Origin of the sequence: Achromobacter pulmonis, assembly GCF_902859765.1 — a bacterium.
Classification (GTDB): domain Bacteria; phylum Pseudomonadota; class Gammaproteobacteria; order Burkholderiales; family Burkholderiaceae_B; genus Achromobacter; species Achromobacter pulmonis.
On the sequence record NZ_CADIJV010000001.1, the window covers coordinates 1 to 57,671 of the forward strand.

The 57,671-nt window shown below is 68.1% G+C and carries 46 protein-coding genes and 1 pseudogene (1 of these 47 running past the window's edge); 24 read left to right on the forward strand and 23 right to left on the reverse strand.

Annotated features, from left to right (window positions below; genetic code table 11):
- The first annotated feature begins 222 nt into the window (after positions 1 to 222).
- From tssB to HV701_RS00055, 11 genes are all read left to right on the forward strand, one after another.
- Positions 223 to 738, forward strand: a complete 516-nt coding sequence (gene tssB / locus HV701_RS00005; RefSeq protein WP_105237420.1) for a type VI secretion system contractile sheath small subunit — start codon at positions 223 to 225, stop codon at positions 736 to 738.
- Positions 731 to 2,224, forward strand: a complete 1,494-nt coding sequence (gene tssC, locus HV701_RS00010) for a type VI secretion system contractile sheath large subunit (RefSeq protein ID WP_175131106.1) — start codon at positions 731 to 733, stop codon at positions 2,222 to 2,224. Before tssB ends, tssC begins: the two co-directional genes overlap by 8 nt.
- A 45-nt stretch (positions 2,225 to 2,269) precedes the next feature.
- A complete protein-coding gene (locus HV701_RS00015) occupies positions 2,270 to 2,773 on the forward strand; it encodes an Hcp family type VI secretion system effector (RefSeq protein ID WP_006226591.1) in 504 nt (167 codons plus the stop codon).
- 66 nt (positions 2,774 to 2,839) lie between these two features.
- On the forward strand, positions 2,840 to 3,325 hold the full coding sequence (tssE, locus tag HV701_RS00020) for a type VI secretion system baseplate subunit TssE (RefSeq protein ID WP_175131107.1): 486 nt from the start codon (positions 2,840 to 2,842) through the stop codon (positions 3,323 to 3,325).
- A gap of 51 nt (positions 3,326 to 3,376) precedes the next feature.
- Positions 3,377 to 5,215 carry a type VI secretion system baseplate subunit TssF gene (tssF, locus tag HV701_RS00025; RefSeq protein ID WP_175131108.1) on the forward strand — a complete coding sequence of 613 codons (1,839 nt, stop codon included), beginning with the start codon at positions 3,377 to 3,379 and terminating at the stop codon, positions 5,213 to 5,215.
- Positions 5,179 to 6,270: a type VI secretion system baseplate subunit TssG gene (tssG, locus tag HV701_RS00030; protein ID WP_175131109.1), complete on the forward strand. Its 1,092-nt coding sequence runs from the start codon at positions 5,179 to 5,181 to the stop codon at positions 6,268 to 6,270. The genes tssF and tssG overlap by 37 nt, the downstream gene beginning before the upstream one ends.
- 22 nt (positions 6,271 to 6,292) lie before the next feature.
- Entirely contained in the window at positions 6,293 to 8,998 is a 2,706-nt protein-coding gene (gene tssH, locus HV701_RS00035) for a type VI secretion system ATPase TssH (protein WP_175131110.1), read from the forward strand.
- A 17-nt stretch (positions 8,999 to 9,015) separates the two neighbouring features.
- Positions 9,016 to 11,715, forward strand: a complete 2,700-nt coding sequence (locus HV701_RS00040; protein ID WP_175131111.1) for a type VI secretion system Vgr family protein — start codon at positions 9,016 to 9,018, stop codon at positions 11,713 to 11,715.
- Complete coding sequence (locus tag HV701_RS00045) at positions 11,712 to 12,659, forward strand: DUF4123 domain-containing protein (protein WP_236755076.1); 948 nt, start codon at positions 11,712 to 11,714, stop codon at positions 12,657 to 12,659. The genes HV701_RS00040 and HV701_RS00045 overlap by 4 nt, the downstream gene beginning before the upstream one ends.
- Positions 12,656 to 15,799 (forward strand): T6SS effector BTH_I2691 family protein, encoded by a 3,144-nt coding sequence (locus tag HV701_RS00050; RefSeq protein ID WP_175131112.1) that lies wholly within the window; start codon positions 12,656 to 12,658, stop codon positions 15,797 to 15,799. Before HV701_RS00045 ends, HV701_RS00050 begins: the two co-directional genes overlap by 4 nt.
- Before the next feature lie 12 nt (positions 15,800 to 15,811).
- Positions 15,812 to 16,420 (forward strand): hypothetical protein, encoded by a 609-nt coding sequence (locus HV701_RS00055; protein ID WP_175131113.1) that lies wholly within the window; start codon positions 15,812 to 15,814, stop codon positions 16,418 to 16,420.
- Between the two features lie 24 nt (positions 16,421 to 16,444).
- On the opposite strand, the gene HV701_RS00060 is transcribed toward HV701_RS00055, so the two are convergent.
- A complete protein-coding gene (locus tag HV701_RS00060) occupies positions 16,445 to 17,068 on the reverse strand; it encodes an FMN-dependent NADH-azoreductase (RefSeq protein ID WP_175131114.1) in 624 nt (207 codons plus the stop codon).
- A 282-nt stretch (positions 17,069 to 17,350) separates the two neighbouring features.
- Between HV701_RS00060 and HV701_RS00065 the strand changes: the two genes are divergently transcribed.
- From HV701_RS00065 to HV701_RS00075, 3 genes are all read left to right on the forward strand, one after another.
- Positions 17,351 to 18,013 (forward strand): HAD family hydrolase, encoded by a 663-nt coding sequence (locus HV701_RS00065; protein WP_175131115.1) that lies wholly within the window; start codon positions 17,351 to 17,353, stop codon positions 18,011 to 18,013.
- A gap of 114 nt (positions 18,014 to 18,127) precedes the next feature.
- Positions 18,128 to 18,775: a YiaD family glycine zipper/OmpA-like lipoprotein gene (locus tag HV701_RS00070; RefSeq protein ID WP_175131116.1), complete on the forward strand. Its 648-nt coding sequence runs from the start codon at positions 18,128 to 18,130 to the stop codon at positions 18,773 to 18,775.
- 99 nt (positions 18,776 to 18,874) lie between these two features.
- A complete protein-coding gene (locus HV701_RS00075) occupies positions 18,875 to 19,201 on the forward strand; it encodes a 4a-hydroxytetrahydrobiopterin dehydratase (RefSeq protein ID WP_175131117.1) in 327 nt (108 codons plus the stop codon).
- 54 nt (positions 19,202 to 19,255) lie between these two features.
- Here HV701_RS00075 and HV701_RS00080 read toward each other — a convergent pair whose 3' ends face one another.
- The 6 genes from HV701_RS00080 to HV701_RS00105 form a co-directional block, all read right to left on the reverse strand.
- Positions 19,256 to 19,711, reverse strand: coding sequence for a MarR family winged helix-turn-helix transcriptional regulator (locus HV701_RS00080; protein ID WP_175131118.1), 456 nt, complete (start codon positions 19,709 to 19,711; stop codon positions 19,256 to 19,258).
- Entirely contained in the window at positions 19,708 to 19,929 is a 222-nt protein-coding gene (locus HV701_RS00085) for a hypothetical protein (protein WP_175131119.1), read from the reverse strand. Before HV701_RS00085 ends, HV701_RS00080 begins: the two co-directional genes overlap by 4 nt.
- Positions 19,926 to 21,560, reverse strand: coding sequence for an FAD-dependent monooxygenase (locus HV701_RS00090; RefSeq protein ID WP_175131120.1), 1,635 nt, complete (start codon positions 21,558 to 21,560; stop codon positions 19,926 to 19,928). The genes HV701_RS00085 and HV701_RS00090 overlap by 4 nt, the downstream gene beginning before the upstream one ends.
- Before the next feature lie 120 nt (positions 21,561 to 21,680).
- Positions 21,681 to 22,379, reverse strand: coding sequence for a DUF6776 family protein (locus HV701_RS00095; RefSeq protein WP_175131121.1), 699 nt, complete (start codon positions 22,377 to 22,379; stop codon positions 21,681 to 21,683).
- Between the two features lie 158 nt (positions 22,380 to 22,537).
- A complete protein-coding gene (gene murU, locus HV701_RS00100) occupies positions 22,538 to 23,224 on the reverse strand; it encodes an N-acetylmuramate alpha-1-phosphate uridylyltransferase MurU (RefSeq protein WP_175131122.1) in 687 nt (228 codons plus the stop codon).
- Entirely contained in the window at positions 23,224 to 24,264 is a 1,041-nt protein-coding gene (locus tag HV701_RS00105; RefSeq protein ID WP_175131123.1) for an aminoglycoside phosphotransferase family protein, read from the reverse strand. Before HV701_RS00105 ends, murU begins: the two co-directional genes overlap by 1 nt.
- Positions 24,265 to 24,432: 168 nt before the next feature.
- Here HV701_RS00105 and HV701_RS00110 point away from each other — a divergent pair, with 168 nt between their 5' ends.
- Genes HV701_RS00110 through rsmA form a run of 3 tightly spaced genes read left to right on the forward strand, consistent with a single transcriptional unit; the run spans position 24,433 to position 29,189 of the window.
- Positions 24,433 to 26,826, forward strand: coding sequence for an LPS-assembly protein LptD (locus HV701_RS00110; RefSeq protein WP_175131124.1), 2,394 nt, complete (start codon positions 24,433 to 24,435; stop codon positions 26,824 to 26,826).
- Positions 26,823 to 28,379 carry a peptidylprolyl isomerase gene (locus tag HV701_RS00115; RefSeq protein WP_175131125.1) on the forward strand — a complete coding sequence of 519 codons (1,557 nt, stop codon included), beginning with the start codon at positions 26,823 to 26,825 and terminating at the stop codon, positions 28,377 to 28,379. Before HV701_RS00110 ends, HV701_RS00115 begins: the two co-directional genes overlap by 4 nt.
- 18 nt (positions 28,380 to 28,397) lie before the next feature.
- Positions 28,398 to 29,189, forward strand: a complete 792-nt coding sequence (rsmA, locus tag HV701_RS00120; protein ID WP_175131126.1) for a 16S rRNA (adenine(1518)-N(6)/adenine(1519)-N(6))-dimethyltransferase RsmA — start codon at positions 28,398 to 28,400, stop codon at positions 29,187 to 29,189.
- 72 nt (positions 29,190 to 29,261) lie between these two features.
- On the opposite strand, the gene HV701_RS00125 is transcribed toward rsmA, so the two are convergent.
- Positions 29,262 to 30,404: a glycerate kinase gene (locus HV701_RS00125; RefSeq protein WP_175131127.1), complete on the reverse strand. Its 1,143-nt coding sequence runs from the start codon at positions 30,402 to 30,404 to the stop codon at positions 29,262 to 29,264.
- A 105-nt stretch (positions 30,405 to 30,509) separates the two neighbouring features.
- On the opposite strand from HV701_RS00125, the gene pyk reads away from it, so the two are divergent.
- Entirely contained in the window at positions 30,510 to 31,952 is a 1,443-nt protein-coding gene (gene pyk / locus HV701_RS00130) for a pyruvate kinase (protein WP_175131128.1), read from the forward strand.
- Positions 31,953 to 31,959: 7 nt separating this feature from the next.
- Here the strand turns inward: pyk and HV701_RS00135 are convergent, their stop codons facing one another.
- Positions 31,960 to 33,189, reverse strand: a complete 1,230-nt coding sequence (locus HV701_RS00135; RefSeq protein WP_175131129.1) for a nucleoside recognition domain-containing protein — start codon at positions 33,187 to 33,189, stop codon at positions 31,960 to 31,962.
- Positions 33,190 to 33,339: 150 nt separating this feature from the next.
- On the opposite strand from HV701_RS00135, the gene HV701_RS00140 reads away from it, so the two are divergent.
- On the forward strand, positions 33,340 to 35,604 hold the full coding sequence (locus tag HV701_RS00140; RefSeq protein WP_175131130.1) for an acyl-CoA dehydrogenase: 2,265 nt from the start codon (positions 33,340 to 33,342) through the stop codon (positions 35,602 to 35,604).
- On the opposite strand, the gene def is transcribed toward HV701_RS00140, so the two are convergent.
- The 7 genes from def to glyQ all read right to left on the reverse strand — a co-directional run bounded on the left by def (position 35,592) and on the right by glyQ (position 41,891).
- Positions 35,592 to 36,125: a peptide deformylase gene (gene def, locus HV701_RS00145; protein WP_175131131.1), complete on the reverse strand. Its 534-nt coding sequence runs from the start codon at positions 36,123 to 36,125 to the stop codon at positions 35,592 to 35,594. The two genes, HV701_RS00140 and def, sit on opposite strands and share 13 nt — an antisense overlap.
- A gap of 19 nt (positions 36,126 to 36,144) precedes the next feature.
- The gene (gene gloA, locus HV701_RS00150; protein ID WP_175131132.1) at positions 36,145 to 36,540 is read right to left on the reverse strand and encodes a lactoylglutathione lyase; all 396 of its coding nucleotides are present in this window, start codon (positions 36,538 to 36,540) and stop codon (positions 36,145 to 36,147) included.
- Positions 36,541 to 36,606: 66 nt separating this feature from the next.
- Entirely contained in the window at positions 36,607 to 37,590 is a 984-nt protein-coding gene (locus HV701_RS00155; RefSeq protein WP_175131133.1) for a M48 family metallopeptidase, read from the reverse strand.
- Positions 37,577 to 38,305: a lysophospholipid acyltransferase family protein gene (locus HV701_RS00160; RefSeq protein ID WP_175131134.1), complete on the reverse strand. Its 729-nt coding sequence runs from the start codon at positions 38,303 to 38,305 to the stop codon at positions 37,577 to 37,579. Before HV701_RS00160 ends, HV701_RS00155 begins: the two co-directional genes overlap by 14 nt.
- Entirely contained in the window at positions 38,305 to 38,844 is a 540-nt protein-coding gene (gene gmhB, locus HV701_RS00165; protein ID WP_175131135.1) for a D-glycero-beta-D-manno-heptose 1,7-bisphosphate 7-phosphatase, read from the reverse strand. Before gmhB ends, HV701_RS00160 begins: the two co-directional genes overlap by 1 nt.
- Positions 38,841 to 40,979 carry a glycine--tRNA ligase subunit beta gene (gene glyS / locus HV701_RS00170; protein WP_175131136.1) on the reverse strand — a complete coding sequence of 713 codons (2,139 nt, stop codon included), beginning with the start codon at positions 40,977 to 40,979 and terminating at the stop codon, positions 38,841 to 38,843. Before glyS ends, gmhB begins: the two co-directional genes overlap by 4 nt.
- A complete protein-coding gene (gene glyQ / locus HV701_RS00175; RefSeq protein WP_175131137.1) occupies positions 40,980 to 41,891 on the reverse strand; it encodes a glycine--tRNA ligase subunit alpha in 912 nt (303 codons plus the stop codon). It lies immediately after the preceding gene.
- Between the two features lie 257 nt (positions 41,892 to 42,148).
- Here glyQ and HV701_RS00180 point away from each other — a divergent pair, with 257 nt between their 5' ends.
- Entirely contained in the window at positions 42,149 to 42,916 is a 768-nt protein-coding gene (locus HV701_RS00180) for a crotonase/enoyl-CoA hydratase family protein (protein WP_175131138.1), read from the forward strand.
- 247 nt (positions 42,917 to 43,163) lie between these two features.
- Positions 43,164 to 44,687, forward strand: a complete 1,524-nt coding sequence (locus HV701_RS00185; RefSeq protein ID WP_175131139.1) for a fumarate hydratase — start codon at positions 43,164 to 43,166, stop codon at positions 44,685 to 44,687.
- A gap of 115 nt (positions 44,688 to 44,802) precedes the next feature.
- Here HV701_RS00185 and HV701_RS27000 read toward each other — a convergent pair.
- From HV701_RS27000 to HV701_RS00205, 4 genes and pseudogenes are all read right to left on the reverse strand, one after another.
- Positions 44,803 to 46,237: pseudogene (locus HV701_RS27000) on the reverse strand (PAS domain-containing protein).
- 113 nt (positions 46,238 to 46,350) lie between these two features.
- Positions 46,351 to 47,589: a CaiB/BaiF CoA transferase family protein gene (locus HV701_RS00195; protein WP_175131140.1), complete on the reverse strand. Its 1,239-nt coding sequence runs from the start codon at positions 47,587 to 47,589 to the stop codon at positions 46,351 to 46,353.
- Entirely contained in the window at positions 47,586 to 48,446 is an 861-nt protein-coding gene (locus HV701_RS00200) for a MaoC/PaaZ C-terminal domain-containing protein (protein WP_175131141.1), read from the reverse strand. Before HV701_RS00200 ends, HV701_RS00195 begins: the two co-directional genes overlap by 4 nt.
- 7 nt (positions 48,447 to 48,453) lie before the next feature.
- Entirely contained in the window at positions 48,454 to 49,368 is a 915-nt protein-coding gene (locus HV701_RS00205) for an SDR family NAD(P)-dependent oxidoreductase (RefSeq protein WP_175131142.1), read from the reverse strand.
- Between the two features lie 146 nt (positions 49,369 to 49,514).
- Here HV701_RS00205 and HV701_RS00210 point away from each other — a divergent pair, with 146 nt between their 5' ends.
- The 3 genes from HV701_RS00210 (at position 49,515) to HV701_RS26930 (ending at position 55,207) form a co-directional block, all read left to right on the forward strand.
- Positions 49,515 to 50,414 (forward strand): LysR family transcriptional regulator, encoded by a 900-nt coding sequence (locus HV701_RS00210; protein ID WP_175131143.1) that lies wholly within the window; start codon positions 49,515 to 49,517, stop codon positions 50,412 to 50,414.
- A gap of 180 nt (positions 50,415 to 50,594) precedes the next feature.
- Positions 50,595 to 51,578 carry a Bug family tripartite tricarboxylate transporter substrate binding protein gene (locus tag HV701_RS00215; RefSeq protein ID WP_175131144.1) on the forward strand — a complete coding sequence of 328 codons (984 nt, stop codon included), beginning with the start codon at positions 50,595 to 50,597 and terminating at the stop codon, positions 51,576 to 51,578.
- Positions 51,579 to 51,844: 266 nt separating this feature from the next.
- Positions 51,845 to 55,207, forward strand: a complete 3,363-nt coding sequence (locus HV701_RS26930) for an autotransporter outer membrane beta-barrel domain-containing protein (protein ID WP_276529793.1) — start codon at positions 51,845 to 51,847, stop codon at positions 55,205 to 55,207.
- A 3-nt stretch (positions 55,208 to 55,210) separates the two neighbouring features.
- Here the strand turns inward: HV701_RS26930 and HV701_RS00225 are convergent, their stop codons facing one another.
- The 3 genes in view from HV701_RS00225 to HV701_RS00235 are tightly spaced (at most 55 nt apart) and all read right to left on the reverse strand, a layout consistent with a single transcriptional unit that may run on beyond the window.
- Complete coding sequence (locus HV701_RS00225; RefSeq protein WP_175131145.1) at positions 55,211 to 56,161, reverse strand: NAD(P)H-dependent flavin oxidoreductase; 951 nt, start codon at positions 56,159 to 56,161, stop codon at positions 55,211 to 55,213.
- Positions 56,162 to 56,180: 19 nt separating this feature from the next.
- Complete coding sequence (locus tag HV701_RS00230) at positions 56,181 to 57,158, reverse strand: Bug family tripartite tricarboxylate transporter substrate binding protein (RefSeq protein WP_175131146.1); 978 nt, start codon at positions 57,156 to 57,158, stop codon at positions 56,181 to 56,183.
- Positions 57,159 to 57,213: 55 nt separating this feature from the next.
- A protein-coding gene (locus HV701_RS00235) for a class I adenylate-forming enzyme family protein (protein WP_175131147.1) crosses the window boundary here: on the reverse strand, positions 57,214 to 57,671 show its 3' portion. It continues 1,063 nt past the right edge of the window; 458 of the gene's 1,521 nt are visible here — the last part of the coding sequence; the start codon falls outside the window, past its right edge; it ends in the stop codon at positions 57,214 to 57,216.

Here is a 57,671-nt window from a genome sequence, read left to right on the forward strand (position 1 = left end):
CGGCGCGGCAGCCGCGCAATGGTCGGCCGCGCCCGCGAGTACGCCCGCGGCCGCGTCGTCGGCCCGGCCGTCCACGCCGCAACCCGCCACGCCTCCCGCCCAGCAGCCCAACCGCGCGCCGAATCCGTTCGGCGACCTGCTTACCAAGTGATTCGCCCGGGAGCGCCGCCCCGCGCGGCGCGCCCCGGTCCGACAGACCCGATCCTTTGCACGGAGCCTTCCATGGCCAAGAAAGAAAGCGTTCAGAAACGATTGCAGAAAGTCCGTCCGCCGCGCGTTCAGCTTACGTATGACGTGGAAAAGGGCGATGCCATCGAACAAAAGGAACTTCCCTTCGTCGTCGGCGTGGTGGGCGATTTTTCGGCGCAGTCCGAGGCCGAACTGCCGCGCCTGAAGGATCGCAAGTTCGTCAACATCGATGTCGATAATTTCGACGACGTGATGCGCGGACTGGAGCCACGCGCGGCGTACCGGGTGAAGAACCGCCTGACGGAAGAGGGCGGCACGTTCGGCGTGGACATGAAGTTCCGCTCCATCGAGGATTTCCGTCCGGAAGCCGTGGTGCAGCAAGTGGACCCGCTGCGCGAACTGCTGGACATCCGCACCAAGCTGGCCGACCTGCGCAACAAGCTGGCCGGCAATGACAAGCTCGAAGACCTGCTGGGCGAAGTGCTGACCAGCACCGAAAAGCTGCAACAGCTGACCAGCGAGACCGACAAGGGAGGCCGCAATGAGTAATTCCGCCGCCGCGCAAAACGCCGCCGCCACCGCTTCCGATGCCCAGGGCGGGCTGTTGGACCAGATCGTCGAGCAAAGCCGCGTCGCCAAATCCACCGCCGAGCATGATCGCGCCAAGGACATCATCGGCGAGCTGGTGCGCGAAGTCATGAAGGGCACCGTGGTGGTGTCCGACAACCTGTCGGCCATGCTGGACGCGCGCGTCGCCGAACTGGACCGCCTGATTTCGGCCCAGCTCAGCGAAGTGATGCACGCACCGGAATTCCAGAAGCTCGAAAGCACCTGGCGCGGCCTGCACTACCTGTGCCAGGAGACGGATACCAGCCCGATGCTGAAGATCAAGGTGCTGAACGTCACCAAGCGCGACCTGGTGCGCGACTTCCAGACCGCGATCGACTTCGATCAGAGCCTGATGTTCAAGAAGGTGTACGAAGAGGAATTCGGCACCTTCGGCGGCGCCCCGTTCGGCGCGCTGCTGGGCAACTTCGAGATCACGCGCCAGCCCGAGGACATGTATTTCATCGAGCAGATGTCGCACGTGGCCGCCGCGTCGCACGCGCCGTTCATCGCCTCGGCATCGCCCGAGCTGCTGGGGCTGGACAGTTTCGCCGACCTGGGCCGCCCGCGCGACCTGGCCAAGGTATTCGACACCGTGGAATACACCAAGTGGCGCAGCTTCCGCGATTCGGAGGATTCGCGCTACGTCGGCCTGACCATGCCGCGTTTTCTGGGCCGCCTGCCCTACGACCCGGTCGAGGGCACCACGGTCGAAGGCTTCAATTTCGTCGAGGATGTGGACGGCACCGATCACGCCAAGTACCTGTGGTGCAACGCCGCCTGGGCCTTCGGCGCGCGCCTGACGGCGGCCTTCGCCGATTTTGGCTGGTGCGCGGCGATCCGGGGCGTGGAAGGCGGCGGGCTGGTGGAGAACCTGCCCACCCATACCTTCAAGACGGACGACGGTGAAATCGCCCTCAAGTGCCCGACCGAAATCGCCATTACCGACCGCCGGGAAAAGGAACTGAGCGACCTGGGGCTGATCCCGCTGGTGCATTGCAAGAACTCGGATTACGCGGCTTTCTTCGGCGCCCAGTCGGTGCAGAAGGCCAAGAAGTACAACACGGACAGCGCCAACGCCAACGCGGTGTTGTCGGCGCAGCTGCAATACATCTTCTCGGTATCGCGCGTGGCGCACTACCTGAAGGCGATGATGCGCGACAAGATCGGCAGCTTCGCGTCGGCGCAGTCCGTAGAGAGTTTCCTGAATCGCTGGGTGTCGCAGTATGTGCTGCTGGACGACAACGCGACGCAGGAACAAAAAGCGCAGTTCCCGCTGCGCGAAGCTTCGGTGCAAGTGGCCGAGGTGCCCGGGCGCCCCGGCGTCTTCCGTGCCGTGGCGTTCTTGCGGCCGCATTTCCAGCTTGACGAACTCTCGATTTCCCTGCGCCTGGTCGCCGAATTGCCGGCCCAGGCCCAGAAATCCTGAGCGTCATTGCACTGACAACTCATCCATTCAAAGAGGTTATCGACAATGAAGGACATCTACGTCAAGTTCGGCAATCCTGCGCTCAAGGGCGAGTCGCAAGACAAGGACCATCCGGATTGGATCGAAGTCAGCTCGTGGCGCCACGAGATCATCCAGCCGCGTTCGGCCACTGCCTCGACCTCGGGCGGCCATACCGCCGAGCGCACCGAACATGGGGAAATGGTCTTCACCAAGGACCTGGACGTGGTCAGCCCGTTGCTGTATCAGCACGCCTCGGGCGGCACCACCTTCGATGAGGTCACGATCGACTTCCTGCGCGCCGACGGCGAGGGCAACCGCGTCAAGTACCTCGAAATCAAGCTGAAGTACGTGATCATCGCGCGCGTGGCGCCGGAGGTGGTTGCCGAAGGCCTGCCGCACGAGTCCTTCTCGCTGAAGTACGCCGCGGTGCAGTGGAAGTACACGCAGCAGAAGGTGGGCGGCAATCAGGGCGGCAATGCCCAGGGCGCCTGGAGCCTGACCAAGAACGACAAGACCTATTCGGTCTGATCGCGGCCGGCAGGTTGGAAGACCGCGGCCCGAGCCGGGTCGCTGTCTTTTTTATTCGAGGCCCCGATGAAAGGATTCGAACCGAGTCTGTTCGACAAGTTGTTCGAAGCAGAGGGCCAGTCGCCCTATGCGTTGCGGCGTTTGTCGATCGAGGAAATGAAGGAGACGGTGGCGCGCGACATCGAGGCCCTGTTGAATACCCGCATGGTGTTCACCGAGCAGGATCTGCGGCGCTACCCGAACTGCCAGCGCTCGTTGCTGACGTACGGGCTGTCGGACTTCTCCGGGCTGAGCCTGGCGAGCCACTACGACCGCGAGTTCATCTGCCGTTCGCTGGAGCAGGCGATCGCGCGGCATGAGCCGAGATTGACGCACGTACGGGTCATGCTGCAGGTCGACAGCCGGGCCACGTCGGTGCTGTATTTCGCGATCACGGCCATGCTGGACGTGGGGCCGGCTCACGAGCCCGTGACCTTCGACGCGACCTTGCAGCCCTCGACCCTGCAGTACTCCGTGACCAAGGGCTGGGCCAAAAGCCCGGCCACGGTCTGACGCATCGGTCGGTGGCGCAGGTGCGCCGGCGCGCCGGACAGGAACACATCAATGGAAGAATTGCTGCCCTATTACGAGCGCGAACTTGGCTTCTTGCGAACCTCGTCGCGCGACTTCGCCGAGCGCTATCCGAAGATCGCCGCGCGTTTGGGGCTGTCGGGCGAGACCTGCGAGGACCCGCACGTCGAGCGCATGATCGAGTCGTTCGCCTTGCTCAGCGCCCGCATCAACAAGAAGCTGGACGACGATTACCCAGAATTCACCGAAGCGCTGTTCGAGGTGATGTACCCGCATTACCTGCGGCCGTTTCCCTCCTGCAGCGTCGCCCAGTTCGACCTGGGCGGCGCCGGCGCCCAGCTGACCGCGCCCGTGCGTATCGGCCGCGGCACCGAATTGAAATCGCATCCGGTGCGCGGCGTGTCGTGCCGCTTCCGCACGGCTTATGAGGTCACGCTGGCGCCCGTCGAGGTGCAGCGCGCGGGGTTCGTGTCCAGCGCCAATGCCCCGGCCACGGCCAAGCTGCCCGCCGGCGTCACTGGCCGCTTCTCGGTCACGCTGGGGTGCCTGGGCGAGAGCCAGCATTTCGGCATGCCGGGTATCGACCGGCTGCGCCTTTATCTGCACGGCGAACCGTCGTTCGTGGCGGCGCTGCGCGACGCCTTGTTTCTGCGCGCGGCCGCGGCCTATGTCGAGCTGCAGCCGGGGCGCTGGGAGCGCTTGCCGGCGATTCCGCTGGCGCAGGTCGGACTGGCCGAGGAAGATGCGCTGATCGATTTTCCGGCCAGTTCGCATCCGGCGTATCGCCTTCTGGCCGAGTATTTCGTCTTTGCCGAGAAATTCAATTTCGTCGATATCGACCTGGCGGCGCTGCGCCCCTATCTGGGCAATGCGCGGCAGTTCACGCTGCACCTGCCGGTGAGCGGGCTGCGCGCCGATTCCAATACGGCGCGGCTACTGGAGTCGACCTCGGCCGACAATCTGCGGCTGGGCTGCTCGCCGGTGGTCAACCTGTTCACCCAGCGCGCCGATCCGATCCGCGTGACCCACGCGGCCGAATCCTATCCCGTGGTGGCCGATGCACGGCGCGCCTACGGATACGAGGTCTATTCCATCGACCGGGTGCGCCAGGTACGGCAGAACGCCCAGGGCGACGCAGTGGTGGATTTCCGGCCGTTCTACTCATTGCATCATGGCGAGTCGCCGGAGTCCGCCGGTCATTATTGGACGATGCGGCGCGATGCCGCGATGGCGCAGCGCAGCCCGGGATACGAAACCGAGATTTCAATTGTCGATATCGATTTCGATCCGTCGGTGCCGCAGACCGAAACCCTGAGCCTGGACCTGACCTGCACCAACCGCGACCTGCCGGCGCAGATCGCGGTAGGGCAGGCGGGCGGCGACCTGTTCCTGGAAGGCGGCACCGTCGCGCGCGCCATCCGGATGCTGCGCCGGCCGACGCATTCGCATCGCTTCCAGCAGGGACGCGCGGCGCATTGGCGGCTGATTTCGCATCTGGCGCTGAACCACTTGTCGCTGGTACAGAGCGGCCTGCCCGCCTTGAAGGAAACCCTGCGGCTGTACGACCTGTCGGGGTCGGCGGTGGCGGCGCGCCAGATCGAAGGCCTGGTCGGCCTGGACTACAAGCCAGCCACGCACTGGCTGCCGGGAGAGCCATTCGCCACTTTCGTGCGCGGTATCGAGATTCGTCTCACCGTCAATGAAGATCACTTCGTGGGCACCAGCCTGCATGCCTTCGTGGCCGTGATCAACCGGTTCTTTGGCCTGTATGTGCACGCCAACAGCTTCGTGCAGTTGGTCGTGCTGTCGCGCCGCGGCGCGGAGGAATTACTACGATGCCCCCCATGCAACGGCGACGCCATCCTAGCGTGATGGATGCGCTGCTGGCAGAGCCGCAGCGCTTCAAGTTTTTCCAGGCGGTGCGCCTGCTGGAACAGTGCTTCGCGCGCCAGGAACGCGGCGCGACCCGTCACCCCGTACCGGTGCACCTGCGCTTTCCCAACGCGCCGGGGCTGGGCTTTCCGCCGAGCGAAATTGTCGATGCCGTGGCGTACGACAAGAATGGCGAGGTGCTGGCCGACCAGGCGGCGCGCCAGGCCGCGGTGGCCGAAGGTCGGCTGGGCCGGGTGGACGTGACGCCGGCCTTCTTCGGCCTGCTGGGCGGCCAGGGCGCGTTGCCGCTGCATTATTCCGAAATGCTGGCGCAACGGGAGAGCCTGCGGCGCGACCGCGGCGCGCGCGCCTTTTTCGACATTTTCTCGAACCGGGCGGCGGCGCTGTTCTACGCCGCCTGGAAGAAATACCGCATGTCATTGCGGCATGAAACCGAGCAGGACCATCATTACCTGCCGCTGTTGCTGGCCCTGGGCGGCATCGGCCATCCGGCACTGCGCGACCGGCTGCACAATGGCGCCGGCCGGGTGTTCGACGAATCCGTGGCCCACTACGCCGCGGCCGCGCGCCAGCGGCCCGTATCGGCGCCGTTCCTGCAGCGTGTGCTGCAGGATTACTTTGGCGTGCCGCTGCGGGTGGAGCAGTTCGTGGGCCGCTGGTATGACGTGCCGCCGCAGAACCGTACCCAGTTGGGACAACCGGGCGCCGTGCTGGGCGTGTCCGCGCTGGCGGGCGATCGTATCTGGCAGCGCGACCTGCGCATCCGGTTGTGGATCGGTCCGTTGTCGCGCCAGGCCTTCGGCGATTTCCTGCCGGGCGGCGAGCGCGCGCAGGCGCTCGAAAAACTGCTGACGATGTTCGGCGGCATGACGTTCGAGTACGAAGTGCGGCTGGTTCTGGCGCGCGAGAGCGTTGCGCCCAGCCAGCTGGGCGGGGACGGCCAAGTGCGCCTGGGCTGGAATTCGTTCCTGTGCAGCGGGCCGGCGAACGAGGACCGCGACGACGCCAGCTACGAGCTGCACACCATTCATTGATCCCATTCCAACGTAGAGACCCATGGCGACTCCGCTGAAGACCTTGATCGGGAAGTTGAACCAGACCTGCCGCCAGGCCGCTGAACGCGCGGCCAGCCTGTGCATGGCGCAAGGCCATTACGAAGTGGACCTGGAACATCTGTTCCTGGCGCTGCTGGAAAAGCCGGCCAGCGATGTCAGCATCATTGCGCGGCGCTGCCACATCCATACCGATGCGCTGGAGGCCGACCTGAAGGCCGAGATCGGCCGTTTCAAGAATGGCAATACACGCACGCCCGTGTTCTCGGCGCACTTGCCGAAACTGTTCGAGCACGCCTGGCTGATCGCCTCGCTGGATACGCAGACCACCCGCATACGCTCCGGGCATCTGCTGCTGGCGCTGCTGACGGAGCCCGATCTGGCGCAGTTGGCGCGCCGCGGCTCGCCGCTGTTCGAATCGTTCCGCCTGGACGCGCTCAAGCATGATTTCGCCGCGTTGACGCAGGGCTCGGAAGAGGCGGGGCAGGCGGTCGGCTTTGCCGATGGCGTGGCGTCTCAGGACGGCGGCGGGCAGCCCGCGCCGGCCCTGTCGCAGACGCCCGCGCTGGACCAGTACACCACCAATCTGACCGAGCGTGCGCGCGAGGGCCGCATCGATCCGGTGATCGGCCGCGATGCCGAGATCCGCCAGATGATCGATATCCTGACGCGGCGGCGGCAAAACAATCCCATCCTGACCGGCGAAGCGGGCGTGGGCAAGACCGCCGTGGTCGAGGGACTGGCGCTGCGGATCGTGGCGGGCGACGTGCCGCCGTCCCTGGCCGGCGTGACGCTGCGGGTGCTGGACATGGGCCTGCTGCAGGCGGGCGCCAGCGTCAAGGGCGAGTTCGAGAACCGGCTGAAGAACGTGATCGACGAGGTCAAGCAGAGCCCGTCGCCCATCATCCTGTTCATCGACGAGGCGCACACGATGATCGGCGCGGGCGGACAGGCGGGCCAGAACGATGCCGCCAACCTGCTCAAGCCCGCCCTGGCGCGCGGCGAGTTGCGCACCATTGCCGCCACCACCTGGAGCGAATACAAGAAATACTTCGAGAAAGACGCCGCGCTGGCGCGCCGCTTCCAGGTGGTCAAGGTCGAGGAACCGGACGAAGCGTTGGCGGCATCGATGCTGCGCGGCATGGCGCCATTGATGGAGAACCATTTCGGCGTGCGCATCCTGGACGAGGCGATCGTTGCGGCGGCGCGGCTGTCGCACCGCTACATCACCGGCCGTCAACTGCCGGACAAGGCCGTCAGCGTGCTGGACACGGCCTGCGCGCGCGTGGCGCTGGGCCGCAGCGCCACGCCGGCGCTGATCGACGACGCGCGCCATCGCCTGACGCGGCTGCGCACCGAGCGGGAGGCGCTGCGCCGCGAAGCCGCCACCGGCGGCCCGCAGCCGCGGCTGGTGGAACTGGATGCCGAGATCGCGGCGGGCGAGGCGACGCTGGCCGAGGCCGAGGCCCGGCACGCGGCCGAGACCGAGCTGGTTGCAAGGATTCATGCCCTGCGCGCCGAGCTGGAAGCCGCGGGCCTGGATGCGCAAATTCCCGCCCCCGCCGGGGACAAGGCGCCCGCCGCGGGCCGGCGCAAGGCGGCGCCGACCCCGCTGACGCCCGCGCAGCAGCGCCTGGCCGGCCTGATGGACGAGTTGCGCGCCCTGCAGGGCGAACAGCCGCTGGTGCCGGCGTGCGTCGACGGGCAGATCGTGGCCGAAGTCATCGCGGCCTGGACCGGGATTCCGCTTGGCCGCATGGTGAACGACGAGATCCGCACCGTGCTGCAGCTCCAACCCATGCTGGCCGAGCGCGTCATCGGTCAGGACCACGCGCTGCACGCCATCGCGCAGCGCGTGCGCACGGCCCGCGCCGGCCTGGAAGATCCGGACAAGCCCAAGGGCGTGTTCCTGTTCGTGGGGCCGTCGGGCGTGGGCAAGACCGAGACCGCGCTGGCGCTGGCCGATATCCTCTATGGCGGCGAGCGCAAGCTGGTCACGATCAATATGAGTGAATACCAGGAAGCCCACAGCATCTCCGGCCTGAAGGGCTCGCCGCCCGGGTACGTGGGGTATGGCGAAGGGGGCGTGCTGACCGAGGCGGTGCGCCGCCAGCCCTACAGCGTGGTGCTGCTGGACGAAATCGAGAAGGCCCATCCCGATGTGCTGGAGCTGTTCTTCCAGGTATTCGACAAGGGCGTGATGGATGACGCGGAAGGGCGCGAGATCGATTTTCGCAACACGCTGATCATCCTGACGTCCAACGTCGGCTCCGGCGCCATCATGCAGGCCTGCTTGAACAAGCCGGCCGCCGAGCGCCCGTCGCCCGACCAACTGTCGGAACTGCTGGCGCCGCAGCTGTACAAGGCCTTCAAGCCCGCGTTCTTGGGGCGCATGAAGACCATTCCGTATTTTCCGGTGGATGACGATGCGCTGGCGCACATCATCGGTCTGAAGCTCGGGCGCATCGCCCGCCGCGTGCAGGCCACGCATCGCGCCGTATTCGAATGGGACGAGGCGTTGGTGGAGGCCGTGCTGGCGCGCTGCACCGAAGTGGATACGGGCGCGCGCAATGTCGACCATATTCTGAACGGAACGCTGCTGCCGGAGATTGCCGAGCAGGTGCTCAGCCGCATGGCGCAGGGTGAAGGCATCGCCAGGGTCCGCGTGAGCGCGGGCAAGAATGGCGAGTTCCGGTTCCGGATGAGCTGACCAGAGGAGACGCCGACATGGCCCTTGAATCCGCCGCTGCCAGCCTGTTGGGCGCAGGCTTTACCCAGGCCGACCGCCTGTTGGACCTGACGACGCCGCTGGGGCAGGACAAATTGCTGGCCGAGCGGCTGCATGGCAGCGAACAACTGAGCGATGGCGGCTTCGTGCTGCACCTGGACGCGCTCTCCGACGATGCGCACATTCCGCTGAAGTCGCTGATCGGCCAGCCCGCGCAGGTGAAGCTGCAGACGGCGCTGGGACGTGACGAACACCGCGTCTGGTGCGGCCTGGTGACCGAGGCGCGATTCGAGGGGGCCAACGGCGGCTTTGCCCGCTACCGCCTGCGCATCGAGCCTTGGCTGGCGTTGCTGCGCCAGCGGCGCGACAGCTTTGCGTTCCAGGATCTGTCGGTGATCGACATTGTCGACAGCGTGTTTGGCGACTACCAGGGGCAGGGCGCGCTGGCGCCCCAGTGGCGCTGGGAAGTGAAGGACCGCGAGGCCTATGCCAAGCGCAGCCTGACGATCCAGTACCGCGAAACCGACTTTGCCTTCGTGGAGCGCCTGCTGGCCGAAGAGGGACTGTTTTACTGGGTCGAGCATGAAGCCGGCGAGGGCGGGCCCGGCGCCCACACCCTCGTCATCGCCGACCATAATGGCGCTTTCGGGGCGGGCCCGCAGGACAGCATCCCGTTTCAGCGCGCCGATGCCACCGAGGCGCAGGACTCGATCCAGGTCTGGCGCCAGAGCCGTGCCTGGCGCACCAACGCCGTGCGCCTGGCCACCTGGGACTATCGCGCCATGCACGCGCGCCAGGCCAGCGCCCAGGTCGAAGACACGTTCGCCAATGCGATGGAACTGGCGGACTCGGACTACCCCGGGCAGTACCTGTTCGAGGATGGCGCGCAGGGCGAGCGGCTGGCGCACAACGCGCTGGCGGCGCAGCGCGTGCGCCAGTCGCGCTACGAAGGCGAGGGCACGGCGCGTACCCTGGCGCCGGGGCAGCGCTTCACCCTGACGGGACACTGGGGGCCGTCACAAGACGCGGGCGCGGAATTCGTGGTGATCGCCATCGGCCATGAGGCCCGCAACAATTTCGACGAAAGCCTGGGCCGGGCCGTGACGCAGGCGCTGGGCGCGGCGGGCGCAGCCGCGGACAGCGAGGCGGACTTCTATCGCAACCGCTTCGAAGCCATTGCCGCCACGCTGGAATACCGGCCCAGCACGCGCGATGGCCGCGGCGCGCGGCTGCATCCGCGCCCCACCGTGCATGGCGCGCAGACCGCGCTGGTGGTTGGCGCCGGCGATCCGGTCCATACCGATCGCGACCATCGCATCAAGATCCAATTCCATTGGCAGCGCGGCAGCGCGTCGAGCAACCGCCAGGTTCATCCGGCCGGCGACGACAACGCGCCGGCCAGCGACACCCTGGGTACATGGGTGCGCGTGGCCGAGCCGGTGGCCGGGTCGGACTGGGGCGGGCATTTCGTGCCGCGCCTGGGGCAGGAGGTGCTGGTGCAGTTCATGCATGGCGATATCGACCGCCCCGTCGTGGTTGGCGCCCTGTACAACGGCGCCGGCGCCGAGAACGCGGCGATCAACCAGGTGCAGGGCGGCGCGGCCAAGGCCACCGGCAACGCGCCCGCCTGGTTCGCGGGCAGCGAGGCGGGGCATGCGCACAACGTGGTGATGTCGGGTTTCAAGACCCAGGCGCTGGCCGCCAGCGGGCAGGGCATGGGCGGCTACAACCAGCTGGTGCAGGACGACACGCCGGGCCAGTCGCGGTTGACGGCATCGACCTCGCAGGCCGAAGCGCGGTTGAACCTGGGGCATCTGAAGCAGCAGCGCGATAACGAGCGGCTGTCGGACCTGGGCCATGGCGCCGAGCTGGCCACCAGCGAGGCGTTGGCGTTGCGGGCGGGGGCCGGGCTGCTGATCAGCGCCGACAAGCGCGAAGACGCGGCGGGCGGCCTGCTGGATAGCGAAGAGGCCATCAGGCTGATGGAAACGGCCATCGAGCAGGCCGGCGAATTGTCCGCCACCGCCGGCCGCCAGGAAGCTGGGCTCCCAGGCGATGCGGACAAGCCGCGGGCCTTGAACGAGTTGGACGCGGTGCGCGGGATCCTGGAAGGCAGCCAGGCCGAGGCCGAGGCGCGCGTGCCGGCCTACACCCAGCCGCATATCCAGGTCAGCGCGCCCAAGGGAATCGGCCAGTACACGCCGCGCAATGCCTATATGGTGGCTGGCGCCACGTTGTGCCAGGTCGCCCCGGACGTGAATTGGGCGGCGGGCGCGGACCTGTCGATGTGCGTGGCGCAAGGGGTGGTGCTGTTCACCAAGGGCCTGGGCGGCGACGGCCGCGCGGTGGACCAGCAGGGCATCCGCCTGCACGCGGCGGGCGGGCAGCTGCGGCTGCACAGTCAGAAGGCGCGCATACGGCTGGCGGCGGAGAAGACGGTGACACTGGTGTCGGCGCAGGGCGCGGTGGAGGTGAACGCGGCCCGCAAGGTCCTGGCCACGGCCGCCGGCGCGTATATGCGTATCGAAGGCGGCGGCATTCAGCTGCATGCGCCCGGCAAGGTGGAACTGAAGGCGGGCGTGCATAACTGGGTCGGGCCGCAAAGCGGCGCCGGGCCCGCGCAACCACCGCAGGGCGATCTGGAAGGCTGCGCCGCGGCGCTCGAGGACGCGGCCGGCAGCGGCGCATTGGCGGCATGACGATGGACACCCTGCGCCACTGCCCCGAGTACTGGACGGCCAGCGCCGAAGCCAGCGTCGAGCGCGCCATCGCGGGTCTGCGCGCGGTGTTGGACGGATGCGCCAGCCGGCGCGTGCTGCTGTTGTGCGATTCGACCCTGGCCGATCCGCTGGCTGGGATGATCGAGTCGGCCGGCCTGGCGCGCCGCGGGGTCGATCTGATTTCGCAAGGCGCCACCGCGCCGCCCCTGTATCTGGCCGAAGTGCCGGATGAGTTGCGCCACGAGCGTCTGGTAAACGCCAGCCTGCGGCTGGCCGTGGATGAAGCCGTGCGTCCGGCGCCGGCCGCCCGGCGGGCGCGCTCGATGTCGGCCTGGCTGGCGACGGATCTGCCGCTGGCGGAAGTCGCGCAGCGCCTGGTTCAGCGGGCGCGCCTGCGCGATGCGCAGGGACGCGTGCGCATCCTGCGGTTCTGGGATCCGCGCACCACGCAATTTCAGGGCGAGCTGTATGCGGGCGCGGTACCGGCCTCGTGGATACCGGGCGTCACGTGGATGAGCGTGGACGGGTTCGGGCGGTGGCAGGCGCTGCCGGATACGCCCGGCCCGATGCAGACCGCCACGCCGGACTGGCCGCGCCTGGCGCGGCTTGGCCGCGTCAACGCCGTGCTGCAACGCTTGAACGCGGACGGCCTGCGCGGTGACGCGTCGGTGTTGGAGGCAGTGCGGCGCGCGCTGGATGCCGGGGCCGCCTGTGGCATCGACGATGACGAGGACCTGGCGCTGTTCGCCGCCTGGCGGCTGCGGCTGGCCGCGCCGCTGGAGCGCGCGCCTTCGTTCGAGGCCTTGCTGCGCGAAGTGCGCGAGGAAGGCGGCCGCCTCTATCGCGCCGCCGAAGATATGGACGACGAGGACTGGCAGGTGTTCGCGCAAGAGGCGCGGGCACGGGAGGAGCTGCAGGGATGACGACTGACTACGACGCGCTGCCCTGCAAGGGCAAGTTCTGCGGCCGGCCGGGGCTGCCCATCCTGCCCATGCGGATCGCGTACGTGCCGGGCGGCAAGAACGACCTGCCCGATGGCGTATATATAGACCCGGAGCTCTATTACGAGACCATGCGCCAGGGCGCCTACATGCTGCGTGCGATCACGGCCGGGTATGTGTATATCTGGGACCCGCGTCGCAGCTACGGCTGGCGGGCGTTCGCGGCGACCGCCACGGGCCAGATGAAGGAAGTGCCGGTCGACGACGATAACCGCCCGGCCGAACAGCCGACATTCACCTGCACGCGCGAAGGGCATGGGCTGGAATCGACGCTGATCAACGTCGAGGCCCCCGCCAATGCGTCGCGCACGGTGTGGGTGGGTTATTCGCGGGTCTGGTGGACGCGCGATATCCGCCGCGATCTGGCGCGCAACGAGCGCTGGCGCAAGAAGATCATGGTGGAGCTGGACGCCAAGGCGGTGTGGGCGGGCGGCCATCCCAAGCCCGAGACTGGCTTTCGCGTGGCGGAGGACGGCGCCAACCTCGCCAGCCACGCGATCGAGTTTCGCGATGCGGCGGGGGCCGCCACGCTGTTCGGCAATACCCTGGCGCCGGCCGTGAGCGTGTTCGGCGGCCAAGGCGCGGCGGTGGCGGCCAAGATGCGGCAGATGACGCCCAAGGGCGGCGTGGTGCTGGCGCTGCGCGATCCCGTGGGCGTGTTGGAGGATGTGTCGACCTGGCGCAATAAATGCATGGGCGAGCTGGCCGAGCACCATCTGGACCCGACCCGCCTGCGCGAAGTGGGTGTGGCGCAGATCATCGACGGCCTGCAAAAGCAGATGGGCTCCAGCGGTGACGAGCTCAGTCGCCTGCGTGAACGGATCGACACCGGCAAGGTCGCCAAGACGCTCAGCGACAACAAGGCCGCCATCTCCCGGATGCGCGAGAAGATCGAGGGGGCAGGCAAGGACTGGGCCTGGTGGTATGGCCGCGATACGTTCTGGCTGGCGCTCAAGGCCTACTCCCCCAAGGACGCCGCCGCCGGCGAGCGGTTGGAAGAAGACATGGCGCTGTGCGTGGATGGCGCGGGCGCGGTCGAAAGCGAGCACAAGGCCATCGACGATTCGCTGAAGGACGAAGACAGCGACAGCACCTATGCGGCGATCTGGCGCGCGCTGGCGGCGAACGATGGCGAGCTGCTGGGCTTCCTGGACCGCGAAGCCAAAGGCAAGGTCATCTCCAAGCAGGTCTCCAGCGTCCGCAGAATGGTCAAGAGCTACAACGATTGGCTCAAGGCGCGAGCGGCCAAGGGGCAGCTGCCGCCGATGCGGGCGGCGGGCGCGGCAATCGGCCGTTTCATGGCGACGCAGTTGCTGCGGCTGACCTTGTCGGGCGACCCCATCGCTGAACGCGTCGCGGCGCGCGTCACGCTGACGATGTCGGCGCGCATGAACATCGTGGTGGCCGTGCGCACGCATACCACCACCGTGCCGCGGATGATCGCCGACATGCACCAGATCGTCTGGGAGCCGGACCCGACGTCCCTGACCGTGGGCGGGAGAGGCGACATCGGTATCTACGCGAGCAAGCAGATGCAGGCCGGCTGGATCGGGACCCAGGCGGAGCGCGCCACGCCGGTCACGTTCAACTACATCATTCCCGAGGAAGTCGACGCGCAATTGAACCGCGCGGCCACGGCGCGCCCGCGTCCTGGCGGCGGCGCATCGCCGCAGCTGTCGCTGCCAGCGCCTCCCCCGGTGCTGGCCCTGCCCGCGCCCACCATGTCGCCGCTGGCGGGCCTGGTCAAATGGGCCAAGAGCAAGGACGGCGCCAACGCCGGGGCGACGGGCGTATTGACGCTGGTGGCGCTGTACTCGTCGGTCTCCGATCTGCGCGAGGCGCAAGTCATCCACGACGCCAAGGCCGCGCGCAAGGCCTGGTTCGGTATCACGTCGGGGGTGCTGGGCGTGGGCAGCGTGGCGATCGAAGTGACGGCGGGCGGGATCGGCGCGCGCGTGGCCAGCAATACCGCCTTCACCATGAACCTGAAGCTGAACATGCGCCTGACTGCCGTGCGCACGGCGGGGGCGGTGTTCGCGGCGGCGGCTACGTTTGTCGACGGAGCCAACAACGCGCTGAGCGCCATCGATCAATATGATGTGAAGAACTACGAGGCAGGCGGCGCCTATGCGACCTCGTCCGTGTTCCTGTTGCTGTCCGGGCTTACCGGCGTCGCCACGGCGCTGATTTCGCTGGGCGGGGCCCTCAGCACGGCCGGTGTCGTGGCGGGCGCGGGAGGCTTTGGCGGCGCCCTGGTCGGTCTGACCAGCGGCGGCACCGTGCTGTTGGGGATCCCCGTGTGGGGCTGGATCGCGCTGGGCCTTTGCCTGCTGGCGGCGGGGCTGTACTTCAAGTTCTGGGGCGACAGCGCCAAGGACAGCGAGCTGGAAATCTGGTTCACGCGCTGCTGCATGCGCTCGGCGCAATTCGAGGACGTGGAAGACCGCACGCTCTACGAAACGCGCGAAGATGAACTGGAGGCCTTCAACCGGGCCGTGTTCGGTGTGCGCGTGACGCTGGATTGGAAGGGGTTCTTGAAGGGCGAAGTCTTCGGCCGCGACCGCCTGGTGCTGGAAGTGACCATGCCGGGCTATTCCGAGCACAGTGACTACGCGTATAACCTCAAGCTGGTCGGGCAGGGTGTCAGCGCGGTGGTGTCTAGCAAGGGCTCGCCGCGCTCGGCGGACCCGGAGTTGCAGCCGCGCGGACCATCCAATGCGCAGCTCGTGCAGGGCCGGCCGCGCGAGGAAACCTGGGCCGATCGCGTCGACCAATACGTCGACAACATGAGCGCTCGCCCGGGGTGGGCGGATGTCTGGCGCTGGATACGCAAGGATCGCAGCCAGTCGATCGAATTCACCTCCAAGCCTTGGGACGAGTCGGTGCAGTTCCATGTGAGCAACGGTTGCGCGATCCTGCGCACCGAAGTGCTGGTCGATGACGATATCTTCCAGGAGGCGATCATCAAGGTGGAATACTGGCCCGACCCGGATCGCATGCCCGACATTCGCGCGCTACCGGTGGGGGGCAATGGCGCAAACTTCGTGAAGGCGAGTAATTGACAAGGTTCAAGCATGAATAGCAACGAAGGGATCCAGGCGTCGGTCTACACCCGGTGGCACCAGTTGTCGGTGCCGTTGGCGTTCGCCTTGGCGGCAGGCAGCTTCATGCTGGTGGTGTTCAATCGCGGTCCGCTGGGCCTGGCGGCCACGCTGGCGGTGCTGGGTCTGCTGGTGCCGCCGCTGGTGGCATTCAAGGGCTTTCCCACGCGCAACGCCGTGAGGGTGACGGCCGAAGGACTGGAGTTTTCGCGCCGTTCCTCGATCGCTTTCGCCGACTTGTCCAGTTGGGGTACGGACGATTATCTCAAGCTGGTCCGTCCCGGCCGGCCGACGTTGCTGGTCAGCGCGGTGGACCTGCCCAGCCGTGAACGCCTGCTGCGTGAATTCGAGCAGGCATTGGCGGCGTGGCAAAGGCGCCAGCCGGCCGGCACCGAGGCCGCGCGGCGCACGCATTTCTATGGTTCCGCGGGCGGACGCCTGGTGGGCCTGTGCATCACCGCGCTGGGCGGGGCGGCGGCGCTCATGGCGCTGAACCTGCGCGAGCCGTCGCTTTCGCTGGCCGCCGTCGGCGGGCTGGGGGCGCTGTTCGGGTTGGCGCTGCTGTTCGGCAGGCGCGGCTGAGCCGCGCGGCGGTAAGCGCGGGCGCTAGAAATCCCGCGCCAGCGCGACCGCCTGGGCCTTGGCCGCTTCGATGGCCTGGGCGGCGCGCCCGTCCCAGGTGTGTTCCACCATCACGCGGCGCACCTCCTGGACGCCGATGAACCTGAGCCAGAAGTCGAGATAGTCGGCCTGGTGCGCGAACCCGGGGTCGACCGGGCTGGCCGCCGGATCGTGGCCCTGTCCGCGCACATGCACCACCAGCGCGCGGGGAATCCGCAGCAACGGGCCATAGGCGCGTCCGTCGAAACTGAACAACAGGCCGCGCTGGCTGACCAGGTCGATGAGCTGCTTGAGCTTGTAGGGCAGCCCGAAATTCCACATCGGCACGCCCACCACGATCCGCTGCGCCTGCTCGAAGCGCCGGACCAGGCCGGCAATGCGCGTCCAGGCCGCGGTTTCGGCGGCGTCCAGCGGCTCGCGGGCGACGGCCTTGTACTTGGCGCCGATGGCGCCACTGTCGAATTCGGGCAGGTCGGCTTCCCACAGATTCAAGGTGTCGACCGCCAGGGCCGGGCATGTCCTGCCGTAGGCCTGGAGGAAGGCGTTGGTGATGGCGAACGATGCCGAGCGGGGGCCGCGGGGCGAAGACACGATGTGCAAGAGACGCATGCTGCGGGTTCCTGTGGCGCAGTTGGGGGCGTGGCCTTTCGACGGCGCCGCGCGAAAGTCCCGATATTTGATTGCAATTGCAATCGTATGGTCGAAAGATTGTATCGGTGCGCGATGTAATTGCAAGTGCAAATAATCGGAACCGGCTTCATGCCAGCGGCGTGTTGGCGGACGCCGTAGTCGGGATTAAGGCTGGACTTAAAGCAGCCTGTATCCCGGCTAAAGCACGCGGGCGCACGGTGTCTCTATAGTGAGGGCATCGAATCACTGGGAGTGCCTGCCATGTCCGTTCTTGCCCCGTCCGCCGCCTATCCGCGGGTGGTCCTGTTCGATCTGCTGACGGCGTTGCTCGATTCCTGGACGGTGTGGAATGGCGCAGCGGGTTCCGAGGCCAAGGGCCGGGCTTGGCGCGCCGAGTATCTGCGGCTGACCTATGGCTGCGGCGCTTATCGGCCTTATGAGGAATTGGTCGAGGCCGCCGCCACGGCGGTGGGCCTGCCGGCCAGCGCGCCGCAGGCGCTGGAGAGCGGCTGGGACGATCTGCCGGTATGGGATGGCGCGCGCGAGTTGCTGGCCGCGTTGCGGCCGCACTGCCGGCTCGGCGTGGTCACCAACTGTTCGCGGCGCCTGGGGCATCGCGCCGCCGCGCTGCTAGGCGTGGCGTGGGACGTGGTGGTGACCTCGGAAGAGGCGGGCTACTACAAACCCGATCCGCGCCCCTACCAGATGGCGCTGGCGCGCCTCGAAACGCCGGCATCGCAGGCGGCGTTCGTGGCCGGTTCTGGGTATGACCTGTTCGGCACCCGCAAGGTCGGGCTGCGCACCTATTGGCATAACCGTGTCGGCCTGGCCTTGCCGCAGGGCGCGCCGGCACCGGCGGCGCAGTCACCGCGGCTCGAGGGGGTGTTGCCGTGGCTGGCGGCGCCCGGTGCGTCGCCGGGCTGAGCGCCGGCCGGTACAAACTGTTGCGCGCGTCCGGCTGACATGGCGGGCGGGCCCGGGCGTAACATGATCCTGCCGGCATGGTGCCGGCACACCGACAGGATCGTGGAGGTTGTCATGTACTCGGGAACCATGCTCAAGCGTATCGCTGTAGTCGCGGCTTCAGGAGCCCTGGTGGCGGGGTGCGCCACCCAGCAACAGACCAATACCGCGGTGGGGACGGGGGCGGGTGCGGCGGTGGGGGCCGGCATCGGCGCCCTGATCGGCCACGGCACGGGCGCCGCCGTGGGAGCCGGCATAGGCGCGGTGGCCGGCGGCCTGATCGGCTACAACTGGAAGGTGGTGAAGGACGACGTGCAGCGCTCGGGAGCGACTTCGCTGGGCATCGACGTGGTTGAAATGCCGGATGGCAGCCTGAAGGTCAATATCCCCAGCAATGTGTCTTTCGATACCGACAAGACCAACCTCAAGCCGGCGCTGCTGCCGGTGCTCGACAGCGTGGCGCGTGCGCTCAACCAGCATCCCGAACTGCGCGCCAAGGTCGTGGGGCATACCGATAGCACGGGCGCGCTGGCGCACAACCAGACGCTGTCGGTGAACCGCGCGCGCAGCGTCACCGACTATCTGGCGCGGCAGGGCGTGGCCGCGACGCGCCTGTCGATCGAGGGACGCGGACCGAGCGATCCGATCGGCGACAATGCCACCGCCGAAGGCCGGGCGCTCAACCGCCGCGTCGAAATCTATCTGTACGCGGTCAGGCAATAGCGCCCGGCAACCGCCATGCGCGCCGGCGGGCCATCGGCGGTGACGCCGGCCCGCGCGTGCCTCGGCGCATGGTTCCGCAGGCCTTTCCTGGAGTTCGTCATGAGTATGTTTCCCCCTGCGCGCATCGGTAGCGACATCGCGCTGGCGGCCCTGTCGGGGTGGCAGGCCGTCGCCATGCGCGATGCCATCGAAAAGCGCTTTCGCTTCGCCAATTTCAACGCCGCGTTCGGCTTCATGACGCGGGTGGCGATGTTCGCCGAGAAGCTGAACCATCACCCCGAATGGACCAATGTCTACAACCGGGTCGACGTGATGCTGACCACGCATGATGCCGGCGGCGTGACCGAACTGGATGTGCGCATGGCGCAATTCATGGATGAAGTGGCCGCGCAATTCGGCGCGACCGCCCCCAAGGCGGCGGGCTAGGGCCTGTGCGAGGCGCCTGTCAGGGGCGGGATCCCACGGACCGCGGAGCGCGGATCAGTCTTGCGGCGTGCCGGGACGCTGGCGCTGATGGGCGATCAGGCGATCGAGCATGTCGCCCAGCTGGCGCTGTTCGTCGGCGCTCAGGCAGCCGAAGATTTCTTCGTTGCGGCGCGCGATCAGATCCATGATGCGCCGGTATTGCGCCTGGCCGGCGACGGTAGGCGACAGCACGACGCCGCGGCCGTCGGCGGTCGAGTCCTTTTTTTCTATCAGCCCGCGCTCGGCCAGCGCCTGCGCCGAACGGCTGGCCTGGCCCTTGTTCAGGTTGGCCGCCAGGGCCAGGTCATTGACCGACAGCGGCGCATAGCGGCCGATGGCGGCCAGGCAGCGCGCTTCGCCTAGCGGAATGCCGCAGTCCTGCAGGTAGGCGCGGTTCGTATCCCGATCCGTGATCTTGTTGATCGTGTGCAGGCGGTAGGTCAGGAAGCGTTCGAGGGCGGGCGGGGTCACGTCGGTCGGTCGGCGGTGGGGTCGGGATAGTGTGCCACAGGGTCCGCGCAGGCCGCCTCGGCCTGCGCCAGCAAGGCGGCGGCGGTCGAGGCGTCCGGCAGCCGCGCCAGCGCGGCCAGGCCCAGGATCGACAGGAATAGCGGCGCCTGGGCCGGACCGACGCGCGTCAAGGTCTGCGCCATTCGGGTATAGACCTGATCCAGTTCATCGTTGCTCATGCGTGGGGCTCCGGCGCGGTGGCAGGGATCATCGGGTAATAGGGCGCCAGGGCGGCGCGCAGTATGCGGTCGTCGGGGTGGTCCCAGCGGCCCAGCACGTAGCCGTCGGGCCGCAGCAGGTACACGCTGCCGGGGCGCGCGCCGAAGCGGTCGCGCAGATGGCCGTGGGGATCCCCCCAGGCGTCGGGCGCGGCGCCGCCGACGGGCAACAGCCGCAGCGGATCCGGCGCCGTCCGGGTGGCGCCGGCAAGCGCCCGCAGGCGCTGGGCCTGCGCGGTGTCGGGCGCGCAGGCCAGCAGCACGAAGCCCTGACCGAAGCAGGCGCTGAGATAGCATGGCGCCGTGTCCGCGTCGGCCAGCAGCAGGTCGGGCGCCGGTTGGCCGGGGGCGGCGCCGGGGCTCTGGCGTGGCGCGCCATCGGCCAGGTTCAAGAGCGAGCCGGGGTAGGCGATGGGGGCCGACTGGCGGGGATTGATCAGCGGGCGCACATGCTCGTCCGTCAGCGCCAGCCGCAAGGCGGCTTCGCGCATCAGGCGGAAGCCATAATCCGGCGGCGCCATGAATTCGGTGCTCTTGGCGCCGTAGGCCAGGTTTTGGCGGGTGGCGTGGACGCGCTCGTCGCTGTAGCTATCGAGCAAGTCCGGCTGCGCTTGCCCGCGCAGCACCCAGGCCAGCTTCCAGGCCAGGTTGCCAGCATCATCCAGCCCCGAGTTCAGGCCGCGCACGCCAAAGATCGGCACCAGGTGGGCGGCATCGCCGGCGAACAGCACCCGGCCGTGGCGGTAACGTTCCAGCGTCAGGCACTTGGCGTTGTACAGCGAGATCCACAGCGGCTTCCAGGGGGCCGTTTCGCCGATCATGTCCAGGTGGCTCTGCACCCGTGGCAGCACGTTGCCGGGCTTGACGGCCTCGGCCGCGTCCTCGTCGTCGCGGATCTGGTAGTCGACCCGCCAGACATTGCCGGGCTGCCGGTGCATCAGCAGCGTGGAGCCGGGATTGGAGGGCGGGTCGAACCAGGCCAGCCGTTCGACCGGGCGGCTGGAGGCCTGCTCGATATCGACGATGACGTACCGGCCTTCGTACTGCATGCCCTCCAGTTTCAGGCCCAACGCCTCGCGCACGCTGCTGCGTCCGCCATCGCAGGCCACCAGCCAGTCGGCCTGGATCGTCCGGCGCTGTCCGTCGAGGTCCGCCTCGACCCGCACGCCGTCCGCTTCCGGCCGTACCGCCACGGCGCGCGCGGCCCATTGCAGAGTCGCCCGGCCCGGTTGCCGCAGCATGGCCTGATGGGCATATTCCTCGACGAAGTACTGCTGGATATTGACCATGGGCGCGAAACGCTGCAGCGGATCGTGCGGCATGTCAAAGCGCAGCACTTCGCGGTCGCGGTAGTAACTGCGGCCCCCCGTCCAGGGCAGGCCGGTGGCGGTGAGCGCGGCGTCGGCGCCGGTCCAGGACAGGATCTCCTGCGAGCGGCGCGAAATGCAGATGGCGCGGCTGCCGCTGCAATAGCTGTCGTCGGCCTCCAGCGTGAGCGAGGCAATGCCGTAGCGCGCCAGCAGCGCGGCCAGGGTGAGCCCGACCGGACCGCCGCCGACGATCAGGACAGGCACGCGGGAAGGCAGTGTCATGCAGTCTCCGAATTTTGGTTGTTTGCGCAACTATATCGCTTGCTTGGTTGTGGGCGCAACCATTTTGCGCAGGCACAAAAAAACCCGCCGGATGGGCGGGTTTCCTGGAGACGGCGGCGCTTAGTTGCGCACGTTGTAGATGCGCATGGCTTGCTGCTTCTGATTGCCGTCCATGACGCGCAGCACCACCACCCTGGGAGTGAAGCCATCGGGCAGCTTGAGCTGGCCCAACGCGTAATCGTAGCGGTCGACATCGAGGGCCGGGCCGTCCGGCGTGACGGTGGCGGCGCGGCCGTTGGTGTAGCTGCCCTCGATCGCGAAGGTGAGGGTGCCCTTGAAGGCCGGCGCGCTGCGGTCTTCGCGCATGACCAGCACTTGGTAATCGAGCAGGCCCGGCTGGCGCTTGAAGGTGGCCGAGCGGATGCCCAGATTGCCGCCGCGGGGATCGGGCGGCATGGCATCCTGGAACAGCACCAGTTCCTTGTTCAGCGTCTCCAGCTTGGCGCGGGCGTCCGCCAGGTCGGCGGTGAGTTTCTCATGGCCGGCCTTGTTGGCGTCGCGCTGCTGGGTCGCTTCTTCGAGCTGGCTCTGCAGGCGCTGGTTCTCCAGCTTGGACGCGCTCAGTTCGGTGTGCAGTTGCTCGGATTGCTCCACGGTCAGCCGTTGCGGGCCGTAGTTGGTCTGCAGGAAGAGCACGCCGCCCGCGCCCAGGGCGATGCCCACCAGCAGCAGGACGAGCCAGCGCGGCATGCGGCGCGTGCGTTGGCCCGGTTGGTATACGGAGGGCTTGAATACGGCCCGTTGTGATCTTCCAAACATCCCCATTCCTAGAAAACACCCTGTGGTAATGCCTGGCCGCGCGCCGCGCGCGCCGACCAAAGCGTCAGAGAATACCCGGTTAACCGGGTGCGTTGGGTGCGCGGACAAGCCTGGTTGCGCACCTTGATATTGTGAAATATGTGGGCATCGGCCCGGCCTCAGGCCAGGCCGGAACCCAGTTCGGCGTCGAGATCGGCGAGCCGCTGAGGGGTGCCCACATCGACCCAGCGGCCGGTGTGGCGCGCGCCGCGCACGCGATCCTGCTGCATGGCTTGCCGCAACAGCGGCGCCAGCCGGGCGGCCGTGCCGCGGGCCACGCCCGCGAATAGCATGGGATGGTAGACGCCGATGCCGGAGAAGGTCAAACGGGGCTCGCCGTCAGCGCCCACCCGGCCGTCGCGCTGCAACGTGAAATCTCCTTGCGGGTGTTGCGGCGGGTTGTCCACCAGCAGCAGCCAGGCGCCGCTTGGGGGCAGCCGCGCCGCCTGCATGCCGGCGGCGGCCGGATCCCAGTCGCACCAGACGTCGCCGTTGATCACCAGAAAAGGGTCCGGACCGAGCAGGGGCAAGGCCTGCGCGATGCCGCCGGCGGTTTCCAGGGCGGTGCCCTCGGCGGAATAGCGCAGGCGCAGGCCAAAGGCGGAGCCGTCGCCCAGGGCGCGTTCGATCTCGTGGCCGAGCCAGGCGTGGTTGATGACCACGTCCTGGAAGCCGGCCGCGGCCAGCCGTTCCAGATGCCAGGCGATCAGCGGCTTGCCGCCGACGGGCAGCAAGGGTTTGGGCAACCGGTCGGTCAGCGGCCGCATGCGCTCGCCGCGGCCCGCGGCCAGGATCATGGCGCGCATCAGAAGGTGTATCCGACGCTGACCTGGCGGTCGTCGAGCTTGTCCAGCAGGCGCAGCAGGGGCGTGAAGACGCCGTAGCGCTGCGCCACCTGGCGCACGTAGGCGTTCACGCGCGGCATGTGGGCCAGGTAGTGGGCCTTGCCGTCGCGGTGGTTCAGGCGCGCGAACACGCCCAGGATGCGCAGGTTGCGCTGCAGGCCCATCCATTCATAGGCGCGGTGGAACTCGGCGAAGTCGGCGTCGACCGGCAGGCCGGCCGCGCGCGCCATTTCCCAGTAGCGGATGGCCCAGTCCAACTGTTGCGGCTCTTCCCAGGTGGTGCGGGCGTCGGTAACCAGCGATGCCAGGTCGTAGGTGATGGGCCCGGCCAGGGCGTCCTGGAAGTCGATCACCCCCGGGTTGGGACCATACTGCGGTTGGTCGCAGACCATCAGGTTGGGCGAGTGGTAGTCGCGGTGCACCAGCACGGTCGGCTGGCCGCCATTGCTCGCCGACAGCAGGGCGAAGATCTTCTCCAGGGCCTGCGCGGTCTTGTCGTCGAGCGTGGCGCCGTGGTGCTTCTGCACGTACCACTCGGGAAACAGCTTGAGCTCCTCGGCCAGCCGCGAAGCGTCATAGGCGCCCAGGCCGGTAGTCCTGGCCTGCTGCAGGCGCACCAGCGCCGCCAGGGCATCGCGATACATCGATTGCAGGCGGGCGTCGTCGACGCCGTCCTGGATGCGCTGGTAATAGGTCTGCTCGCCCAGGTCGGACAGCAGCAGCAGGCCCTGGCCGAGGTCCTGCTCGATGACGGCGGGCACGTTCAGGCCGGCATCGCGCAGCAACTGGCCCACGTGCAGGAATGGGCGGCAGTCTTCGTACTGCGGCGGGGCGTCCATCACAATCAGGGTGCGGCCGGCGGCGTCCAGGCGGAAATAGCGACGGAAACTGGCATCGGCAGAGGCGGGGCGCAGCGTATCCACCGCCAGGCCCAGGGCGGCGGGCAGGCCTTGCAGCCAGGCGCGGATCTGCTCCAGGCGGGGGTCGTGATCGTTTTTCAAGGATGATCCGTGTCAGAAGAGCAATATTGCGTAAAAAAGGGGCGCGCACACATAAGGCTGGGCGTTGGGCGCGGCTTCTCTATAATACCGGCTCGTTTCCGTTAGCATTGGCCCTTTCCAGGCGCCTTTGCCTGGTTCCCCCATCGTCAAAAAGGGCTGTTTTCACTCGTGCGCAAGGTTCGGTGGTTGATCCTATCTGCTATCAGCGTCGCCGGGGCCGTTCAGGCCCAGGGCAGCCAGGGTTCGGCTCCCGCGTCGACCTCGATCACCGCGGCTCCCGAGCTGCGCACGTCTCCCGGCTTGCGGATGCACCGCCTGCCGGACGGCAATATCCCCGCCTATCTGGAAGCGGACACCATCGAAGGTGACCCGGATTCCGACCTGACCCTGACGGGAGCGGCCCAGGTGCGCCGCATCGACGGCGTGATCAAGGGCGACCGCATCAACTACCGCAAGGATACCGGCGAGGTCGACGTGCAGGGCAATGCGCGCATGATGCGCGACGGCACCCTGGTCACCGGTCCGAACGCCAAGTTCAACGTCGACAAATATTCCGGCGAAGTCGAGAAACCCAGCTTCTGGCTGGGCGCCACCGGCGGCTTCGCCGTGGCCGAGAAGGCCGACATCTTCAGCAAGTCGCAGATGCGGCTGCATACCGTCACGTACAGCGGCTGCTCGTGCGAGACGCCGTCCTGGTACATCAAGGCCAATACGGTCGACATCGACTTCGACGAAAACGAAGGGGTGGCCCGCAATGGCGTGCTGTATTTCAAGGACGTGCCGATCCTGGCTTCGCCCTACATGACCTTCCCGGTCAAGAAAGAGCGCAAGTCGGGCTTCCTGATGCCGACCTACGGCACCACCAGCAAGGGCGGGTTCGATTTCTCGATACCGTATTACCTGAACATCGCGCCCAACTACGACGCGACCCTGCAGCCCCGCTATTTTTCCAAGCGCGGCCTGCAACTGGGCGGCGAATTCCGCTACCTGGGGGCGAGCTATGCCGGCAGCATCTACGGCGCTTACCTGCCGCATGACAATGCCAACGGCGAAGACCGCTGGATGTACTGGTGGCGCCACCAGCAGCTGTTCGGCAACGGCTTCTATGCCGACTGGGACGTGGCCAAGGTGTCGGACAACGACTACTTCCGCGACATCTCCCAATTGGGCCTGAACCAGGCGTCCACCACCTATCTGCCGCAGCGCGCGCGGGTGGGCTGGTCCTCGACCTACTGGAGCGCCTATGCGCAGGTGTACAAGTACCAGACGCTGCAGGATCCGGATGCGCTGCTGACGCCGCCCTACGACAAGCAGCCCGAACTGTACCTGCGCGGCGCCCGCTACGACTGGGGCGGTTTCGATCTGGATTGGACCTCGACGGCGGTGCGTTTCAGCAAGCCGCTGTTCCTGGGCAATCGCAATGGCCCCAATGGCGACCGCTTCCAGACCTATCCCACGGTGTCCTACCCGATCGTCCGGCCGGGCTGGTTCGTGATTCCCAAGGCGGGCGTCAACTACACCCAATACCAGACCAGCTGGTACAACGGCGACTGGCTCGGCCTGAATTCGGGCACGGCCAATGCCGGCACCGCGTTCGGCTATCCGCGTTCGCAATCGCGCACGGTGCCGATCATGTCGCTGGATGCCGGCCTGATCTTCGAGCGCGACACCACGCTGTTCGGCAAGTCGTCGATCCAGACCCTGGAGCCGCGCCTGTATTACCTGCGCGTGCCGTACCGCGACCAGTCCAAGATCCCGGTCTATGACACGTCGCTGTCCGACTTCAGTTTCTCGCAGGCCTTCGAGGAAAACATCTATACGGGCGGCTGGGACCGTATTTCCAACGCCAACCAGCTGACCGCCGCGCTGACCACGCGCTGGCTCGATGCCTCGACCGGCTTCGAGCGCGCCTCGCTGGCCGTGGCGCAGCGCCTGTATTTCGCCGACCAGAAAGTGACGCTGCCGGGCGAGACGCCGCGCGAGAACGTGCGTTCCGACTTCCTGGTGGGCGCCAGCGCCGCGCTGACCGACACCTTCAGCACCGATGCGGCGGCCCAGTACAACCCCTACGACAACCGCTGGTCGCGCGCCTTGCTGAGCGGCCGCTGGTCGCCGCAGCGCCTGACGACCGTGGCGCTGGCCTATCGCTACCAGCGCGATCCGCAGCCCGGCGTGCAGTATCAGCCGCAGGGACAGAACCAGATCAGCCTGGCTGTGCAATGGCCCTTCACCAAGCGCTGGTACGGCGTGGGTCGTATCGACTATTCACTGCGCAACGGTCCGTCGAGCACGGTCAGCGGCACCAACGACTCGCCCCGTATCACGCAGGCCATCGCCGGCCTCGAATACAAGGGCGACTGCTGCTGGGTCGGCCGGATGGTGTTCCAACGCTATGCCGTGTCCGCCACCGATGCCAACACGGCCTTGTTCTTCCAGCTGGAACTGACCGGACTGGGTTCCCTCGGGACCGATCCGATGAACCTGCTGAACAGAAGTATCCCCGGTTACTCGCGCATTACCCCGCCTGTGCCCGCCGGGACCACATTTGAAAGGTATGAATGATGCGTAGGTTGCACTCTTTGCGCCGCTTTACCGGCAACGCGCTCTTGCTGGCCATTTGCGCCGCTTTCCCGGCCGCGCATGCGGCGGAGCCGAACGGCAAGGGTGCCCGGAACGCGCCCGCCGCGCAGAAAAGCGCGCCGCCGCCCGCCGGCGAGCAGTTCGTGGACGGCATCGCCGCCGTGGTCGACAAGGATGTGATCACCCTGCGCGAGCTGCGCGATGCCTCGACCCGCATCGCCGGCGAACTGAAGACGCGCGGCATCCAGGTGCCCGACGACAAGACCTTGCAGCACCAGGTGCTGCAACGTCTCATCATGGAACGCGTGCAGCGCCATGAGGCCGACCGCCTCGGCATCCGCGTCGACGACGCCCAGGTCGACCAGGCCATTGCCACCATCGCCGGCCGCAACAAGATCAGCGTGGCGCAACTGCGCCAGGAAATCGAGAAAACCGGCGTCACCTGGGACAGCTACCGCAAGTCGCTGAAGGACGAAATCCGCGCGGATCGCCTGCGCCAGCGTGCGGTGGACTCCACCATCGTCATTTCCGACGCGGAGGTCGACGCATTCCTCAAGGATCAGCGCCGCAACCCGGCCTTCGCCGCCGCGGCCCAGCGCGCCCAGCCGCAACCCCAACCCGAGGCCGCGCCCGAGCAGGCGGCCGCGGCCGGCCCGATGCTCTACGCCGTCGCCCAGATCCTGGTGCGCGTGCCGGAAGGTTCCTCGCCCGAGCAATTGGCGGCATTGCGCCGCAAGGCCGAGGACCTGCTGGCGCGGGTCAAGCGCGGCGATGACTTCGCCAGCCTGGCCGCCGCCAATTCCGACGGCCCCGAAGCCCTGCAGGGCGGCGTCATGGGCGTGCGTCCGCTGGATGGCTGGCCTGACCTGTTCGCCAAGGCCATCGCCAACCTGCAGAAGGGGCAGGTCAGCGGCCTGCTCCAGAGCGGCAACGGTTTCCACATCCTCAAGGTGATGGACCGCGGCACTGCCCAGCCGGCGCCCAGCCGCACCGCGCGCGCTCCGGCGCCCGCGCAGGCTCCCCAGCCGCAACCGCAGCCGCAGGCGCAGCAGGGGCCGGTGGAAGTGATGCAGACGCATGCCCGCCACATTCTGATCAAGACCTCGACCGTCATGAGCGACGCGCAGGCCCGCCAGCGCCTGGAGCAGATACGCCAGCGCCTGGTGGCCGGCGATGCCAAGTTCGCCGACATGGCGCGCCAGTACTCGCAGGACGCGACCGCGCCGCAGGGCGGCGACCTGGGCTGGCTCAATCCCGGTGAAACCGTGCCGCCGTTCGAGGCCGCCATGAATGCGCTCAAGCCGGGCGAGATCAGCCAGCCCATCCAGACGCCGTTCGGCTGGCACCTGATCCAGGTCGAAGAGCGCCGCCAGCATGACGCCACCGATGACCTGGCCCGCATGAAGGCCCGCCAGACCCTGTTCGAGCGCCGCGCCCAACCGGCTTTCGAAGACTGGCTGGACCAACTGCGCGCCCAGGCGTACGTGGACAACCGGCTGGAGAAGCAGGACCGTATCAACCAGAACAACCGCTGATCACAGCCCGGGCTTTTCATGTCTCAACACCAGGCGCGCAAGCGCTTTGGCCAGAACTTCCTGACCGACGAGAGCGTGGTCGAGTCGATCGTGCGGGCGGTCAATCCCGCCCGCGGCGACTCCGTGGTCGAGATCGGGCCCGGCCTGTCGGCGCTGACGCGGCCGCTGCTGGAGCGGCTCGACCACCTGACCGCCGTCGAGATCGACCGCGACCTGGCGGCGCGCCTGCGCAAGCAGTTCGACGAAGGCCGCCTGACCGTGGTCGAGGCCGATGCGCTGACAGTGGATTTTTCGCAGTTCGGCGCGGGGCTGCGGGTGGTCGGCAACCTGCCTTACAACATTTCCAGCCCGCTGCTGTTCCATCTGATGACCTGGGCCGATCACATCCGCGACCAGCATTTCATGTTGCAGCGCGAAGTGATCGACCGCATGGTCGCGCAGCCGGGCAGCGGTGATTTCAGCCGCCTGTCGGTGATGCTGCAATCGCGCTATCGCATGCACAAGCTGTTCGACGTGCCGCCCGAAGCCTTCGACCCGCCGCCCAAGGTGGTGTCGGCCATCGTGCGCATGGTGCCCTTGCCGGCCGAGCGCCTGCGTCCGGTCAGCGCGCGCGCCTTCGAGACGGTGGTGGCGCGTGCCTTCTCGCAGCGCCGCAAGATGCTGCGCCGGGTGCTGGCCGACTGGGCGCCGCAGGTGCCCTGGGAGGCGCTGGACATTGCGCCCACCGCGCGCGCCGAGGATATCTCGGTGGATCGCTACATCCGTCTGTCGGACGCGCTGGTCGAGGCCGGCATTTTGCAGGGCGGCTGACACCGCGTCGCCCCCAAGGCCGGCAAAAACCCGCGTCGAGCGGGTTTTTTTGTCGTGGCGCGGGAGGCGCGGCTACAGCATGCGCTTCTGCGCCGCCATCCACAATTGCATGACGTCGCGGGCGCGGTCGTGCAGCAGGCGCTCGGCGTCGGCCAGGGCCTGTTGCAGCGTGATGGGGCCGGGGGCCAGGCTGAAGGCGGCGCTGATGCCGACGCCATGCAAGGCTTCGTAGCCTTCGCCCAGCGAGCCGGCCAGGGCCACCACCGGCACGCCGGCCTGGTGCGCGATGCGGGCCACGCCCGCCGGCGTCTTGCCACGCAGGGTCTGGGCATCCATGCGGCCTTCGCCGGTGAAGGCGAGCGTGGCGCCCTCCATGGCCCGTGCCAGTCCGCCGAGTTCGGCGACGATCTCGATGCCCGGCCGGAATTGGGCATCCAGGAAAGCCTTGGCGGCGAAGCCCAGGCCGCCCGCCGCGCCCGCGCCAGCCTCGTGGCGGTGGTCGCGACCCAACTGGCGCGCGCAGAGATCGGCGAAGTGGTCCAGCATGGCGTCCAGCGTTTGCACCTGTTCGGGCGTAGCGCCTTTCTGCGGGCCGAAGACATGCGAGGCGCCCTGCGGACCGCATAGCGGGTTGTCGACGTCGGAGGCAATGACGATGCGCGTCTTCGCCAGCCGCGGATCGAGGCCGCGCGGGTCGATGCTGGCCAGTTGGCCCAGCGCGCCGCCGCCGGGCGGCAGGCTGCGGCCGTCGGCATCGAGCAGGCGCAGGCCCAGCGCCGTCAGCATGCCCGCGCCGCCGTCATTGGTGGCCGAGCCGCCCAGGCCGAGGATGATGCGTGCGGCGCCGGCATCCAGCGCCGCCAGGATCAGTTCCCCCACGCCGTGGCTGCTGGCGCGCAGCGGGTCACGCCTGGCCGGCGCGATAAGTTCAAGGCCCGCGGCGGCGGCCATTTCGATGACGGCGGTGCCGTCTTCGAGCAGGCCCCAGGTGGCGTCGACCTTGTGGCCGAGCGCATCGTTGACCGTGTGCTGGCGGGCCTGGCCGCCGGCCGCGGCCAACACCGCCTCGACCGTGCCTTCGCCGCCGTCGGCCATCGGGATGCAGACCGTGTGCGCGCCGGGACAGGCGGCCTTGACGCCACGCGCGATGGCCGCGGCCGCGTCGGGGGCGGAAATACTTTCCTTGAAAGAGTCGGGTGCGATGACGATTTTCACGAGGTCGGCCACGGATCGTTGGGGACGGGATGCCGATCATGATACCCGCGTGTCCGCCGCCGTCGTACCATAGCGCTTTCGTTGTTCATGTGAGAGTGGATCGCCATGCCTGTATTGCGCCGCACCAAAATTGTCGCCACCCTGGGGCCCTCGACGTCGACGCCGGAACGCATCGACGCCATGATCAAGGCCGGCCTGGACGTGGCGCGGCTGAACTTCTCGCATGGCAGCGCCGATGACCACCGCGAGCGTGCCCGGCTGGTGCGCGAGAGCGCCGCGCGGCAGGGCCGCTTCGTCGCCATCATGGGCGACCTGCAAGGGCCCAAGATCCGCATTGCGCGCTTCACCGAAAAGCTGGTGCAACTGCAGGTGGGTCAGCCGTTCACGCTGTCGCGGGTGCATCCGAAGGACGCGGGCACCGCCAGCATCGTCGGCATCGACTATCCCGAGCTGGTGACCGACTGCCGCGTCGGCGACGAGCTGTTGCTCGATGACGGCCGCGTGGTGCTGGTGGTGGACCGGGTCGAGGGTGACGAGGTCCACACCACAGTCACGGTGGGCGGTCCGCTGTCCAACAACAAGGGCATCAACCGGCGCGGCGGCGGCCTGTCCGCGCCCAGCCTGACCGACAAGGACCGGGTCGACATCAAGCTGGCCGCTGAAATGCAATTGGACTACGTGGCGGTGTCGTTCCCGCGCTATGGCAGCGACATCGACGAGGCGCGCGCGTTGCTGCGCGCCGCCGGCAGCGAGGCCTGGATCATCGCCAAGATCGAGCGCGCCGAAGCCGTGGCCGACGACGAGGCGCTCGATGCGCTGATCCGCGCCAGCGATGGCGTGATGGTGGCGCGCGGCGACCTGGGGGTGGAAGTCGGCGATGCCGAATTGGTGGGCATCCAGAAGCGCATCATCCAGCACGCCCGCACCCTCAACAAAGTGGTGATCACCGCGACCCAGATGATGGAATCGATGATCTCCAGTCCGATGCCCACGCGCGCCGAAGTGTCGGACGTGGCCAACGCGGTGCTGGATTACACCGATGCGGTGATGCTGTCGGCCGAGAGCGCCTCCGGAGCGTATCCGGTGGAAACGGTGCAGGCCATGGCGCGCGTCTGCCTGGGCGCGGAAAAGCATCCCACCAGCACTCAGTCGCACCACCGGCTGGGCGAGACCTTCTCGCGCTGCGACGAGACCATCGCGCTGGCCGCCATGTACGCGGCCAATCACTTCCCGGGCGTCAAGGCCATCATCGCGCTGACCGAAAGCGGCCACACGCCGCTGATCATGTCGCGCATCCGCTCGGGCGTGCCGATCTACTGCTACAGCCCGCACAGTGTCACGCAGAACCGCGTGACCATGTTCCGCGGCGTGTACACGATTCCGTTCGCGCCGTCGGATTATGAGCCGGCCGACCTCAGCAACGCCGCCATCGACGAGCTGAAGAAGCGCAACCTGGTGCAGGCCGGCGACTGGGTCATCCTGACCAAGGGCGATTTCTACCGCGACAGCGGCGGCACCAATGGCATGAAGATCCTGCTGGTGGATTGACGGGGCGTCAGCCGAAGAACCAGTAGCACACGCCGATGGCCGCCAGCACGCCGGCCAGGTCGGCGACCAGCGCGCAACCCACCGCGTGGCGCGCGCGCAGGATGCCGACCGAACCGAAATACACCGCCAGCACGTAAAAGGTGGTTTCGGTGCTGCCTTGCATCACGGCCGCCAGCAGCGCGGGGAAACTGTCCACGCCAAAATGCGTCATGGTCTCGAGCATCATGGCGCGCGCCGCGCTGCCCGAGAACGGCTTGACCAGCGCGGTCGGCAGCGCATCGACGAAGCGCGTGTCCCAGCCGGCGTGCGAGGCTGCCCAGCGGATGCCGTCGAGCAGGAAGTCGAGCGCGCCCGAGGCCCGCAATACCCCGACCGCGCACAGCATCGCCACCAGGTAGGGCAGCAGGCTCTTGGCGATGTCGAAGCCCTCCTTGGCGCCCTCGATGAAGGCCTCGTAGACCGGCACCTTCTTCCAGGCGCCGGCGATGAGAAACGCCAGCAGGATGCTGAACAGCGCCAGGTTGCCCATCAGCGACGACAGCGCGGCGATGGCGCTGGCGGACATGCTGGCCAGCAGCGCCATGAAACCGCCCAGCAGCAGCGCCGCGCCGCCCAGCCACAGCATGACGACGGGATCGAGCAGCCGCAGGCGCTGGCACGCCGCCACCGCCAGCAAGCCCGCCAGCGTCGACGCGCTGGTGGCCAGCAGGATGGGCAGGAACACCAGCGTCGGATCGGCCGCGCCCTGCTGCGCGCGGAACATGAACAGCGTCACTGGCAACAGGGTCAGCGACGAGGCGTTGAGCACCAGGAACAGGATCTGGGCGTTGCTGGCGACTTCCGGAGTGGGATTGAGCGATTGCAATTCGCGCATGGCGCGCAGGCCGATGGGGGTGGCGGCGTTGTCCAGGCCCAGGCCGTTGGCGGCGAAGTTCAGGGTGATCAGGCCGATCGCGGGGTGATTGCGCGGCACTTCGGGCATCAGGCGGCTGAACAGCGGCCCCAGCAGCCACGCCAGCCGCTCTACCAGCCCGGCGCGTTCGGCGATGCGCAGGAAACCCAGCCACAGCGTCAGCGTGCCGAACAGCAGCACCATGACCTCGACCGACACCCGCGCCATGTCGAACAGGCTGGCGACCATGGCGTGGAACACATCCGGATCGCCGATGGCCAGCCAGCGGTACAGGGCGGCCGCGGCGGCAGTCAGGAAAAAGCCCAGCCAGAGTTTGTTCAGCATGCGGTGTGTACCCGTACAGCGATTGGATTGCGCACCAGCGCGGGGAGATCCATTGTCGCAGAGTCGGCGTGCCGCGGTTTGGCCTGGACGGCGCAATTCTGGTACTTTGATTCGATACGCCCAGTAGCATCTCGAATATAGGGGGAACAGATGGATTTCAACGCATGGCGCCGGCGCCGCATCTCCGAGCCCGCGTACCGTTGGGCCCGCAACGCGATGCCGCCGCTCTCCGCCACCGAGCGCGAGGCCATCGAGGCCGGCGATACCTGGTGGGAGGCCGACCTGTTCACCGGCAACCCGAATTGGCGCAAGCTGCTGGACCTGCCCGCGGCGACCCTGACGCCCGATGAGCAGCGTTTCATCGACGGCCCGGTGGCGCAACTGTGCGCCATGCTGGACGAATGGGACATCACCTGGCATCGGCGCGACCTGCCCGCGGAAGTCTGGGATTTTCTCAAGGCACAGCGTTTTTTCGGCATGATCATCCCCAAGCGCCACGGCGGCCTGGGTTTCTCGCCCTATGCGCACTCCGAGGTGGTGCGGCGCATCTCCGCCTATTCGATCACCGCCGGCGTCACGGTCATGGTGCCCAACTCGCTCGGGCCGGGCGAGCTGCTGATGCAGTTCGGCACGCAGGCCCAGCGCGATTACTGGCTGCCGCGCCTGGCCGACGGCCGCGAGGTGCCGTGCTTCGGGCTGACCAGTCCCGAGGCCGGTTCCGACGCCGCCTCCATGGTGGACACCGGCGTGGTCTGCCGCCAGGTGGTCGATGGCCGCGAGCTGATCGGCGTGCGCCTGAACTGGCACAAGCGCTACATCACGCTGGGGCCGGTCGCCACCGTGCTGGGGCTGGCGTTCAAGATGTCCGACCCCGACGGCATCCTGGGTGGGGCGCGCGACATCGGCATTTCGGTGGCGCTGGTGCCGACCGACGCGCCCGGTGTCGAGATCGGCCGCCGCCATCTGCCGGCGATGCAGGTTTTCCAGAACGGCCCCAATCGCGGGCACGACGTGTTCGTGCCGCTGGACGCCCTGATCGGCGGGGTCGAGCGCGCCGGCCATGGCTGGCAGATGCTGATGAGCGCGCTGGCCGCCGGGCGCGGTATTTCGCTGCCGTCGCTGTCGGCGGCGGCATGTGTGATTAGCGCGCATGCCACCGGCATGTATGCGCGGGTGCGCGAACAGTTTGGCCTTCCCGTCGGCAAGTTCGAGGGCGTGCAGGAAAAGCTGGCCAGCCTGGCGGGCAATGCCTACCTGGTGGAAGCGGCGCGGCGCCTGACCTGCGCGGCGCTGAACCAGGGCGTCAAGCCGGCCGTGGTGTCGGGCATCATGAAATACCATGCGACCGAGCGCATGCGGGTGTCGGTCAACGATGCCATGGACGTGCACGCGGGGCGCGCCGTGATCGACGGGCCCAGCAATTACCTCGGCGCGCTGTACCGTGCGGTGCCCATCGCCATCACGGTCGAGGGCGCCAACATCCTGACGCGTAATCTGATCATCTTCGGCCAGGGCGCGATCCGCGCCCATCCCTACCTGATGCCGGAAATCCTGGCGCTCGGCAATCCCGACGAAGAGCGCGGCATGGAGGTGTTCCATGACGTGTTCTGGCGCCATCTGCGCCACACCGGCATGAATACCCTGCGCGCCATCGGTCGCGCCTGGACCGGCGGCGTGCTGGCGCCGTCGCCGGTGTCCGGCCCGACCGCCGGCCATTACCGCCGGCTGGGCCGCTATGCCGCCGGTTTCGCGCTGCTGGCCGACGCCGCGCTGGCGCGGCTGGGCGGCGGCCTCAAGCGCCGCGAGATGCTGTCGGCGCGGCTGGGCGACATCCTGTCCGAGCTATACCTGCTGTCGGCCGTGCTCAAACGCTGGGAGGACGAGGGGCGCAAGCATGACGACCTGCCGCTGGTGCATTGGTGCATGGCGCGCGGCTACGCCGAGATCGAAACGCGCATGGACCAGGTGCTGTCCAACCTGCCCGGCCGGCCGCTGGCCTGGGCCTTGCGGGCCGCGATCCTGCCGCGCCGGTCGGCACGGGGGCCGGATGATGCGCTGACCCGCGAATGCGCGGAACTGCTGCTCAAGCCGTCGCCGACGCATGCGCGGCTGGCCGCCGACCTCCAGCGTACGTCCGCCGAGACGGGCGCCGGCGATGATCCGCTGGCGCTGCTGACCCGCGCCTTCGCTCTGGTGGACGCGGTGCAGCCGATCCGTGACCGGCTGCGCCAGTCGGGCGTGCGCGATTGGCGCGAAGCGCACCGGCATGGCGCCATCACGGCGGCGCAGGCGGCACAGCTGGAAGAGGCCGAGGCGCTCGTGTCGCGGGTGCTGCAGGTGGATGATTTCGCGCCGGAGGAATTGGCGCCGGACGCGGACCCGCGCCGGGCGCCGGCGGACGCTCAATCGTCCTGATTCGGATCCATGCCCGGAAACAGGATTTCGGTGAAGCCGAACTTCGAGAAATCCTGGATCCGGGAGGGGTAGAGGCGGCCGATCAGGTGGTCGCATTCGTGCTGCACCACGCGGGCGTGGAAGCCCTCGGCCTCGCGCTCGATGTCGCGGCCGTAGGGGTCCTTGCCCTGGTAGCGGATATGGCGGTAGCGCGGCACCAGGCCGCGCAGCCCCGGCACCGACAGGCAGCCTTCCCAGCCGTCTTCCATGTCGTCCGACAGCGGCGTGATGACCGGATTGCACAGGATGGTCTGCGGCACCGCGGGCGCATCGGGATAGCGCTCGTTGCGGTCGAAGCCGAAGATGACCAGTTGCAGGTCCACGCCGATCTGCGGCGCGGCCAGCCCCACCCCTTGCGCCGCCGCCATGGTCTCGAACATGTCTTCGATCAGGGCGTGCAGCTCGGGAGTGTCGAAGCGTTCGACCGGCGGCGCCACGCGCAGCAGCCGGGGGTCGCCCATTTTCAGGATGGTATGGATCATGGCGATGGTGGGCGGAGCCTCAGTCCACCCGTCCTTTCTTCTGGATGAACTCGATCTTATAGCCGTCCGGATCCTCGACGAAGGCGATCACGGTGCTGCCGTGCTTCATCGGGCCGGCCTCGCGGGTGACCTTGCCGCCGCGTTCCTTGACCTTGTCACAGGCCTCGTAGGCGTTGTCGACTTCCAGGGCGATGTGGCCGTAGCCGGTGCCCAGGTCGTACTTGTCGGTGTCCCAGTTGTGGGTCAGCTCGATCACGGCGCCTTCGGATTCTTCCTGGTAGCCGACGAAGGCCAGCGTGAACTTGCCGTCGGGGTAGTCGTTGCGACGCAGCACGCGCATGCCGAGCACGTTGGTGTAGAAGTCGATGGACTTGTCGAGGTTGCCGACTCGCAGCATGGTGTGGAGCATACGCATGGTGAAATTCCTTTAGCGATGAGGGGCGGAGTCACGGAACCGGTTGCCGCGGCGGGCGCAACCGGCCTAGAACTGAGGAAGCGACGCCGGGTCGTGGCGTCGCAGTACGTTTTTCGCTGCTTCGAAATCCGGCAGGATCTGGCCGACTTCGCGCCAGAAGTCCTGGCTGTGGTTCATTTCGCGCAGGTGGGCCAGTTCGTGCGCGATGACATAGTCGATGATGGCCGGCGCGAAGTGGATCAGGCGCCAGTTCAGCATGATGTTGCCGTCGCTGGTGCACGAACCCCAGCGCGTGGCCGCGGACGACAGGCGCCAGCGGCGGATCTTCAGGCCGCTGATCTGCAGGAAATGCGCCAGCCGGGCGCCGAACCAGGCACCGGCGCGCTGTTGCAGCCAGGCCTGGGCGGCATCGCGGACGCGACCCTGGTCGGCGTCGGCCGGCAGTGCCAGCCAGAGCGTGTCGCCGTCAGCCGGCGCTTCGGCGTCGCCGGACAGGCGGGTCTGACGGCTGTCGCCGCCCACGCCGAGCACGATGCGCTTGCCCAGGTAGGGCAGCTCGCCGCCGGCCTGCCAGCGTGTGTGCGCCATCGCCAACTGCTGCTTGCGGGTATGCCACTCGCGCAGCTTGGCGACGATCCAGCGGGATTTTTCGCGCACCGCGTCGTCGATCTGCGTCAGCGTGACCCAGTTGGGCGCGGTGACGCGCAGGCCGTCGTCGGTGATGACGAAGCCGATGCTGCGGCGGCGCGAGCGCAGCAGCACGAAGCCGATGGGTTGCGGGTCGGTGTCCACCTCGCGCCAGCGCGCGCCGGGCGGCAGCGGATCGGGGCAGGGAGTGGGCACGCGCGCGGCGGCGTTGGGCGATGGCGTCAGCAGCGGTTCGCCGGCGGGCCCGGGCGCGCCGGCGGCGGCGGGAGGAAACAGCGGCGCGGGGGGCGTGGCCACCGGCGCCTTGCGGGGCGCGGGAGACGCGGTCAGCGCCGATGCGTCCAGGGACGCATCGGCGTCTTGCACGTCGAACAGGAGTTCGAGCTGGTCAGTGCTGGGCATACCTTTCTGGATTGAGACGCCGCATTTCCCCTTCGATCCAGTCCTGGACTTTCCGGTTCAGTTCCTCGGGGGAGATTCCTTTCGATTCTATCGCGGGACCGATGGACAGCGTAACCATGCCCGGATGTTTCACGAAGGCGTTGCGGCGCCAGCATTCGCCGGCGTTGTGCGCCACCGGGATGACCACCGCGCCGGTGCGCGAGGCCAGCAGCGCGCCGCCCATCTTGAAGCGCGCGGTCTTGCCTGGCGGCACGCGGGTGCCTTCGGGAAACAGCAGCGGCCAGCGGCCTTCGTCCAGCCTTGCCTGTCCCTGCTTGACCACCTGTTCGAAGGCGTCGCGGCCCTTGGCGCGGTCGATGGCGATCATGCGCAGCAGCGCCAGGCCCCAGCCGAAGAACGGCACCAGGTGCAGTTCCTTCTTGTAGACGAAGCAGACCTCGCGCGGCATGTGGGCCGGGAAGAACAGGGTCTCCCAGGCCGACTGGTGCTTGGACAGCAGCACCGCCGGGCCGTCGGGCAGATTTTCCCAGCCCTTGACCTGCCAGCGGATGCCGCAGATGACCTTGGCGCCCCAGATCGCCAGGCGCGGCCAGCCCACCGTGAGCTTGTAGCGCAGGTGCTGCGGCAGCGGCGCCCACAGCACGCAGGCGAACGCGTATGGGATGACCGTGACGGACAGGAACAGGAAGTAGAGGAGCGAGCGCAGCCAGGCCATCAGTTGTCCTGCAGCAGGGCGTCGACCACGGCCGACAGGTCGTCGCAGACCCGGGTGCTCTCGGGCAGGCCACCCTTGGCCAGCGTCTTCCCGCCATTGCCGGTCCGCACCAGCCAGGGCGAGCAGCCGGCCGCGGCGGCGGCCTGCAGGTCGCGCAGCGAGTCGCCCACGGCCGGCACGCCGGCCAGCTCGGCATCATAGCGGTGGCCGATCTGCTCGAACAGGCCGGGACGCGGCTTGCGGCAGGTGCAGTTGTCGTCCGGGCCGTGCGGGCACATGAAGATGGCATCGACGCTGCCACCGGCCGCGGCCAGCTCGCGCCGCATCTTGGTGTGGATGGCGGTCAGCGTGTCCATGTCGAACAGGCCGCGGGCCAGGCCCGACTGGTTGGTGGCGACCACCACCGTCCAGTCCGCCTGGGTCAGGCGGGCGATGGCCTGCAGGCTGCCGGGCAGGGCGATCCATTCGTCGGGATGCTTGACGAAGGCGTCGCTGTCCTGGTTGATGACGCCGTCGCGGTCGAGGATGATGAGTTTCACTGTGCCAGCCTGGAAATGTCAGCGACCTGGTTCATCAGGGTGTGCAACTGCCCCAGCAGCGCCAGCCGGTTGGCGCGCACCGCCGGGTCCTCCGCCATCACCATGACGTCGGCGAAGAAGGCGTCCACCGGTTCGCGCGCCTGGGCCAGGGTGCGCAGGTTGGCGGCGAAATCGCCGGCGGCCAGTTGCGCCTCGGCTTGCGGGCGCAGCGTGGCGATGGCGGCGGCCAGCGTCTTTTCGGCGGGTTCGACCAGGGCGTCGGCATTGACCGCGCCGATCTCGCCTTCGGCCTTCTTGAGCAGATTGCCGATGCGCTTGTTGGCGGCGGCCAGGCTGGCGGCCTCGGGCATCTGCGCGAAGGCGGCGGCGGCGCGCACGCGCGCGGCCACCTGGTGCAGCGGCGGCGTCAGGGCGACGACGGCCTCGACCGCGTTGCGGTCATGTTCGTTGATCAGCTGGTTGCGGTAGCGCTCATAGATGAAGGCGCGCACCTCGGCCAGCGTCTCGGCGGGGATCTTGCCGGCCGGGAAGGTGGCGGCGGTGGCGGCCAGCAGGCCGTCCAGCGACAGCGGGCCGTCCTGGTTGAGCTTGAGCCAGCCGCCGGCGGCCAGTTGCTCGAAGGCGCTGATCAGGCCCAGCGCGGCGCGGCGCAGGCCGAAGGGGTCGCGTTCGCCGGTGGGCGCCAGACCGATCGCCCAGATGCCGACCAGGGTTTCGGCGCGTTCGGCGATGAACAGCGTGGCGGCCGTCAGGTCGTCCTGCGAGACCGGCGTGTCGTAGCGGTTGCGGTACTGGGTGCGCAGCGCCTGCACGACGCTGTCCGGCTCGCCGTCGCCGGCGGCGTAGTAGGCGCCCATGATGCCTTGCAGCTCGGGGAATTCGCCCACCATGTTCGAGCCCAGGTCGGCCTTGGCCAGCAGGGCGGCGCGGTCGGCGGCGGCGACGTCGCCGCCCAGCTTGCCGGCCACATCGCGGGCGATGGCGCGCACGCGTTCGACGCGTTCGAGCTGGGTGCCCAGCTTGTTGTGGTAGACGATCGAGCCCAGCTGTTCGACGCGCGCGGCCAGCGGCGTCTTGCGGTCGGTCTCGAAGAAGAACTGGGCGTCGGCCAGGCGCGGACGCACCACGCGCTGGTTGCCTTCGACGATGTTCACCGGGTTGTCCGTGTGCATGTTGCTCACGATCAGGAAGCGGTGCGTCAGGCGGCCGCTGGCCGGGTCGAACAGCGGGAAGTACTTCTGGTTCAGGCGCATGGTCAGGATCAGGCATTCCTGCGGCACTTGCAGAAACTGTTCCTCGAACTCGCCCACGTAGACGGTGGGGTGTTCGACCAGGGCGGTGACTTCATCGAGCAGGGCGGCCACTTCCGGGTCGTCGCCCAGCGTGGCCGACAGGCGGCCGGCGTGCGCCAGCAACTGGCGCTGGATCTCGTCGCGGCGGCCTTCGAACGAGGCCACTACGCGGCCCTTCTCGGCCAGGGTGGCGGCGTAGGCGTCGGCATCGGCGATGGCGATGGCGCCGCTGCTCATGTAGCGGTGGCCCAGCGTGTCGCGGCCGGCATTCAGGCCAAGCGCGGCCACGGGCACGACGTCGGCGCCGAACAGCGCGATCAGGCCGTGCGCCGGGCGCACGAACTTGACGGTGGTGACGCCATCGGCCAGCTGGTAGCGCATGACCTTGGGGATCGGCAGGCCGTCGATGGCCGCGTCGATGCCTTCCTGCAGGCCGGCGGCCAGCGCGGCGCCGGGGGCGGTGCCGCGGGCGACCAGGTAATCCTGCTTGCCGTCGGATTCACGTTCCAGGGTGGAAAGGTCGATGTTCTCCAGGCCCTTGGCGGCCAGCTTCTTCTGCAGCGCCGGGGTGGCCTTGCCGTCTTCGGTCAGGCCGATCTTCACCGGCATCAGCTTTTCGGCGTAGGCCTGGTCGGGCGCCTGGGCCAGCACGGCCGACAGGCGCACCGCCAGGCGGCGCGGCGTGGCGTAGGGCTGCACGGTGCAGCCGTCTGCCAGCAGGCCGTGGCGCGCCAGCGTGGCGCGCACGCCTTCGGCGAAAGCCTGGCCCAGCTTCTGCAGGGCCTTGGGCGGGAGTTCTTCGGTCAGCAGCTCGACCAGCAGGGGGCGGATGTTCGTCGTCATTTATGCAGCCTCCCCGGCGGCCTGGTCGCGGCCCAGCATGGGAAAGCCCAGTCGTTCGCGGGAATCGTAATAAGCCTGCGCGACGGCGCGCGACAGGTTGCGGATGCGGCCGATGTAGGCGGCGCGCTCGGTGACGCTGATCGCGCCGCGCGCGTCCAGCATGTTGAAGGTGTGCGCGGCCTTGAGCGTGGCCTCGTAGGCGGGCAGGGCCAGCGGCACGTCCATCAGGCGCTTGGCCTCGGCTTCGTAGTCGTTGAAGTGCGCGAACAGCATCTCGGCCGACGAGTACTCGAAGTTGTAGGTCGACTGTTCCACTTCGTTCTGGTGGAACACATCGCGGTACAGCACGCGCCTGCCGTTGGCGCCTTCGGTCCAGACCAGGTCGTACACGCTTTGCACGTCCTGCAGGTACATGGCCAGGCGTTCCAGGCCGTAGGTGATCTCGCCCGTGGTCGGGGTGCAATCCAGCCCGCCGACCTGCTGGAAGTAGGTGAACTGGGTCACTTCCATGCCGTTCAGCCAGACTTCCCAGCCCAGGCCCCAGGCGCCCAGCGTGGGGTTTTCCCAGTCGTCCTCGACGAAGCGGATGTCGTGCTGCGTGGGGTCGATGCCCAGCGCCTTGAGCGAGCCGATGTACAGGTCCAGGATTTCCGGGGGCGCGGGTTTCAGCACCACCTGGTACTGGTAATAGTGCTGCAGGCGGTTGGGGTTTTCGCCGTAGCGGCCGTCCTTGGGCCGGCGCGAGGGCTGCACGTAGGCCGCGCGCCAGGGTTCCGGGCCGATCGCCCGCAGGAAGGTGGCGGTGTGCGAGGTGCCGGCGCCGACTTCCATGTCGTAGGGCTGCAGCAGGGCGCAACCCTGCTTGTCCCAGTATTCCTGGAGCGTAAGGATGATTTGCTGAAAGGTGAGCATAGGATTCTTGGAATTCGGTCGCCGGGCGACGTTTGCCGTGGGCGTGGGAAACCCGGCATTTTAACTGGCCCGGGGCGGCCCTGGGGCCGGACCCCGGAATCACGGTTACATCCACGCGGTTACATCTTTGCCGCGACGTGTCCCAGGTGGACACCGCCCGGGCGCCGCCCTGCGGCGGGCGGGCATTGGTCGTATCATTCCGGGTTGACCTGTCTTATATAAAACCAACATCCAACCCCCCCGGAAGGAGCATCCGCATGTCTGACCTGATCAAGGTGGAAGTCGCCGACGGCATCCAGATCATCACCATCAACCGCCCCGAGGCCAAGAACGCCATCAACCTGGAAACCGCCCAGGCCATGGCCGCCGCGCTGGATCAGATGGACAGCCGCGACGACGTGCGCATCGGCATCCTGACGGGCGCGGGCGGGACGTTCTCGTCGGGCATGGACCTGAAGGCCTTCGCCAAGTCGGGCCAGCGCCCCTACGTCGAGGGCCGGGGCTTCGCCGGGCTGAACGAAGCGCCGCCGAAAAAGCCGCTGATCGCCGCGGTCGAGGGCTACGCGCTGGCCGGCGGTTGCGAGATGGCCCTGGCGTCCGACCTGATCGTGGCCGCCAGCAATGCCAAGTTCGGCCTGCCCGAGGTCAAGCGTGGCCTGGTGGCCGGCGCCGGTGGCATGCTGCGCCTGCCGCGCCGCTTGCCGTACCACATCGCCATGGAAGTGATCCTGACCGGCGACATGCTGGGCGCCGAGCGCGCCTACGGCTTCGGCCTGGTCAATCGCCTGACCGAGCCGGGCGGCGCCCTGGCCGGCGCGCTGGAGCTGGCCCGCGCCATCGTCGAAAACGGCCCGCTGTCGGTGCAGACCGCCAAGAGCATCGTGGCGCAGTCCGGCGACTGGACCCAGGAAGAGATGTTCAACCGCCAGCGTCCGCTGATCGCCCATATCTTCGCGTCGGCCGACGCCAAGGAAGGCGCCACGGCTTTCGCGGAAAAGCGCAAGCCGGTCTGGCAAGGCAAATGAATGAATGCGCCCACGCCGCGCCCGCTGCGCGAGCTGGCTGCCCCCCAGGGGGGGCTTTTGCCTTGGGGCGGCCCGGCGGGGGAGAGACCCCCACGCCGCGCCCGCTGCGCGAGCTGGCTGCCCCCCAGGGGGGCCCTTTTGCCTTGGGGCGGCCCGGCGGCAAAAGAAAAGTATTCCTTTCACCCGCGCGGCTGGCCGGTAGGGCGGCCGCGTTTTCACGTTATCCCTTCGTTAATCGCATATCGCCATGTCCGTCCTCATCAAAGAAGAAGACTTCATCCAGTCGATAGCCGATGGCATCCAGTTCATCAGCTATTACCATCCCGTTGACTACATCCGCCACCTGGCGCGCGCCTACGAGCGCGAGGAAAGCCCGGCCGCGCGCGATGCGATGGCCCAGATCCTGACCAACTCGCGCATGTGCGCCGAGGGCAAGCGTCCGCTGTGCCAGGACACCGGCATCGTCAACGTCTTCCTGAAGGTCGGCATGGGCGTGCGTTTCGACACCAAGCGCACCCTGCAGGAACTGTGCGACGAAGGCGTCCGCCGCGGCTACCTGAACCCGGACAACCCCCTGCGCGCCTCGGTGCTGGACGACCCGCTGTTCGCCCGCAAGAACACCCGCGACAACACCCCCTGTATCCTGCACGTCGAACTGGTCCCGGGTGACAAGGTCGACGTGCAGCTGGCGTCGAAGGGCGGCGGTTCGGAAAACAAGTCCAAGTTCGCCATGCTCAACCCCAGCGATTCGCTGGTGGACTGGGTGCTCAAGACGGTCCCGACCATGGGCGCCGGCTGGTGCCCGCCGGGCATGCTGGGCATCGGCGTCGGCGGCACCGCCGAAAAGGCCATGCTGATGGCCAAGCAGTCGTTGATGGAAGACATCGACATGTACGAACTGCTGGCCCGCGGCCCGCAGAACAAGCTCGAAGCGCTGCGCATCGAACTGTACGAAAAGGTCAACGCGCTGGGCATTGGCGCCCAGGGCCTGGGCGGCCTGACCACGGTGCTGGACGTCAAGATCAACACCTTCCCGACGCACGCGGCCTCCAAGCCCGTCGCCATGATCCCGAACTGCGCGGCCACCCGCCATGCCCACTTCGAGCTGGACGGCTCGGGCCCGGCGCGCCTGGACCCGCCGTCGCTGTCCGAATGGCCGGAAGTGCACTGGGCGCCGGACTACAACAAGTCCAAGCAGGTCGACCTGAACTCGCTGACCAAGGAAGAAGTCGCCAGCTGGAAGCCGGGCCAGACCCTGCTGCTGTCGGGCAAGATGCTGACCGGCCGCGACGCCGCGCACAAGCGCATCCAGGACATGCTGGCCAAGGGCGAGCCGCTGCCGGTGGACTTCACCAACCGCGTCATCTACTACGTCGGTCCGGTCGATCCGGTGCGCGACGAAGTGGTGGGCCCGGCCGGCCCCACCACCGCGACCCGCATGGACAAGTTCACCGACATGATGCTGGAGCAGACCGGCCTGATCGCCATGATCGGCAAGTCCGAGCGCGGCCCGGTCGCCATCGAGTCGATCAAGAAGCACGGCTCGGCCTACCTGATGGCCGTGGGCGGCGCGGCCTACCTGGTGTCCAAGGCGATCCGCGGCGCCAAGGTGCTGGGCTTTGCGGACCTGGGCATGGAAGCCATCTACGAGTTCGACGTGAAGGACATGCCGGTGACCGTGGCGGTGGATGCCCAGGGCACCTCGGTCCACACCACCGGCCCGAAGGAATGGCAGGCCAGGATCGGCAAGATTCCCGTCGCCGTGGCGTAAGCCGGCAGCGGCAACGCAAATCGGGCGCCGATCACGGCGCCCGATTTTTTTTTGGCGATGCATGGCGCGCCCGCGTGGGGGCCTCATTTCGTTCGTCCGCCGCAGCGCGCCTGTTTCAGTAGCGCACGTATTCCAGCGCCGGTTGGGCGGACGTCCGCGCGCCGGTCGTTGTGCCGGCCTTGGCGGGGCTGGGCTGCGCGTCATAGACGCCTTGCAGTTCCTGGGCCGCTTCGGCCGTCATCTGGGTGATGTCCTCGGTGACTTCGCCCAGCTTGGCCGACTGCGCCAGCGACACTTCCACGACTTCGCCCATGATCTCGGTGACGCGGCGCGACGAGGTGACGATGTTCTCCATGGTTGCGCCAGCGGACTGCACCTGTTCGGCGCCGTTGCCGATCTGCTCGACCGAGGTGGTGATCAGGTGCTTGATCTCCTTGGCCGCGGCGGCGCTGTTCTGCGCCAGGCTGCGCACTTCCGCCGCCACCACCGCGAACCCCCCGGCCGTGCGGGCCGGCCCGCGCCGCTTCGACCGCGGCGTTCAGCGCCAGGATGTTGGTCTGGAAGGCAATGCCGTCCATCACGCCAATGATTTCGGAGATGCGCCGCGAGCTGTCGGTGATGGCGCCCATCGTGGCCACCACACCGGCCACGGTCTTGCCGCCATCCTCGGCAACGCGACAGGCATCGCGTGCCAGGATATTGGCCTGGCTGGCGCGTTCGGCGTTCTCGGTCAGGCCTTGCACCGCCACGCGCAGCGTCTGCGCGGCGGTGAAGCGCTTGGTGATGTCGGTGGCGAATTTCACCACTTTGAACGGCCGCCCCTCGGCGTCGAAGATGGGGTTGTAGCTGGCCTCGATCCAGACGCGCCGGCCATTCTTGCCGATGCGCAGGTACTGGCCGGTGTCGTACTGGCCGCCGCGCAGCTTGCGCCAGAAGTCCTGGTAGGCCGGGGCGCGCACTTCCTCGGGCAGCACCAGCATGCTGTGATGGCGGCCGCGCAATTCGTCCGCGCGATAGCCCATCGCCTCCAGGAACAGGTCGTTGGCGCGGATGATGGTGCCGTCCAGTTCGAATTCGATGATGCCCTGCACCTTGGAGATGGCCGCCAACTGGCCTTCGGTGTCGGCCTGGCGGCACTGCTGCTCGGTGACGTCCATCGCATACTTGGCCACCTTGAAAGGCCGGCCCTGCGGGTCGAGGATCGGGTTGTAGCTGGCCTGCAGCCAGACGTCGCTGCCGTCCTTGTGGATGCGGCGATAGCGTCCGGCGTCGTATTCGCCGCGCTTGAGCTTGTCCCAGAAGGCCCGGTACTGCTGCGAATCGCGGCGCTCGGGCGCGACGAACAGGCGGTGATGCTGGCCCACCAGCTCGCTCAGCGCGTAGCCCATGAGGTCGAGGAAATTCCGGTTGGCCGCCAGTACATGGCCGTCCAGGTCGAACTCGATGATCGCCTGCGCCTTGTGGATGGCCGCGAGCTGCCCTTGCAGGTCGGCATGTCGGGTATCGCGTTCGCGGCGGAACAGGCGCTTGAGGGGGCGGATCGCTGGCATGAAGGCTCGCTCGGCGCGATGGGCGGTGAATGAATCGGTGGCCCGAATCATAGAATCAAAACCCTCGCCGGATGCGCGCCTTCATTCGTTATGTTGTCCGATATGTGGGGGCGTCACTCAGCGCCTTGGCGATGCGTCTCCATCCATTCCGCGATGGCCCGCGGCGACTTGCCCAGCACCTCGCGCAGCACTTCCTCGGTGTGCTGGCCCAGCAGCGGCGGGGCGCGCCGATACACCACCGGAGAATCCGAAAAGCGCAACGGACTGGCGGTGACGGGCGCGACACCGCCCGCCGGATGCGGCAGGTCGCGGCGCAGCTGCCGCGCCTGCGCCTGCGGGTGCGCAAACGCCTGGGCGATGTTGTTGATCGGCCCGCAGGGCACGCCGACCGCCTCCAGCCTGGCGATCCAGTCGTCGCGTGCGCCCTGGCGCATGATGGCGGCCAGTATCGCCACCAGTTCCTCGCGGTGGGTCACGCGCAGCCGGTTGCTGGCAAAGCGCGGATCGTCGCCCAGTTCCGGCGCGCCGATGGCGTTGCAATAGGCGCGGTACTGCGATTCGTTGCCGGTGGCGACGATCAGGTGGCCGTCGCTGGCGGCGAATACCTGGTAGGGCACCACGTTCTGGTGGGCATTGCCGGCGCGCGTCGGCGCCACGCCGGAATTGAAGTAGTTGGAATTCTGGTTGGCCAGCAGCGCCACGTGGCTGTCCAGCAGCGCGATATCCAGATGCTGCCCGAGCCCGCTGCGATGGCGTTCCTGCAGCGCCGCCAGGATGGCCACGGTGGCGTACATGCCGGTGACGATGTCGGTGACCGCCACGCCGGCCTTCTGCGGGCCGCCGCCGGGCAGGTCGTCGCGTTCACCAGTGATGCTCATCAGGCCGCCCATGCCCTGGATCATGAAGTCGTAGCCAGGGCGCCGCGCGAACGGCCCGTCCTGGCCGAAGCCGGTGACCGAACAATAGATCAGGCGCGGGTTGATGGCCTTCAGGCTGGCGTAGTCCAGTCCGTACTTGGCCAGGCCGCCGACCTTGAAATTCTCCACCAGGATGTCGCTGACCGCGGCCAGTTCGCGGATCAGCGCCGCGCCTTGCGGCGTGGCCATGTCGGCCTCGACCGAGCGCTTGTTGCGGTTGGCGCTGAGATAGTAGGCCGACTCGTTGGTGTCGACGCCCTCGCCATCCTTGAGGAAAGGCGGCCCCCAGGCGCGGGTATCGTCGCCCACGCCGGGGCGCTCGATCTTGATGACGTCGGCGCCCAGGTCGGCCAGGTTCTGCGTGCACCACGGGCCGGCCAGGATGCGCGACAGGTCCAGCACGCGGATGCCGTCCAGCGCGGGCGGGCGCGTCATGGCCGCACCTCGGCGGTGCCGTGGCTCATGACGACGATGTCGCGCTCGACGGCGCGGGCGATGAAGCGGATCTGGCCATCGGCCATGCGCCACATGTCGCATTGCAGGGTTTCACCCGGATAGACCGGGGCCGAGAAGCGCGCGTCCAGCCGCGTCAGGCGCGCGGCATCGTAGTCGCACCAACTCTTGACCAGCGCATGCGCGGCCACGCCGTAGGAGCACAGACCATGCAGGATCGGCTTGGGATAGCCGGCCTGGTGCGCAACCTCGGGGTCGGCGTGCAGCGGATTGCGGTCGGCGTTCAGGCGATACAGCAGCGCCGCCTGCGGCGGGATGCGCAGTTCGCAGCGGCGTTCGGGTTCGCCTTGCGGCGCGGCGGGCAGCGGTTCGGGGCCGGCGTCGCCCTGGCCGAAGCCGCCATCGCCACGGCAGAAGGTGCTCTGTTGCAGCGTCGCCAGGTGCGCGCCGGCGCTGTCGTGCAGGGTGCGCTCCGTGATGACGATGGCGCCCTTGTCCGCGCCCTTGTCGATGACGTGGGTGACGCGGCTCCTGCCGATCACGGTGCCGGACGTGGGCAAGGGCGCGTGCACCGCCAGCCGCTGCTCGCCATGCACCAGCCGCACCCAGTCGATGCCGGCGCGCGGGTCGCTCATCCAGAATCCGGGGTAGCCCAGCACCACGCTCATGGTGGGAAAGGCGCGCAGGTCCTTTTCGTACACGTAGCGCAACTGCCGGGGGTCCTCGGGGTCCTGCCCCAGGCCGATGCCCAGCGCGTACAGCATGGTGTCCTTGTCGTCGTAGTGCTGGCGCACGTCGTCGAAGCGCCAGTGCTTCACGGTTGCATAGTCGAGCGGCATGGCGGCCTCAAATGGGATCCCAGTCGATCACGTCGGGCGAGCGCTCCAACGCGTAGAAGTGCTTGCGCATGGCGGGCACGGCGATCTCGCCGATCAGCTCGGGCGTCCAGCCTTCGCTGTAGTGCATGCTGCGCAGCGGCCGCGGCTGGCTCATCAGCATGATCTCGTTGGCGCGCACCGCGAACACCTGCGCGGTGATGGCGCTGGCCGCGTCACTGGCCAGGTACACGGCCATGGGCGCGACCTTGTCGGCTTCCATCTTCTTGAGTTTCTCGACGCGCGCCTTTTCCTCGTCGGTCTCGGCGGGAATGGAGCTGGTCATGCGGCTCCAGGCGAACGGCGCGATGCAGTTCGAACGCACGTTGTAGCGCGCCATGTCCAGCGCGATCGACTTGGACAGCGCCACGATGCCGAGCTTGGCGGCAGCGTAGTTGGCCTGGCCGAAGTTGCCGATCAGGCCCGAGGTGGACGTCATGTGCACCAAGGCGCCCGCTTCCTGTTCGCGGAAATACGGCGCCGCGGCGCGGCTCATGAAGAACGAGCCGTTCAGATGCACGTCGATGACCTGGCGCCATTCTTCTTCGCTCATCTTGTGGAACACGCGGTCGCGCAGATTGCCGGCGTTGTTGACCACCGCGTCGATGCGGCCGAAGGCGTCGATGGCGGTCTGGATGACGCGGCTGGCGCTGTCGTAGGCGGCCACGCTGTCGGTGTTGGCGACGGCCTGTCCGCCGGCCGCGGTGATTTCGCGCGCCACGGCCTGCGCGGGGCCTTCGCCGCCGCCTTCGCCGGTAAGCGAGACGCCGATGTCGTTGACCACCACCTTGGCGCCCGCCCGCGCCATGGCCAACGCGATGCCGCGGCCGATGCCGCCGCCCGCGCCGGTAACGACCACTACCTTGCCGGAAACAATACCGCTCATTGGGACTCACTCCTGATGCCGCGGCACGCCGCGAGGGAAACCATTCCGCGTCAAACCGTATGGTTTACGGGGTTGCACCATGGTATGTTCGTCACGGCATTCGAAGAATTCAAAATTAGAAATGCCCCCCTTCTGTGTGGTGGAACATGAGACATGACCTGACTGACCTGCGGCTCTTCGTGAACGTGGGAGAGACGCTCAATCTGACCCGTGCGGCCGAACGCACGTTCCTGTCGCTGCCCGCCGCCAGCGCGCGCGTCAAGCACATGGAAGAGGCCTTCAAGGCGCGCCTGCTGGTGCGCATGGCCACGGGCGTGGCGCTGACGCCAGCCGGCGAGGTGCTGCTGAAACACGCCAACGCCGTGTTCCGCCAGCTCGAATGCCTGAACGCCGACCTGCAGCCTTATGCCAGCGGGCTGAAGGGCAGGCTGCGCCTGCTGGCCAACACCACCGCCACCAATTCGTTCCTGGCCGACGCCCTGTCGACCTTCCTGGCCGAGAACCCGGACGTGGATGTCGAACTGGAGGAGAAAATCTCGGGCGACATCGTCATCGCGATTCGCGCCGGCGCCGGCGACCTGGGGCTGGTGGCCGGCAACATCGATGTCGAGGGCCTGGACGTGACCCCGCTGTTCCGCGATGAGCTCACGGTGGTGACGGCGCTGGACCATCCGCTGGCGGCATCGACGTCAGCCCATTTCGCCGATCTGGTCGACGCCTACCAGTTCGTCGGCATCCATCCCGACAGCGCCATCCAGACCTTCCTGGAAGACATCGCCAGCGGCCTGGGCAAGCGCATTTGCCAGCGCGTGCACGTAGGCAGCTTCGAGGCCGTGTGCCGCATGGTCGAGGCGGGGGCCGGCATCGCGGTGGTGCCGCGCGCCTGCGCCGCGCGCTACAGCCGGCCCGACGCCCTGCACGTGCTGAAGTTGGAAGACTCCTGGGCGCTGCGCGACCGGCTGTTGTGCCGCCAGCGCGGCCGCGACCTGCCCAGTTTCGCCGAGTGCTTCATCGAGCACGTGCAGCGCGCGGCGCGGGGGCAGTAGCGCGAACGGGCGCCGTCGCCGCGATGCGGCAAGGGGTGCGGGAGCGTCCGGCCGTCGAACCTGGGCGTGCGGCGAAAGAGGGGCTTTTGCAAATGTGTAGCGGCAAAGCGCGGCTGTGCGGCAAATAATAAAAAAAAGCCCGGCCACGCCGCCGACAAAAACGAAACCCAGGAGACCGCCTTGCCAGATTCCCAACGCCGCCGCGTCATCGCGGGGCTGGGCGCCGTGTGCGCCTCGACCTTGCTGACCCCTTTCGCCCGCGCCGCCAATTGGCCCGGCCATGCCGTAACGTTCATCGTGCCGTTTCCCGCGGGCGGCCCGGTCGATACCACCGCGCGCTTCACGGCGCAGCCGCTCGGCCACCTGTGGTCGGTGCCGACGGTGGTGGACAACCGCTCGGGCGCGGGCGGCATCGTTGGCGCGCAATTCGCCGCCAAGGCCGAGCCGGACGGCTACAACTTTTTCTTCGCCTCCATTCACCATGCCGTGCTGCCCAGCTTGCGCGACAACCTCACCTATGACATCAACCGTGATTTCGTGCCGGTGGGCATGGCGGCGGTGTTCCCGATCGTGCTGGTGGTGAATCCGTCGCTGCCGGTGAATTCGGTGAGCGAACTGATTGCCTACGCCAAGGCGAATCCGGGCAGGCTGTCGTTCGGCTCGTCCGGCACGGGCGGCGGCACGCATCTGGCAGGCGAACTGTTCAACGCGATGGCGGGCGTGAAGATCCAGCACATTCCCTATCGCGGCAGCGCGCCGGCGATGCAGGACTTGCTGGGCGGCCAGGTGCAGGTGATGTTCGCGGACGGCCCCTCGGCCGTGCCGCACCTGAAGACCGGCAAGGTGCGGGCGCTGGGCGTGGGCAATCCCGCGCGCTCGAGCATGCTGCCCGAGGTGCCGACCATCGCCGAGTCCGGATTGCCCGGCTACGAGGCGTATTCGTGGAGCGGGTTGATGGCGCCGAAGGGCACGCCGGCGCAGATCGTGGCGCGGGTGAACGCGGACATGGTGAAAGTGCTGTCCGATCCTTCGACGGCCAAGGCAATGCTGGCCGCGGGCGCGGAGCCCCGGCCGGGCAGCCCCGAGGCGTTCGGCGCGTTCGTGCGCGGCGAGGTCGTCAAATGGCGCGAGGTGATCAACAAGGCGGGGATCAAGCTGGAGTAGGCGGCCCGCTGCCGTCCCCGGCCGCCTGGCGCGAACCCCGGTCCGATGCGGTCCCCACTGGCGGTTCCCGCCGCGCTAGCGGAAGTTGTTGCTTTGTATTACATTTGCAGGCGCTGCGCGGATCAGACCGCGCGACCTCCCAGCGCTCTTCCATCGAGCAGACTTGCCATCCCGAGCGCTGGCATTCACACCATACCGCCTTGCGGGTCCAGGCCGTGCCTTCCCGGCTGCCGTTCGCCATGCACGGCGGTATACAAGGGGATTCCATGATTCAAAACCGAGCGGGCCTCGTTACCCATGGCGCGCTGTGCGCCGCATCGGCGTCGCAGATGTCTCTACCCGCCACCGGCATGTCGGCTCGCGCTGCCGTGTCGGCGCGTTTGCCGGCCGGCGCCCGGTTCGCCCTGGCGGCCGGCGGCAGCGCCCTTGCGTTGGCGCTCGCCGGGACGTCGGCGCCCGCCTGGGCCGCCTGTTCCGCTGGCGACGTCAGCGGTTGCGGCGCGCCGGGCGGGGCCGGTTTCCCCGGACGCAGCGGCGCCGGCGGGACCGGAAATGGTCAAGGCGGCGGATCGAGCCAGCTCGACGGGGGCGGCGTGACGGTGCAGATTCCGGGAAGCTGGGGGGCCTCGGGTACGGGTGGCACAGGCGCGGCGGGCGACGGCGGTAGCGCCGCGGGCAATGCGCCCGCGACATCCACTACTGCCGGCACCGCCACCGTAGTCGCCTCCTTGGGCGGTGCGGCCGGCAACACCGGGCCGGACGGCGCCAATTTCGGCAGCGGTGGCAATGGCGGGAATACGGGGCTCTTTTACTCCGGCGGAAATCTCACTGTGTCCGCTCCGGCGACACTATCGGGCGGCGCCGGCGGCGCCGGCGGCAATACCAGTAACGGCTTGACGGGCAACGGCGGCGGCGGCGGTGGCGGTGGCAGCGGCCTGATATCGACATCGGCCTTGGCCTCGATCACCAACTTAGGGATGATCGTCGGCGGGGTGGGGGGCATCGGCGGCGCCGGCGGCTTCGGCGGCGGCGGTGGTGCCGGCGGCGATGGCCTGCTCGCGGTGGGGGGCCAAGCCACCATCATTAACGTCGGCAGCATTACCGGTGGCACGGGCGGTAACGCCGGCGCGGGTGCGTCCGGCAGCGGCGCGGACGGCGCCGCAGGGGTCGGCGTCAATCTTGCCGGCACCGGCAATTCCGTGGCGAATACCGGCACGATCGCGGGCGGCGCCGGTAACGGCGGCGGGGTCGGTATCGTGACCCGGGGCGCGGACACGATCAGCAACTCGGGCACCATCATCGGCGGCATCGGCCCGGGCGGCGCCCGGGCCGCGGCCATTGAGTTCGGCGGCGCGGGCAACACATTGAATCTGTTGTCAGGCTCCCTCATCGTCGGCAACCTGATGCTCGATGCGGGGGCGACGGCCACCATCGCCGCGCAAAATGCGGGGCTCGCGCTGGATAACAACGTGGTGTTGACCGACGCCGCATCCGGCGTCACGTTTTCCACCGCCGCGAATAGCCTGGCGCAGTCGGGCGTCATCTCCGGCGCGGGCTCGGTGAGTGCCAGCGGCACGGGGACGTTGACGATGTCGGGCGTCAATACCTTCACCGGCGCCACCACGATTAGCGGCGGCACGCTCGCCCTGACCGGCGCCGGCAGTCTCGCCGCGTCGTCGGGCGTGGTGGTGAACGCGGTATTCGACATCTCCGGGGTGACGGCCGGGGCGTCGATCAAGGCACTGTCCGGCTCGGGCACGGTACGTCTCGGCGCGCAGTCACTGTCGCTCACCAATGCCGCGGGCGCGTTCGATGGCGTCATCGACGGCACCGGCGGCGTCCGCGTGAGCGCCGGCAACCAGACCCTGACGGGCGTGAACACCTATACCGGCGCCACCACGATCGACAGCGGCGCGACGCTCACGCTCAGTGGCAGCGGCAGTGTGGCGGCATCGAGCGGCGTGAACAACAACGGTACGCTGGACATTTCGGCAACCACGAGCGGCGTGTCCCTGGCCAGTCTCGCGGGCACCGGCACGGTCGCCCTGGGCGCGCGCACCCTGACGTTGACGAACGCCTCCGGCGCCTTTTCCGGCGCTTTCAGCGGCACCGGCTCACTGGTCAAGCAAGGCACCGGCATGCTGGTGATCAACGGTTCCAACAACGCATTCAGCGGCACCACGACGGTCGACGGGGGCACCCTGCAGGTGGGCGATGCCAGCCATGGCGGCGCGGAGTTGGGGGGCAACGTCGCCGTTGGCGCGCAGGGCGTGCTGGGCGGGCACGGCACGGTTCTGGGCAATGTCACCAACGGCGGGACGGTATCGCCGGGCGGCTCTATCGGCACCCTGAGCGTCGGCGGCAATTACACGCAGGCGTCGAACGCGACGCTGGCCATCGAGGTGAGTCCGACTGCGGCCTCGCTGCTGAAAGTGTCGGGCAGCGCGTCCCTGAACGGCACGCTGGCGATCACGTACACGCCCGGCACGTATTCGGCCACGCGCTACAACGTAGTGAGCGCGGCCAACGGTATCAGCGGCCGTTTCTCGTCGGTCACCGGCACGCTGGTCTCGGGCGCGGACCTGAACGGCCTGAGTTCTTCGGTGGCCTACGGCGCCAACGATGTTGCCCTGGTGCTGGGCATCGGCGTCCCGGGCGATACGCCCGTGGTCATCGCGCCGGTCCACACCAGCATCTATACGGCGCTTGGCTCCGCTGCCCTGATGAGCGCGCAATCCGCCACGGCAGCGCTGCTCGACCGCGCAACGCCGCGCACCGTCGGCACCGCCGAAGACGCGGCAGGCGCGCCGGGCAAGGTATGGGTCTGGGCCAACGCCACGGGGCGGCATGGCCGCCTGTCCGGCTCGGGCGGACAACCCGGCTTCCAGGAAAACCAGTACGGCTTTCTCGCCGGCGCGCAAAAGCGCGTGGAGCGCAACACATTCGGCCTGGCGATGGGCTACTCGCATGCCGACCTGTCGGAGGAGCAGACCGAAAACTCCGGCACGCGCGACACGGTGCGGCTGGCAACCTACGCCAGCCGCGACATGGGGCTGGTCGATGTCACCGGCATGCTCGGCTATGGCTTGCATTTCCTGTCGCAGAAGCGGCCGTTCGACAACGCCGGCACGGCCAAGGGCGACCATATCGGCCAGGAGTTCACGGCGGCGGCGCAGGTCAGCAAACCCATCGCGCTTGCCGGGACGGTCATGACGCCGCGGCTGGGCCTGCGCTATGCATACTTCTACGCCAACAGCTTTGACGAAAGCGGCGCGCGCGGGCAGAACCTGCATGTCGGCTCGGACAGCACCCGCAGCCTGCAACCCTATGTCGGCGTGACCTTCGACAAGACGTTCGATAACATGCGGCGCCCGCTGAACCTGCAGGTGCGCGCCGCCTACGCGCATGAACTGCTCGACACCGGGCGCGCCGTCACGGTGGCGTCGCAGGATGGCACGCGCTTTGCGGCACCCGGCGCCGAGCTGTCGCGCGGTTTCCTGACGTTCGGCGCCAGCGTCGGCTGGTCGCTGACCCGGCAACTGGGCGTCTCGCTTGCTTACGATGCGCTCGTCAATACGTCGCGCGCATCCTCCCAGGCGGGCAGCGTCAGGATGAGCTATCGCTTCTGACGCTCAGCCCAGCAGCGCCTGGCGGGCCTGCCGGTATTCCGCTTCGAGCAGGCCCACCAGCTCGGCCACCGGCAGCAGTTCCTGCGTGGCGCCGACGCCCTGGCCCGCGCTCCAGATGTCTTTCCAGGCCCTGGGGCGCGTGTGCTTGTCCAGGTTGGGAGGCGGGGCGTCGCCGGGCAACCGGGCGGGGTCCAGGCCGGCGGCGCGGATGCTCTGCGCCAGGTAGTTGGCGGGCACGCCCGAGAAATAGGGCGTGCAGGTGATGTCGGCCGCCTGCGCGCGCAGGATCATTTCGCGGTAGGCGTCGTTGGCCAGCGATTCGCGGGTCGCGATGAAGCGGGTGCCCATGTAGGCGAAATCGCAGCCCATGGCCTGGGCGGCCAGGATGTCCTTGCCATGGCTGATGCAGCCGGACAGCGCCAGCGGGCCGTCGTAGAAGGCGCGGATCTCATTGACCAGGGCGATGGGGTTGAGCTGGCCGGCGTGGCCGCCAGCGCCGGCGGCCACCAGGATCAGGCCGTCCACGCCGGCATCGAGGGCGCGGCGCGCATGGCGCACGTTGGTGACGTCGTGATAGACCTGGCCGCCATAGGCGTGGACGGCGCGGACCACGGCCTCGGGCGGATGCAGTGAGGTAATGAGGAGCGGCACGCGGCGTTCGACGCAGATGTCCAGGTCGCCCTGCCAGCGGGCGTTGCTCGGGTGGACGACGAGGTTGACGCCGTAGGGCGCGATGACCGCGCCTGGATCCTCCTTGCGCGCGCGGGCCAGCCTGTCCTCGATGCGGCTGATCCACTCGTGCAGTTGTTCTTGCGGCCGCGCATTCAGCGAGGGAAAGGTGCCGATGATGCCGGCGCCGCATTGCGCCGCCACCAGGTCCGGGCCGGAAACCAGGAACATGGGGGCGCCGATAAGAGGCAATCGGGTCTGCGCGCGCAATGCGGGGGGCGTCATGGGCGGTTTCCGGTAGGCGTCAGTTGGCCTGGATGTTGGCGCTTTTGATCACATCGGCCCACAAGGCATATTCGCGGTCGATGCGCTGTTGCAGGGCGGCGGCGTCACCCGTGTCGATGGTGTAGCCGCCGTCGGTCATGGCGCGGCGGAAGGCGGGGTCCTGCGACACCTCGGACAGCGCGCGCGCCAGGCGCGCCTGCACCGCGTCGGGCAGTTTGCGCGGGCCGACCAGCGCGTACCAGCCGACCACCTCGTAGTCCTTCATGCCGGCCTCGATCATGGTGGGCACGTCGGGCAGCTCGGGGTTGCGGGTGCGCGACGTGACCGCCAGCGCGCGCGCCTTGCCGCTCTTGATGAACGGAATCGCGGTGCTGGTGATGTCGAACATGAAGGTGATCTTGCCGCTGACCACGTCCATCATGGCGGGCGAGTTGCCGCGATAGGGTACGTGCAGCATGGGTACGCCGGCCTGCTTTTTCAGCAGCTCGGCCGACAGGTGGTTGGAGGCGCCGATGCCGGCCGAGCCGAATGACACGGCGTCCGGGTGGGCGCGGGCATAGTCGACCAGGCCGGCGACGTCGCGCGCCGGGATCTGCGGGCCCACCAGCAGCACGTTGGCATAGTCCACGACCAGGCCGATCAGCGAGAAGTCCTTGCGCGGATCGAAGAGGGTACTGCGCTGCACCAGCGGCGACATGGTCAATGTCGGGCTGGCGGCAAAGCCCAGCAGATAGCCGTCGGGCGGCGCCTTGGCGGTGGCGTCCGAGGCGATCATGCCGCTGGCGCCGGCGCGGTTCTCGACCACGACCGTCTGGCCCAGCTTGTCGCCCAGGTATTTGGCGAAGACGCGCGCGGTGGTGTCCACCGGGCCGCCGGGGGCGTAGCCCACCAGCAGGCGGATGGGGCGGTCGGGGTAGGCGCTGTCGGCGGCGGCGCTGGCGCCGGCCGCCATGGCCGCCACGGCGGCAGCCGCGGCGAGCAAGGTCTTGATGTTCACGCTCATGTCTCCTTGTGTAATGGGCCGGTCGCGGAGCGGAACAGCGCAGCCGCGCCTACGCCAGCCTTTCTTTCAGCGGCTGCTTGAGGATCTTGCCGCTGACGGTGGTGGGAATCGTGTCGATGCAATGGATCTGCGCGGGCCGCTTGTACGGCGCCAGCTGGGCGCGCAGGTGCAGCATCAGCAGGCGGGTATCCAGGCGCGTGCCGGCCAGCGGCTCGACGAAGGCGATGACTTCCTCGTTGTGGTCGGCGGTGGGGCGGCCGACCACCGCCGACAGGCGCACGCCGGGGAAAGCGTTGATGACCGCCTCCACCTCGATCGGGTAGACGTTGAAGCCGGACCGGATGATCAGGTCCTTGGAGCGGCCGGCGATATACAACGCGCCGCGTTCGTCTTGGTAGCCGATGTCGCCGGTGGCGAGCCAGCCCCCGGGCAGCAGCGCCTGCGCCGTCTGCGCCGGGTCGCGGTAGTAGCCCAGCATCACACCGGGGCCGCGGATCAGGATGTCGC

Coding starts and splice junctions, on each gene's coding strand:
- HV701_RS00185 (WP_175131139.1), top strand. CDS start 43,164: ATGTCCGTCCTCATCAAAGAAGAAGACTTCATCCAGTCGATAGCCGAT.
- HV701_RS00040 (WP_175131111.1), top strand. CDS start 9,016: ATGGCCCTTGAATCCGCCGCTGCCAGCCTGTTGGGCGCAGGCTTTACC.
- HV701_RS00085 (WP_175131119.1), bottom strand. CDS start 19,929: ATGAGCAACGATGAACTGGATCAGGTCTATACCCGAATGGCGCAGACC.
- HV701_RS00225 (WP_175131145.1), bottom strand. CDS start 56,161: ATGACGCCCCCCGCATTGCGCGCGCAGACCCGATTGCCTCTTATCGGC.
- tssG (WP_175131109.1), top strand. CDS start 5,179: ATGCCCCCCATGCAACGGCGACGCCATCCTAGCGTGATGGATGCGCTG.
- HV701_RS00210 (WP_175131143.1), top strand. CDS start 49,515: ATGAGACATGACCTGACTGACCTGCGGCTCTTCGTGAACGTGGGAGAG.
- HV701_RS00160 (WP_175131134.1), bottom strand. CDS start 38,305: ATGGCCTGGCTGCGCTCGCTCCTCTACTTCCTGTTCCTGTCCGTCACG.
- HV701_RS00155 (WP_175131133.1), bottom strand. CDS start 37,590: ATGCCCAGCACTGACCAGCTCGAACTCCTGTTCGACGTGCAAGACGCC.
- def (WP_175131131.1), bottom strand. CDS start 36,125: ATGATCCATACCATCCTGAAAATGGGCGACCCCCGGCTGCTGCGCGTG.
- HV701_RS00140 (WP_175131130.1), top strand. CDS start 33,340: ATGGATTTCAACGCATGGCGCCGGCGCCGCATCTCCGAGCCCGCGTAC.
- tssC (WP_175131106.1), top strand. CDS start 731: ATGAGTAATTCCGCCGCCGCGCAAAACGCCGCCGCCACCGCTTCCGAT.
- rsmA (WP_175131126.1), top strand. CDS start 28,398: ATGTCTCAACACCAGGCGCGCAAGCGCTTTGGCCAGAACTTCCTGACC.
- gloA (WP_175131132.1), bottom strand. CDS start 36,540: ATGCGTATGCTCCACACCATGCTGCGAGTCGGCAACCTCGACAAGTCC.
- HV701_RS00200 (WP_175131141.1), bottom strand. CDS start 48,446: ATGCCGCTCGACTATGCAACCGTGAAGCACTGGCGCTTCGACGACGTG.
- tssH (WP_175131110.1), top strand. CDS start 6,293: ATGGCGACTCCGCTGAAGACCTTGATCGGGAAGTTGAACCAGACCTGC.
- HV701_RS26930 (WP_276529793.1), top strand. CDS start 51,845: ATGATTCAAAACCGAGCGGGCCTCGTTACCCATGGCGCGCTGTGCGCC.
- HV701_RS00095 (WP_175131121.1), bottom strand. CDS start 22,379: ATGTTTGGAAGATCACAACGGGCCGTATTCAAGCCCTCCGTATACCAA.
- HV701_RS00180 (WP_175131138.1), top strand. CDS start 42,149: ATGTCTGACCTGATCAAGGTGGAAGTCGCCGACGGCATCCAGATCATC.
- HV701_RS00045 (WP_236755076.1), top strand. CDS start 11,712: ATGACGATGGACACCCTGCGCCACTGCCCCGAGTACTGGACGGCCAGC.
- pyk (WP_175131128.1), top strand. CDS start 30,510: ATGCCTGTATTGCGCCGCACCAAAATTGTCGCCACCCTGGGGCCCTCG.
- HV701_RS00195 (WP_175131140.1), bottom strand. CDS start 47,589: ATGACGCGCCCGCCCGCGCTGGACGGCATCCGCGTGCTGGACCTGTCG.
- HV701_RS00115 (WP_175131125.1), top strand. CDS start 26,823: ATGATGCGTAGGTTGCACTCTTTGCGCCGCTTTACCGGCAACGCGCTC.
- glyS (WP_175131136.1), bottom strand. CDS start 40,979: ATGACGACGAACATCCGCCCCCTGCTGGTCGAGCTGCTGACCGAAGAA.
- HV701_RS00075 (WP_175131117.1), top strand. CDS start 18,875: ATGAGTATGTTTCCCCCTGCGCGCATCGGTAGCGACATCGCGCTGGCG.
- murU (WP_175131122.1), bottom strand. CDS start 23,224: ATGCGCGCCATGATCCTGGCCGCGGGCCGCGGCGAGCGCATGCGGCCG.
- HV701_RS00135 (WP_175131129.1), bottom strand. CDS start 33,189: ATGCTGAACAAACTCTGGCTGGGCTTTTTCCTGACTGCCGCCGCGGCC.
- HV701_RS00050 (WP_175131112.1), top strand. CDS start 12,656: ATGACGACTGACTACGACGCGCTGCCCTGCAAGGGCAAGTTCTGCGGC.
- tssB (WP_105237420.1), top strand. CDS start 223: ATGGCCAAGAAAGAAAGCGTTCAGAAACGATTGCAGAAAGTCCGTCCG.
- tssE (WP_175131107.1), top strand. CDS start 2,840: ATGAAAGGATTCGAACCGAGTCTGTTCGACAAGTTGTTCGAAGCAGAG.
- HV701_RS00070 (WP_175131116.1), top strand. CDS start 18,128: ATGTACTCGGGAACCATGCTCAAGCGTATCGCTGTAGTCGCGGCTTCA.
- HV701_RS00055 (WP_175131113.1), top strand. CDS start 15,812: ATGAATAGCAACGAAGGGATCCAGGCGTCGGTCTACACCCGGTGGCAC.
- HV701_RS00015 (WP_006226591.1), top strand. CDS start 2,270: ATGAAGGACATCTACGTCAAGTTCGGCAATCCTGCGCTCAAGGGCGAG.
- HV701_RS00090 (WP_175131120.1), bottom strand. CDS start 21,560: ATGACACTGCCTTCCCGCGTGCCTGTCCTGATCGTCGGCGGCGGTCCG.
- tssF (WP_175131108.1), top strand. CDS start 3,377: ATGGAAGAATTGCTGCCCTATTACGAGCGCGAACTTGGCTTCTTGCGA.
- HV701_RS00060 (WP_175131114.1), bottom strand. CDS start 17,068: ATGCGTCTCTTGCACATCGTGTCTTCGCCCCGCGGCCCCCGCTCGGCA.
- HV701_RS00205 (WP_175131142.1), bottom strand. CDS start 49,368: ATGAGCGGTATTGTTTCCGGCAAGGTAGTGGTCGTTACCGGCGCGGGC.
- glyQ (WP_175131137.1), bottom strand. CDS start 41,891: ATGCTCACCTTTCAGCAAATCATCCTTACGCTCCAGGAATACTGGGAC.
- HV701_RS00065 (WP_175131115.1), top strand. CDS start 17,351: ATGTCCGTTCTTGCCCCGTCCGCCGCCTATCCGCGGGTGGTCCTGTTC.